The sequence below is a fragment of the Chryseobacterium sp. C2(2020) genome, from assembly GCF_014218915.1.
GTDB lineage: Bacteria > Bacteroidota > Bacteroidia > Flavobacteriales > Weeksellaceae > Chryseobacterium > Chryseobacterium mucoviscidosis.
Window position 1 is genome coordinate 1 of sequence record NZ_JACLCT010000005.1, and the last position, 56,516, is coordinate 56,516.

The following is a 56,516-nucleotide window of genomic DNA, read 5'->3' on the forward strand; positions in this document are numbered from 1 at the left end:
AGAAAAACAATAATGAATCATTACAGGGATATTTTAAACTATTTTCATCAAAGAAGCACCAATGCCGCTGCGGAATCTTTTAATGCCAAAATCAAAAACTTCAGAATGCAGCTGCGGGGAGTAAAAGACAGAACTTTCTTCCTATTTAGGTTGACTAAACTTTTTGCATAGCCCCCAAGTTTTGCGATTGATCCGCGTTTTTCCTGTTCAGATTAGCCAAACTTTTGGCTTAGTCCCCAACTTTTGGCTATGATCCCAAAATATTGTACCTATGTTGTACCCAGAATTAAGGCACAAAAAAACTCTCTTAAAAAAGAGAGTTAAATTACCGAAACCGGCAGTTATTTGTAGCGAAGACGGGAATTGAACCCGTGACCTCAGGGTTATGAATCCTGCGCTCTAACCAACTGAGCTACCTCGCCGTTTTGGTGGTGCAAATATACAAAAATATTTACTCTCTCCAAATTTATTTTAACTTAAAATATTCCAAAACATCACCAACATGTTCTGGTTTGCTGATTATCTTATTGTTAGCATCCAAAATAAAATACGTAGGAGTTGCATGAACATTGTATGTATCTACGTAAGTACTGTTCCAACCTTTAAATTCAGAATCATTTATCCATGGAAATGCTGCAATCTTTTTAGAATAAGAATCCTTATCCACATCTAAAGATAAACCAACAATCTGAACATTTTTAGCTTTCAAATCGCTATATTTAGCCAATAATTGAGGAAGTTCACTCTCACAGTGAGAACATGTGGAAGACCAGAAAATAACTACCTTTTTATCGGCCTTAATATCCTGTAAAGATTTAGCAGTAGTATTAACTGGTGAATTAAACTTATAATTAGGGAAAACAGCTCCCATTTCAACGTTGGCATTAGATTTTAATGTGGAAGCAAGTCTGTCGGTAATTGTACACTTCAGATTTTTAGCAAGATTAAGATATTTATCTTTGAAATCCTGCATATCGTATACATCAAAAATATCGATTAATTCGGAAAGTACTGCTTGTCCTCTTGGAGTTTCTACTTTCAGTCTGTCTAAAAGTTTATCCACTGAGGCTGTAACATTAGTATTACCACCCGAATTCAGGTAACTTACTAAAATAGGTCTTAATAATGATGATGTTTCTAACATATCGTTAGACTTATCAATAAAATTGATGATTTCTTCCTGATTTATTTTCTTAGAAGCATCGCCAGACAAAAATTTACTGTAGTTGGTATTATAAAAATAAATAAACGGATGCTGTGCCTGATCTATTCCTGAAGCATTCCCGGAAAGTCTGTTGATCTCAGTCTTTAATGCTTTTCCAAACTCCGTATTGTCTTTATAATATTCTTTGATCTGAGCTAAAGCAGGCAGAATAAGTTCCTTCTTCTGTGAGCCTTCCTGAAGCTCACTCATGATATCATTAGCTTCATCAAGATAAATAATATCTTTTATTTTATTAGCCTGTGTTTCAAGCTTAACACTTACGTTTTTATTTTCAGAAATAAAGTTGAACGTGTTGTTGGAGTTGGGAAAATAGACTTTCATCATTCCCAAATAATTCTTGGGATATTTGAAAGTCCATGTATTATTTTTACTTTGTTCTTTCGTTACAATAATATCTTTAGAACCGTTTAGAGTATATAAAATTGCGTCTTGGTCTTTAAAATCGGCAGGAGCCTGAATGGAGACTGTAAACTGAGCCTGTAATGAAAATGCAGCTGCTAAAGCTGATATTGTAAAAATTTTTTTCATAGCGTAAAAATAAAAAAACTCTCCGAGTAATCAGAGAGTTTAATATTATTTTAATAAAATTTTATGCTTTCTTCGCTGTATATCTTTTAGTAAAAAATGCAATAAACAATACAGCAATAATTCCTAATGCATACACATACATGTCTATCGGTGAGGATACTACAGTACCTCCGGAACCAGATCCTCCGGTTCCCCCATCACCAGGGTTTGGTGGTGCCTGTGCGCTCACCCATAATATTGCAAAAAGAAAAAAAGTAGAGACCAGTTTATTAATAGTTTTCATATTCAATTATTTTAAGATTTTTGTGTTAACAATATCTCCTTTGTCTGAAACAACTTTTACTACGTAAGAATTTTTGATATTTTTATCCAATTCAATTACGAAGTCTCTAGAAGTCTCAACAGCTTTTTTAGAGATTACTAATTTACCACTCATATCATAAACTTCGATGTCTGCTTTTTTCCAATTAGGATCAAATCTAACGATATAGTTATCAATTGCAGGATTGTAAACAACCAATGTTCTTGATGGCGATTTAGTATCATTTGTTGCTAATACGATACCGGATGGCTCTCCATAGTACAGATCCGCTTCAGTAGCGATAGCTGAAGTGGTACCTCCCTGAATTGCCTGCTGCAAACTTCCGTTAGCTGCTTTATAATAGAAGCCGGTTCCTGATGATAACTGATGTACTCCGTTATTTACCAATTCTCCGTTTTCTTTAACTTCAAATTTATAAGATTTAACTACATTGGTATTATAATTAACAAGCTTAACATTCTTCCCTAAGAAATTAACTTCGTTAGCTTCATTAATATATAACCAATAGTTAAGATTGTTATTATCATAACCTCCACCTGGAGCTTCTTCAAAAGTACCGATAACATCCCCTCCTGTAGCAGAAGCCTGAACTGTTGTTGCAGACGATGTCTGATGTCCTGTTGTAAAGTTTGGATTTACCACATAATAAGTTCTTCCAACTTCATTCCCATTAACATCCAGAGCAATTACTCCAAGCTGTTTTACAGTATTGGTAGTTCCTTTTTGTCCGAAGGTTGTATTCGCTGAAGATTTAGCAGCATTTACATTATAATCTACATTTGCAGCTCTAACAGTGCTGTTAAATCTTCTAAGAGTAGAAAAATTCAATGTCTGTGCTGTGTTGTCTCTTAATTTCAACACGAAAGTCTGCATTGGTTTGATAAGTAAACCTGTATCTCCAACAGGAACTCCTCCTGTAGTATATGTCTGAACCTGAGCTCCGGTAGTGTATGTTCCACCACCTCCATTGCTTCCTCCAGCATAACTAACGACTGTTCCCGTTGTATATTTTACTCCCCAAATATTAGACACAGCATTTCCATCCGTTACCCCAGTGTTTTCAACATATCCAATTCTTGATAAATCAAGATTAGTGAAGTAAGGATTTCCAAACTGATAAATATTTTTACCGAAGTTTCCTACAAATTTTCCTGTTGTATTAGAGAACTGATCCTGAAGATAAGTTGCATATTGCTCTCCATAAGTATTATACCCAAGACCGTTCGTTCCAAAAGAAACATTTCCTGCATTCTGCAAACTCACGGCTGTAAGATCTTCAGAACGCACCGGAGCACCGCTTAGTGTATAAACACTACCTGTAGCAGTAGGTGCAATAGTGGGTAAAGTTGATGGTGGAGTACTTAAATCAAGATTGTTTGATCTCGAGCCTAACATGTAATATGCTGGAAAATTAGGAGTTGTGTTGGCAAGATTCGTAACATGATCTGAAACGGCATTTGCGTTATTCCATGATAAGATCAAATCATTATTAACATATCCCGGGTTGTTAAGAGTTCTTGTAGTACCGAAAGACTTGTTCAACTCTGTTGATAAGGTACTGTACGCTTTTCCTGCAAAAGGTAATGCCATTTGCTGGAAATAGTTTCCGTTACCATTTTTAGCCGTTCTGTACTCTTTACTCACCACACCGGTAAGATTTGCCGCAGAAATACCATTAATGTAAAGCTGACCGTAAGTAGAAGCATCGTAACTTCCTGGTGTATTAAGTCTTAAGACGATGTTTCCACCATCTGTTTTGTTAGCACCACCAGTAGTAATTGTTTTGAAAGCATCCGCTGAGGAAGCATCTACCATAATGTTCCCATGAACATCTACGATACCAGCTCCTCTGGTCTGGAATCCTCCTCCACTATATACCAAAGTACCTTCACTTACATACGTAGTAGCAGCATCATCTACGTGTACTAGAACATTCTGCGCCTGAACAGAATAAGTAGCTGCCAATAAACCAATAGCAAATAAACTTTTTCTCATTGTATATAAATATTTGTGTGTTAATACAATATCTCAAATGCAAAGTTATGTTTTTTTTACTAAAAAACAAAAATATTTTATTTATTAACAAAAATATTATCCTCTGTTAATATGATCTCCTGTTCTTCACCTATAGAAAACATATAATCCTCAAGCACCTTTTCTGTGGTCCCTCTCAAACCTCTTGCTCCTAAACCTTTTTCAATAGTTTCTTCAACAATTTTTTCAATGGCTCCATCCGTAAACTTCAGATTTGTTCCGTCCATTTTAAAAAGTTCGATAAACTGATTTACTATTGAATTTTTAGGTTCTTTCATAATTCTTACCATTGTTTCTTTGGTAAGCTTATCAAGATAGGTAATGATCGGGAATCTTCCTAAAAGTTCAGGGATAAGACCGAAAGAACGAAGATCGATGGCATTAATATTCGTTAATATGTATTCGTCTTCATCCGTTTTATTAATTTTTTCCGAACTGAAACCTATTGCCTGCTTGTTCATTCTTCTTTCGATGATCTCTTTGATCCCGTCGAAGGCTCCACCTGCAATAAACAAGATATTCTGAGTATTCACCTGAATATATTTCTGATCCGGATGTTTTCTTCCTCCCTGTGGCGGAACATTCACAATACTTCCTTCCAATAATTTCAGTAATCCCTGCTGAACTCCTTCTCCGGAAACGTCTCTTGTGATACTCGGATTGTCTGATTTTCTGGCGATTTTATCAATTTCATCAATAAAAACGATTCCTTTTTCGGCTTTTTCCACGTCATAATCGGCAACCATTAAAAGTCTTGAAAGAATACTTTCCACATCTTCACCTACATAACCAGCTTCCGTTAAAATCGTAGCATCCACTATACAGAAAGGAACATTCAGTTCTCTGGCAATGGTTTTTGCCAGCAACGTTTTCCCTGTTCCCGTTTCACCGATCATAATGATGTTTGATTTTTCAAGCTCTACTTCCCTGTTTTCGTCCTGAGCGTGAAGTAATCTTTTGTAGTGATTGTACACGGCAATCGACAATTGTTTTTTTGCCTGATCCTGCCCGATTACGTACTGATCGAGAAATTCTTTAATCTCTTTCGGTTTCTTAAGTTCGTTTATATTTTCTGCCGGAGCATATCCTGATTTTGAACTGCTGTCTTTCACGATTGTATAAGCCTGCTCAATACAATTTTCGCAAATAAAGCCGTTTTGACCCGAAATCAGCATCTGCACTTCATTTCTCTTTCTTCCGCAGAAAGAACATTGGTTTGAATTCATTTTTTTATATCTAAATATATAAGGTATAGATTAAAGAAACTCGTAAAAATCTGCTTTACGAGTTTCTTTTATTTTTAAGAATTAATTATTGAGTTCTGAATCTCTGTATATTCTTCACTCGTAAGTTTTAGTCGCTCATTTTTAAAATTCATATCTTCCACTGTATTAAGCGGAATGAGATGAATATGTGCATGAGGAACTTCTAATCCTACAACAGCCACACCAACTCTCACACAAGGTATTGCCTTTTTAATTTTTTGTGCAACTTCCTGAGAAAAACCCCAAAGGTTTTTGTATTCTTCGCTGTCCAGATCAAAAATTAAATCAACTTCTTTTTTGGGAACAACCAACGTGTGTCCTTTTACTAAAGGCATTGCATCCAGAAATGCAATAAAGTTTTCATCTTCGGCAATTTTATATGAGGGGATCTCACCATTGATGATTTTTGTGAATATTGTGCTCATTTTTACTTAAAAATGTTTTTGATTAGAAATTAAACTTCAGTTCTTTTTCTTCCATTACAGGGTAATGTCCAATACTTCAAAAGACAGTTTGTTTCCGTTTGGTAAAGTAATATCTGCCGTTTCTCCTACCGCCTTTCCAAGCAATCCTTTTGCAATCGGCGTGTTTACTGAGATCTTTCCGGATTTCAGGTCGCTTTCATTATCAGGAACCAGTGTAAACACCTGCTCCTGGTTGGTTGCATTATTTTTAAGTCTTACTGTGGTAAGAATTGAAACTTTTGAAGTATCGAGCTGACTTTCGTCTATGATTTTTGAAGTGGAGATCACATCTTTCAGCTTAGAAATCCTCATTTCAAGCATTCCCTGAGCTTCTTTTGCCGCATCATATTCTGCATTTTCCGACAAATCTCCTTTGTCTCTTGCTTCTGCGATCTGCTGAGTAATTTTTGGTCTCTCTACAGTTTCCAACTGTTCCAGCTCAGCTTTCATTTTCTCTAATCCCTCCTTTGTAACATAGCTTGCCATAATTTTCAAAATTTAGTTTTAGTATAAAAAAATAATCCGACATTTGCCGGACAATGTTTTCGTGTAATAATCGTTTAATTTTTACAAATATATAAAAATTTAAATTGAAATGAAAAAAACTTTTTCAATATTATCTATCATCACATTATTGATTTTCAGTAATTTATCTATACATTCATGCGGAAGCCGTGAAGATACCGTAAGTTGCTTTCCAAGTAATCCGATCAATGTTACGCTAAATCTGAACCTCCCTGCTTACTACGCACTGAATCAGGTTGGTGGCTGGGTTTACATCAATGAGCAGCAATCCGGAACGAAGGGACTAATTGTGGTAAGAGCATCGGACAATTCTTTTAAAGCCTACGACAGAAACGCGCCTCACATCTGCCCCGACAGCAATACCACTCTGGAAGTTCAGGATAACATCAGAATTGTCTGCCCGAAAGACAATGCCCAATGGATTTTATTAACCGGACAACCCACTGCTGTAGCCAATGTACAGCCGAAAACGTACCTTTACAATTATGATCCTGCTGGGAAAATTTTAAATATTTATTATTAAAAATAAAAACCGCAGAGATTTTCTGCGGTTTTCTTTTTATAAATTTATAATTTTCAGATTTATTTTTTCTACTTTATCTATTTTATATTGTCTTAGAAAACCATTTTTATAATCAACAATATAATTTTCAATTACATAATTATAATCTCCATTTAGCTTTTCTTTCAACTTACTAATAATTTTTTGATGTATATTGTTACTAAGATCTAAGAAATAAAACCGAATTAAATCTACATTTTTTGGTTTTAATATGAGAGTCAGCTCTAAGTTTGATTTTTCACTTTTTTCATTTTCAAAGCATTTTATGAGATATTTATTTTCATCTAATTTTTCTACGATAATGTTATTGATTATTTTTTCATCTTTAGTAACATATGTTTCTGAATTTGTGAATTTGTACTTAATTTTATCTTGATTATGAAACCTAAAAAAGTGCATATCACAAATTTTTTCTTTATAATCATGCAGAACCCCATTCTTATTATTAAACATTCGCATATAATAAAAAGGATTTTGCGTATTAAGAATATAAGACATATTTGTCTCATTTTTTTTGTTTTTTTCATTATAACTACTAAAGACAATTTTATAGTCAAATGAATATTTTTGTGCACTTATAAAGGAAACACTGAATATTAACAGTAATAATATTTTTTTCATTTTTATCAATAGTTATTTCACTTTTATATATCTCAAATAATCCCCCTCTCTATACTTCATATTATTTTCTTTTGTGGCAGGAATAAAAGGTGTATATACATATAAGACAAACACACTATCTTTTTTACGATAATAAATATCAAAAGAACCACCACCAATAAAATTATTATCCTTAGGTCTTAAATACAGAAAAGAATCTTTAAAATCATTAGTATAAATAAGTTTTCCATTATATATTTTCAATAATAAGCTATCAGCCTTATAATCTAAATAATTTTCAGCAATAAAACTGGAATCTTTCTTAATAATTAGTTTCACACTATCATTATTGGTAATTCCATATCTTCTTTTAGAATCATTATCCAAGCCATACTCTCCAATCAGCTTTTCAAATGGGAGCTCAGTTTTAGGATTTACTTTTACAAATTCTTCATTAAATACAGCTCTGGGACCATCTTGGCAAGATACTATAGACAGTATAAAAATCAACAAAAATAAGTTTTTCATAATTTCTAATTTACAGTTATTATTTCGTACCAGCCAAATGTTTCGGCAATAGTTCCGCCCAAATGTACACCTGTCCCTCTCGGTTGGTCAGTAATTATGCTATCATCGGTAGGGTCTCCATTATAATCATTCAGTCCTCTTGTTCCTGATGTCCAACCTGTCTTATTTTTAATAATAAACGTAAGTTTATATTGGTTACCTCCTAATGGTGTAATATAGACAATGGGTTGATAAGAACCTATACAAAACTGCATTCCATCTAGTTTTACAATAGTATCTACCGTTGCGTCCGATCCAAAAATCCAATTTCCTTGAACAGATTCATAATTTCCTAATTTAATATTATCAATAGCTTTTTTCTTTATACCTAATACAGAATTTTCATCAGGAATTCCGTTTTTAATTCTATGAGCTGATAAATATCTCATAGGAATGATACTACTTGGATCTCCACTAATCGTATAATCCGCACCGGCGAAACCAATAGTCGGTAAATTTCCATATCCTGCGGAATCATTCACAGGAAAATCACCTATTTCAAATAGCCAGCATACTAAAACATCTGTCCATTTCATGTAGTGTGGATTTGTTATAATAGGAACTTCTGCCAATACACCGATTTTCATGAATTCTATAAAATCATTTACTTTTTGAAGTGAATTAGGATGGGTCTTAAAATATTTATTAGAATGCTCATATATAATTCTTCCATACTCTACTGCTTTGGGTGCATTATTTTTAATAAGGTAAATCATGTAGTCCTTAGCAAATTTCCATATTGGATTTTGAACGTTTATTTGGTTTACGGTATTATTTTGTTCCGCAATGATTAATTCCGTAAATATAGGCGCAAGAGCATTTGCCATCTGTATTTGATCTGATTTACTGTAATCAATTCCTTCCAATTTTATCTTTTCCAGATCATCAAGATGATTTTTAAAATAATCCGCAGTCTGGCTATTATTCATAAAGTGAGTTAAAACCCAATATAAAAAATTGGCAGTATCTACATTTTGGTTTGCTAAAAAATGAGCTCTTAAATTATCCGCTTCCATCAAATGATTTTGCAGATAAGAAAACTGCTGTGTATTTAAGCTCTGCATACCGATCTGTGTAAGCATATAATTAATAGCACTCGGTGCGGGAAGACTATAAGCAGGATTACTTCCTGCACCTCCATCCGGTCCGTAGCTTCCTCCATTTCCTATTTCATTATAAAATTCATCCTGAAAACAACTGTTAATAATTTGTGTATCGTAATAAGCCGCATTAATTGTTCCTTCATAAGCACAGGGTTTTCCCGGAAAATGCAAACCTTCTATACAGGAGACAGGTGTAGTAATTACTGTATAACAGCCAGTTGCTGTCTTATCAGCATTCTTAGAGGCTGTTTTTGCAATCCCGTTCTCGAAAGAAAGACTGGATATAAGTTCTCCGTTGTAAGACTTATAATGTACAGTACCCGAGAAGGTTGTAAGATCCAGATAAGGAATTGGCGTATTGGAAATATACTGTGCGATAAAGAATGATTCCTTTTCTCCTGTAGTATACACCAGTATCTCATAAACCGTATCATCTTTTTTAGTAAAAGTACTGTAAGATGTTTTGTTACCTTTCTTTACAACGTCTACAGGCTGATTATCAAAAAGCAATGCAGCGTAAGAATTGGATTTTGAAAAGTAATTGGACGAGTTTATTTTCGTTTCTAAAAAATTTTTAAAAGCAGGAACGTCCTTCATGAGGTAAACCTTCGCTTTTTCTTTTTGAGTTTCAGAAGAAAAACTGTCGGATGAGGCATCTTCTGTGCGGCAGCTAACCAGAAATAATACCAATGCCATAAGCATCAGGAAATAAGATTTTTTCATTTTGTATTGAATTAAAAATTTGATGCTTCAAATATATATTTTATTCCGATACCTTACTGTTCTGTTTTCGGGAATCTATTCTCTTTTTTCGGGAGGAATAAATTTTATGAATTGGAAAGATAGTTTTTGTTACTTTTGTTATCAGTATAATATTAAATCATAATGAACATTCAGATAGGAAGCAAAATAAGAAGATTGAGAGAAACTAAAGGTTTTTCTCAGGAAGAAATGGCTGAAAGGCTGCAAATTTCTCGTTCAGCATACAGTCGCATAGAAACCGGTGAAACAAACTCTTGGGTAAATCATATTGAGAAACTATGTGAAAATTTAGACATTAAACCAGAAGACTTTTTTATTAACTCAGATAATAATATAAATACAAATCAAGATAATGCTTCTGCGGTTCAAACAAATACACATCATGATACCCATATCACCATCAATCAATTATCTGAAAAAGTAATTGAAATGTATGAAGAGCGCATCCGAGAGCTGAAAGAACAGGTAGAATTCTGGAAAACAAAAAACAGCTAAAAATTTGTAATGAAAGTTGTCATACAAAGAGTTTCAGAATCCAGCGTAAAAGTGGATGGAAAAGTGGTCGGGGAAATCGGAAACGGTTTAATGCTTCTGGTAGGAATTGATGAAAATGATGAAAAAAGCGATGCAGACTGGCTTGTACAGAAAATCTTAAACCTCAGGATTTTTGGGGATGAAGATGGCAAACTGAATCTTTCCGTTCAGGATATTCAGGGAGAGATATTATGCATCAGTCAGTTTACCCTGATTGCCGATTACAAAAAAGGAAACCGTCCTTCTTTCATTAAAGCCGCAAAACCGGATAAAGCCATTCCTTTGTTTGATTATTTTAAAGAAGAAATTTCAAAATCCGGACTGAAAACCGAGAGCGGAATTTTCGGAGCAGACATGAAAGTTTCGTTAATTAATGACGGACCGGTAACAATTGTGATGGATTCCGTTACAAAAGCTTAAATTCGCAGAAAATATATTTACATTCAACAATGAAAAAAACGTTATTTACCTTAGTTCTTTTAACAGGAGTAAATCTTGCATTCGCTCAGAAATCTTATACAGACGAGCAGAAAGCTTCTTACTACATCGGTCTAGATATTGCTGAAAACATGAAGAAGCAGGGCTTTCCGGCAGATCCTGAATTATTGGCACAAGGTTTTAAAGATGCTTTCGGAGATAAGCCAAGTTTATTCCCGAAAGAAGAAATGGGAGCCTTTTTGCAGGGCTTTATGCAGAAGCAGAACGAAAAAAAACAGGCTGAAGCAAAAGTAAAAGCAGAGGAAAACAAAAAAAAAGGTGCTGAGTTTTTAGCTAAAAATAAACTGAACAAGAACATAAAAACCACAGCAAGCGGTTTGCAATATGAAATTCTTAAAGAAGGTGACGGCAAAGCAAAACCAACTGCTTCAAGTACTGCAAACGTAAAATACACCGGAAAATTAATGGACGGAACCGTTTTCGACTCTACAGATAAAAACGGAGGACAACCGATCGAATTAAATATTTCAGGGGTGATCAAAGGATGGACAGAAGGAATCCAACTGATGTCGAAGGGTGCAAAATACAGATTCTACATTCCGGCTGATCTTGCTTATGGAGACAACGGAGCAGGTGGCGTAATTCCTCCGGGAGCAACCCTTATTTTTGATGTGGAACTGGTAGATTTTAAATAATCTTTTCTATAAAAAACAGCAAAAACGTCTTTCAGAAATCTGAAAGACGTTTTTTAAAATAAACTTTTATAAAAAAACTAATTCGCAGGAACGCTGCTGAAATTTAGTGCGATTCTAAGGTTCATGTCAGAACTTGTCTGGTTCTTCAGTTCATAAACCGTTCTTACGGTAACCCCCGTACTTTTTACTACCTCATCCAGAAATCCTGAAGTTGCAAGATCAAGATTCAAACTTGAAGCATCGGTAGAGATATTAGTTCTAGAAGCAACCAGTCTTTCGGCCGTTCCGCTGGATGAAATGTATACTTTTATGGATTTGAAAGCATTCAGGCTTCCTCCTGTAGGAGAAACAACAGAAACTTTTGCATCCGATATTCTTACGTCTTTAATTTTTGCATTGTTATTCCCTCCAAACCACGTCTGAACATTAGAAGCGGTGGAAGTGGAAGAAACTTCTTTATCAGCAGGAACTCCTGTGGAAACTAACACATTGGCTGTATAAGGAAATGTATTCTGAACCAACGACTGCACCGTTCCACAACTTACAAGAGCTACTGAAGCTACTGCCGCCGTCAAAAATATATTTTTCATAATGATAAATTTTAAAGTTTTGTTTGCATAAACTGTACCAAAATGATGAAAATTATTCTACACTTACGGTAAAACTGCCTTTGGTATTACCGGAAGCCATATTGCTTTTGCCGATGATCAGCCAGACTTCACCTTTATCTTTTACATCATAAGTAATTTCTCTTCCGAAAGGTCCGTCGAAATCTCCATTGGGAAGCTTGATCTGGTTAAAGCGGATGTTGAAATCCTTTTCATTGGTCGAAATTTTTGCCTTTATTTTAGATTGATCGAAATTGATGATTTTAAGAGTAAATTCCTGTCCGTCTTTCGTAAATTCTTCTCCTAAAGTAATCGGAAACTGTTCTGCATCTACAGTTCTGGTAATTTTACCATCCTTTACCGTTCTCATCACTCCTGTTTTAAGAACTTCTTTTGTTTTCGGTGCATTGTTGATTACGGAATCCTTCATCTTTACGGCTGCGGAATCCATTTTCGGAGCAGTATCGGGTTGCTCGCTTACGATTACTGAATCATTCTTCTGGGTTTCAGCAAGAGCAGATTCTTTTTTACAGGAAATAATAAATAATGGGATGAGCAATAAGGATTTTTTCATAATAATAATTTTTAAGTGCGGTATAAACCGCCTTGATTTTAAAGTTTATGGAGATGCCAAAATTGTTCCATTGATTATTTAAGATGATTTTTTAATAACAATCTTTTCTGATTGATTAAAAAAACCTCACAGGTTTTTGAAACCTGTGAGGTTTGACCGAAGATCTTCTTACTTTAAATTCTGGTAATACAAAACCTGAGAAAGAAATGTTTCATTTTGTTGGAATTTCACTCTTTCTAAATTCAGAATTTCAGATTTTAAGGCATCGTTGTGATGTTCTTCGGCATAATTCAGCAATCGCTTCTCACTGAAATTAATTTGAGTTTTATGGTAGTTTAAAGCAAAGTCTTTACGTTTCATATTTTCAGAAGTAATGATTCCGCCCCAATTGATGTAGCTGCAAACAAGGATTACTCCGTAAATATACCAAGCCATCGTATTGAAAAGGAAAACGTTTCTCTTCTGCTTCTGAATTTTAATAAAAGTGGTGACCAAGCCAATTAAAGCCAATATCAAAAATGCATAAACACCCAGTCTTTTGTAGGTAAAACCATAATTGATGATGTATTCTGAGTTTTTCACCATGGCAGAAATAACGAGAACGGCATTCAGGAAAATCCAGACTTTGGCTAACATTTTCATCAATCCGGCTTTCGGATCAAAATTGAAATTCGATTTAAAGTAAAACATGATCACCAGAATCGACATGATGATCGACAGAATGACTGCATTTACTCTTTCATGTGTTTCTTCGGAGAGTTTTACAGGACTTTTTACTGACTCGTAAAACTGTTCATAGTTGTAGGTGATGATGAAAAAGACGAGCAGAATATTCAGCGCAAATAAAGAAATTACGCCGCTCATTCTTTCTGCATCCAGATCAAGAAAAGAATAGGTGGCTTTCTGAATTTTATCTTTCTCTCCGAAATTGTTATCCAGCAATCTGTTGCTTTTGTAAATAAAACGTTCAACGGCGAAATTCCAGTAATTGAATGCGATAAAAAAGCCTAAAACAATCATAGCAAAAAGCTGCCAGAAATTGACATCAAGCTCCACATTGGTGAATAAATTGGCAAAATGATCGCTTCCTGCGGAATAGATTCCAAAGAAAACGGAGATCAGAATTAAAGGAATTATGACAAAAGCCAGTGTTTTCTGCCACAAACTGGAAACGTTTCTTTTAGGAAGCCACGCATCAAAATTCAGAATTCTGAAAAACTCTGTAAAGCAGTTTGTCACAAACACCGGAACCAGCAAAAGGATTTTCATTCTTCGGTTTCGGGATCTGTATCCTAACAATAACAGTGAACTGACAACCGCCAGAAAGGACGGAAAATCTCCGTACCACGCAAACGCAGCACTCGAAATAATGCTCGTTGCAAAAAGAAAAATAAACGTTTTGGTTCGGTTTCGTTCAGGTGTTCTGAAGAAAGTAAGCACGGCATAAATAATTCCGATAATTCCGAGATTGAGACCTACATTCTGATCATAAAATACAATAACAAAAAGCAGGGTCGTAAGAAATATATAGTGATGTGTTTTCATAGGTTAGTTTAAATGTTGGTGAAAATAAAAAAGTAAAAGGCGGCAATCGGAATATTCAACAAAATCAGCAAAGCTGAGTTTCCGTGAGATTTTTTATCTGAAACATCGGTTAAAAAAGTCAGCAATTCGGAGCAAAAAACAATGATGTTGACAACAATGGCAATAACGACATAATAAAATCCGAGCCAGACAAGAAACCAAGATTTGGAGATCCAGAATGCCAATAAGATGATGGTTCCAAGCAGCCACGAAATCAGAAACAGACTTTTTCCGACGGGACTAAATTTTACGCTTTCCATGATTAATGCAAAACAGCGGTATTCTTCTGTTGAATGAAATCTTTCAGATGCTCAAAATTCTGCCAGAGCAAAGCTTCAAAATCCCACTGGTAAAACGGACGCATATTTTGTCCTTTTTTGTAGGCTTTGATGTAGATTTTGTAATATTCCGGTAAAATGAGGCTACCCAAAACAATCGCTGCCAAAAGATGGGCGTTGAGTTTTCCGTTTCCTAACAGGAGAAACTGCATAGCGATTTCGTCCTCAAAATTGGTTCCGCATCCTGTAATGAGGTGATGAACATCGTGATTTTCCATTTTGGGAATCATTGTGAAACCATGTTTTTTATAAAATTCTCCCAATTTTCTGCCCAGAGAATCTTCCTGAAACTCCAGCAGTTGTTTTTCGGTAAACTGCCACTGCCTTTTCTTTTTCTTGAAATAGGTTCTGTACAGTTTCTGGGTTTTATTATAGACAAATAGAAGAAATTTGACGCGTATTTTTTTCATAGTTTATGAGTTTAAAAAATTAATTGAAACAAGCTGAACTCCAATAATGATATAAATTATTGCTATGGGAATATTAATCAGCATAATTCCTGAAGATTTAAGACAGGCATTGAGTTTACTCTTATGAACAATTCCGTAGATTAATAGAGTAACAAGAACAATCATATTAACTACAAATCCATATTCCAAAACCAAAATTCCACCTTCAGCAAGTAAATTATTTTTAGTGAGAGCATACCCGAACAAAGAGATGCTTCCTAAAATAAATGAAAGCCAAAACAGAGTTTTTCCGATAATTATGATTGTTTTTTCATTCATAGTTTATAATTTTAATCGATTTTAGTATAGACATGATTCATGTCTGCATTCAGAATAATTTTTGGCTTTTCAAAAAGTTTATTCGAAAAATAAGTATTACCTAATGCCGGTTCTCCATCACTTATATAATGCAATATAATTCTGGAAACAAGCCCGTTACTAACCTCAAACCGACCTTTCCCATAAAATCCGCTTTCAAAATGTCCGTCACGGAATAAGATCAAAGTATCCGGTTCATGAGGAGCTTCAACACAGCAAATCGGATTTTCGTAATTTGTATTGACGTATTTACCATACAGTGTTTTTTCTCTTAAAGGATAATCTATGGTGAAAATGATGATCACCAATATTCCCAATACAAAAATTTTTAGTCCTAGTTTTGTCATTTATCCTTGTCTTAAAGTAAAAACCGTAATTTCCGGACGCACCATAAAGCGAACCTGAAAAGAATGTCCCAAAGCACGGTTGATATAAAGCATTCTTCCATCTTCAAGATCAATTTCTCCGGAAATATATTTTCTGTTTTTCACGGGAAGCAGAGGCGTAATGACTCCGGGAATTCTGCATTGTCCTCCATGCGTATGTCCGCTCAGAATCCAACCCTGATAACCATTCCAGATATCTTTATCACAGGCATCGGGATTATGACAGAGAATAATATTTGCCTTGGAAGGATCATAATCTTTCATCACTTTCTGCGGTGCAAAATTGGGCGACCATAAATCTTCAAAACCGATAAAATTCAGTCCGTTGCTTTCCTGTTGCGTATTATTCAGCATTGTGATTCCGAAGCCTTCCAGAATATTGCAGATATTGTCGGACGACTGAAGATCCTGCCAGTCTTTTCCGTAGTCGTGATTTCCCAGGATACCGAATGTTGCCAGATTTCCCAACACCGCGTGTTGCATCACTTTTTTAAGGTCTTCCGTTTCTTTAGCTCCTCCATGATTAACAAAATCTCCTGTGTACACTACAAAATTCGGATTGTATTTTTTAGCTTTCTGAAAAGAATCGATAATGAAATTCCAGTCGAAGCGGGTTCCAACATGAAGGTCGGAAATCTGCATCAGGATTTTTCCTTCAAGATTTTGGGGTAAATTTTTAATTGGAAGTTTCCGTTCTACAAACTCAAGCCAAAACGGTTCAATCTGCCATGAATAGAGAAGAGGGAATGCTCCTATTACAGAAAGCTGAAAGATCTTTTTTAAAAATGTTTTCCTGTTCATTTATGTTTTAGTTTTTTACAATGTTAGCTTCCCGCGAAAGGAGTTTCGAAAAGCCCGACTGCCAATTCGATCCAGACTAAAGCCAGAGCTAATAAAATCGCAAAGCAGATCAGCAGTTTATACCGTAAAGATTTTTTCGAACGGATGACAAGATTGATGAAAAATGCAGTTCCGAAAAGTAAAGTTCCGGCAATAATAAAATCAGCAGGAGACCAGTTCCAGCCTTCTGCAAAAAGATTGGCAAAAAATGCCGTAAGCATCAATAATGCAGGAACTGCGAAAATGATGATTGTTTTTTGTTTTTCTAAAGTCATAATTTACATTTTAAAATATTAAAAGTACTTTGTGTTTCAAAGTTTGAAAATAAAAAAATTTAACTCTTATTTTCCGAGTAATTTTTCCAAAGCATTAAGATGTTCTGTAAAGGCTTCTCTTCCACTTTGGGTTACGCGATACGATGTTTTGGGTTTCTTGCCCACAAATTCTTTCTTCACTTCTATATATGCTGCTTTTTCCAGCGCGTTGCTGTGACTGGCAAGATTTCCGTCCGTAATTTCCAGCAGGCTTTTCATTTCTGAGAAATCAACCCAGTCGTTTACCATGAGAACAGACATAATGCCCAATCTTACACGGCTTTCGAATTCTTTGTTGAGTTGATTTATATTTATCATTTTAATTTTGTCCTGTCTATTCTGAAATAATCATACACTGTTGCATCAACACCTATAATTTCCTTTGTCTTTACATTTTCAACGGTTACAAAATCATGATCTCTGAAAAATCCGGAATTAAAATGTCTGTTGATATTTTCATTCATTAAATAAATTTCTCCGACGTTATGATGAACCTTCCAATCATTTTGCAGTCCGCTCTGCTTCAATTTAAACTGAATAACAGAAGCTAAAAATGCTGGGTAACCGATACAGTTTGCTTTTTTGGTTTCTACTAATTTATCCGTTTCATGATCACATTTATCAAATGAAAAACTAAGGGTAGAAGCAGTTTCTTTCAAAGAATCCAGAATGAGATCTTCTACAGATTTATTACTTCCAGTTTCCTTCAACCGATTTTTCAGTTTCTCGTTGGCAATATCTAAAACCGTTCTTTCTTTAATTATGTCATATGAAAAAAATATCCGGAATAAATAAGCTTTGCAGAACACAACTGCAAAAATAATGATTAAAAATATCCCCCATTTTTTCACAATTCTATTTGTATTTCTTATGCATTATCAATCCATACACGATATGCAAAGCACCAAACCCAATCGTCCAGAAAACCAGTCCCCATCCTAAAAAGAACAAAGAAATTAATCCTAAAACAATCTGGCAATAGCCTAAATATTTTATATCTGTTAATGTGTATCGTTCCGCACTTACCAAAGCCAGTCCATAGAACAGCAGTGTTGCCGGAGCAATAAACACAAAAAGATGATGATAAAGAAGCGCCAGACAAAAGAAACCTCCCGTTACCAAAGGAACTGCAAAGGTAACCAAAAGTCTTTTAGTGGTTGCATCCCAAATCTTCAAACCTTTCTTTTTGCTTTTATTGGCTGTGAAAATATAACCACTGAGCAATGCAACTCCTAAAATAACAATGCCGATGATGACAAGTTCTTTCACTAATGATGGTCCGAAAATATTTCTTTCCCCATCAAAATAATCAATTCCCTCTCTCTGAAAAACAAAATAGACATACACTGCTCCTATAATTGCCGCTAATCCCGCAACAACTCCGGACAACCCGCTCAAAGAAATAAATCTGGAAGAACGCTCCATCATAGAGCGAATGTGTGATAAGTCTTCGTGATAGTTTTTTGATTCCATAAAAAGAACTTTGAATTACAAAGTTATTATTTATTTTGAATCTGCAAAATATTTTTTTGGGAAATTTAGAATTTATTTCAAAAAAAAGCCGCTGATCTTATCAACGGCTCAATGTATAAATTACTTTGCTCTTAATCTTTCTTTAATAGATTCAATATTCTTTTTTGCAGAATCTTCCAGAATCAGACTTGCGCTCATGTGGATTCTTGCAGGCATCAGTTCATTAAAATGATCTGTCCCTTCCCATGAAACTTTCTTAATTAAAGCCAGAGCATCGCTGCTTCTTGAAGCCAGAGTCTGAAGGAATTTTTCCAGCTTGGTATCCATTTCTTCAATAGTTTCTGAAACCGAATGATAAATATTGTGCTGTTCTGCCCATTCTGCCGATCTGAAATCTGCATCAATCGCCATGGCTGAAAACTGAGACTTTCCGATTTTTCTTTCCACATAAGGTCCGATCACGAAAGGTCCTATTCCTAGATTTATTTCCGTTAAAGCCAAAGCTGAATCTTTGGTAGCGAAACAGTAATCTGCACCGCACGCAATTCCTACTCCACCTCCTGTAGTTTTACCCTGAACTCTTACCACGACTATTTTTCCGCAGTTTCTCATCGCATTCAGCACTTTGGCAAAGCCTCCGAAAAATTTTGTTGATTTTTCCAGCTCTTCAATTTCCAGAAGTTCATCAAAACTCGCTCCTGCGCAGAAAGCTTTTTCACCTTCACTTTTTACAAGAATAGCTTTTACTTCTTCTTTTGCACCTTCATCAAGAATGGTCTGCGCCAGTTTTTCAAGAATGGCTCCCGGAAGCGAGTTGCTTTTCGGAGTTCCGAATGTAATTTCGGCAATATTGTTCTTCAGTTCTGATACTACAAATTCGTTCATTTTTAGTTTTAATTGGATTTACACAAAAATACTAAATACAGGGATTTTGAGGAAGATTTTATTTAAGTTTTTATACTCCCGGTGTTCATTACAATTCTCATTACGTAGAAATACGGAATCTTCAATTTGGTATTTTCTACTCTACCATGCATCATGCTATTGCCGTTACTTTGACATGTCAATACGACATAAGTTTTTAAAGATTTTCTGGCGGCATCCGAAAAGCCATAAACAGAGTAGGAATTAAAAAAACTGAAAAATTATATTATCATGGACGACGAATTAATGGGCGTAATCAAGACGTTCGCAGGAAATTTTCCGCCGGTAGGTTATATGTTCTGCAACGGAGCTCTTCTAAGCATTTCGCAGTACTCTGCTCTTTTCTCGATCTTAGGAACCACTTACGGTGGTGATGGTGTCAGAACTTTTGCTCTACCCAATCTAAACGGACGTGTTCCAATTAGTGCAGGACAATCTACAACAGGGCAGTATTATGAATTGGGAGAAGCAAGCGGAACTCCTACAAACACACTTCTTGCCTCTAATCTACCAAGCTTCGCAAGTCAGCTAAAAGTATCTTCGGCTAATGCGACAACAGCTGTACCAACATCTACAACATCGATTGCAGTAAGCGGGACACAGGCAGGAAGAGACTTTTTGGCCGTTCCGAGTTTTATAGATGCAGCTCCGGATACTATGCTATATCCTCAGTCTGTTTTTTTTATCGGTCAGAACTTACCGGTTAACAATATGTCTCCATATTTAGGAGTCAACTACATTATATGTGTGGAGGGAATTTATCCTTCAAGACCTTAATTTAACACTAGTACTAATAATATAAATACAATAATCATGGACGAAGAATTAATTGGAACCATCAAGCTTTTTGCAGGAAATTTTGCACCAAGAGGATATATGCTATGCAACGGTTCAATACTAAATATCAGCCAAAATCAGGCACTTTTCTCTATCTTGGGATCGGTTTATGGCGGAGATGGAAAAACAACATTCGCTTTGCCTAACCTTAACGGGCGTATGCCAGTTGGCGCAGGAACTTCAAACACAGGTAAAAGTGTTGTATTAGGAGAAGCTGCAGGTACTGTTACCAACACTCTGCTAAGCTCAAATCTTCCATCAATAGTAAGCCAGCTAAGAGTTTCAAAATCTAACGCAACAACTTCAACGCCTTCATCGTCGTCATCAATTGCTGTTTCGGGAACTCAGGCAGGAAGAGATTTCACAGCTGTTCCGAGCTTTATAAATGCAGCACCGGATACGCCTATCAATTCAGCTTCAGTAACCTTTGCAGGTCAGAACCTGCCTGTTAACAATATGCCACCTTACCTTGGTCTTAATTATATTATCTGCGTAAATGGTATATATCCATCAAGACAATAATTAACAACCTAAAAATTTAAAATCATGAAAAGTACTATACTTTTTACCTTATCTGTTCTTTTTATTTCGGTCTTTTCTTTTGGACAGACCAGTACGGAACAATTTGAGACAGAATCTAATGCAAGCGCAAGCTTTACTGATAATGGTGTAATATTCAATATTCTGTCGCATGTAAATACTTACGATATTCAGGCTTCTTATCCGGGGACTGGATGGAGTGGTACCGCAATTGACAACAGATATATAGATAACTCCGGAGCGGGTAACCAATCTGCCGGAACTTCTTTTAGTATTAAGACAACATCTAATTTATTTAAAGTAAACAGATTCTGGGTTTATTTAGGCGCAGCAAATACTTCGCAGTCTGTAACTGGGACATTAACTATTACAGGTAAATTATCCGGAGTTACAAAATTTACTCAGACAAAAACTACAGGGTTTGTTAACTCTATTGCTACAACGAATGGATATACTTTAATAGACATGACTAATCTTAACGGACAGAATTATAGCAATATCGTTATCGATCAGCTACAAATTACCGCAGGAGGTGGTTATCAATATATGGGATTAGATGCATTTACATGGGTAAAAGATACCGGACTTGTATTAGCTGCCAATGAAGTAAGATCATCGAAAAAAGATTCGGGGATTTATCCTAATCCAACAAGCGGTCCACTTACCATTAAAACTGAGGGAAACAGTAAGTTTGAGGTGTACAGCCAAAGCGGACAATTGGTAAAAACAATTGAAACACAAAAAGGAACAAACGAATCTGATATTTCTGATCTTCCAAAAGGTGTTTACACGATAAAGTCTTCTAAAGAGTCTTATAAAATTATCAAAAAATAATACGCTTATCGTTAAGGTAAAAACTAATAACCATGAAATTCATTAAGATAGGTGATTGTACCATGAAAGATTTTAAAGCATAATATTGTGATGATGTCCCCTGAGCAATCGGGGGATTATCATGTTTTCCCTCGTTCTGGCGATATTTATTATCACCGTTCTAAAACTCTCTGAGAAATTCAGGGAGTTTTAATTTTTCAGTGAGAGAATGTACTTATCAATATACAATTGTTTCTCTTTGGATTTATACTGCTGGATGTATCTCGGATGTTCCAAAACCGTCATTTTTTCAAATAAATTAGCTTCCTTATTTAATTTTGAAATAAAATCTGCATTTTTTTTACCCAAAACAAAGACTTCCGAAATGTCGAGATTCAGGGTGATATGTTTCTTTAAACAATCAATCATAAAATCTTTTACATCTTTAAAAAGTTCTTTATCATCATAATAATTGGCGTTGATCCAGCTACCTTTCGATTTCCTGACGATTGCTAAAGGAAACGGAGAATTTATATAAACATCCTGATAAAAATTTTCTGCTCCGCCATACTGTTCAATCACATCATACATAAATACTGAGGAAACTTCATGCGTATGAGCAGATTCCATTTTAATTCCGCACACGCTTTCCAGACGTTTTGTATCTGTAAAAGGAACTCCTGTAACTCCGGCTCCGTGACGACTTGGATTAATCCCTATCAGAAATTTTCTTTTGTTGGAATCATTGTAATATTTCTGATAAAACCTTTCCATGACAATTATGGTTTCGGGATTGTCGAGATAAGGATTTAACACCTGAAAATCATCGGGAAGATTTCCGGAGTAATGTAAGTTTCGGTTAAATTCTACTACTTCCTCAGCAAAAGTTTTCGTCATATTTAGTTTGTCAGAAAAAAATTATCCGGCTGATCTTTTTTAATCTACATCATCCTCATCTCCATCTTCGCTTAAGGCTAATTCAATATCTATAAACTGGATGTATAATCCGCAAATACTGTTATTGTTATCATAAGCAAAATATACAGGATAAGTACCGTCTCCAAAGCCACTTGCAAACATAGGAATATGATAACTGGTATCCGGAACTTTCCAGTTGATCCAATCTCCGGCATCTCTTTGATTTTTCGGATGGTCTTTATAGCTTTGCTCAAAAAGTCCGGCGAAATAATCATCGTAAAAATTGTCAAGATCAGTTTCGTCCACAAATTTATCCACAAAAGGAAGCACTTCTTTATCCGTAATACAGCCTAAACCCGCATCCACGCCAAAACCAAAATAATCATCTTCTGTAACGCCTTCCAATTCTTCAATTCCAACCAAAGCTTCCCTATATACAATGGGTTTTTCTTTCGTAAATTCTACTTTAACAACAGCATATCTGTCACCCCAGTCTTCTGACTTTACCACAGCAATGGTTACAGGAAAATCACCTTTCGGAGCCTGAATAAAATACGGCGATTGGTTTCCGTTCAGATCAACAAGAGGATCTCTCACCACTATTTTACCGGAAGGAAGAGAAACATTTCCGATCTCTATCGTTTCCAATGGCTGTCCTGCAATTTCATCAGACGTAAAATAGGTTTCCAAATCCGTCGGGCATATGAGAACATCTTTTACTTCTTCATATTTCTGTAGCCAGTTTTCGTTCATTTCTTTTGTTTTATGATATAATTAAGCCTGAAAATAAGGAATAAAAATAAGGGTATCAAATATCATGAAGTTTTTAACATAAGATTATAAAAAACCCTTTCAACATAAGCTGAAAGGGAGTTTAGAATTATTTTAACCGAAACAGGCTAATTAAAATGATACATGAAATTTATTTGTACGACTAAGAACCTGCACAAATAACGCACGCTCTTGGAGTAGTCGGCCAGCTTCCGGGAATACAGCAGCTTCCTTTAGGACACGAAGTTGGTGTACAAGACCAATTAGGACCAGATCCTTCAATGGCTCTCAATTCTGGTCTTGAGAGTTTTTTTAAGTTTTTCATAATGATTTAGTTTTAATGATTGTTCCTACTCTTTATGCTTTTCGGATTTCGCATCCTAAAGTTAGCAATAAAATCATTTAAAAACAATTTAATCAAACAGTTATACAATTAAAAAGCAGCAATTCGTTAAAGAATGCTGCTTTATATTATCTTCTGAATTTAAATTAATCCAAACTGCTCAAAATGATGTGTAAAATGCTTCTTATGCATCAGTTCCCACATTTCTTTATTTAATTTTCCGAAAACAAAATTCATGTGTTCTGCCTGTGGATTTTCTTTGTAATAGATCACAAATCTTTTTAAATTATCAATGAAAGACTGTTTAGCAGCTTCAAGATTTTTATGTCTTAACTCCAATAGTTTTTCGTCATCCTCTAAAAACGGCGCAGGGAAATCTTTTGGCATTTTTCTGTGGTTATACAGAGAATCCTGCCATTTTTCCAACTGTTCTTCAGGAGTAAAGCACTTATCAGCTTCCGGTTCGCCAAGACTTACCAATACACCGTGCTCCAGATGTTCTATCATTTGCTGAGGTGACATTTTTCCCCAGTTTGGCTGAGTAGAATCTGTTAATCCATTCAGCATTTTCTGAATATTTTTTAAGTTTAAATCGATAAAAGGAGACTGTTTTGCCACCAACGTTAAAATAGTTGCCACACAAACGATCTCATCTCTCTGATTTACGACTTCAACTAACCATTTTACAACGCCGGAAGGAATATTTCTTCCTTTTACTCCTCTGTTGATTTTTTCTTTCGCCGTTAAATACACCGTAATCGTATCTCCCGCATAAACAGGTTTAAAGAACGAACAGTTTTCCAGTCCGTAATTTGCGATAACCGGTCCTTTTTTCCCTGAAACAAACAGTCCTGCCGCTGCTGAAAGGATGAAATATCCGTGAGCAACTGTTTTATCGAAAATTGTTCCGGTTAAACTTGTTGCATCCGTGTGTGCGTAGAAATGATCCCATGAAACATTAGAGAAATTTACGATATCTGCATCGGTAACCGTTCTTCCTGCCGTTTCCAGAGAATCTCCCACTTCAACTTCTTCAAAGTATTTCTGAAAAGGATGTTTATCCGAATATTTTTTCTCAGCACCCTGCTGATAAATTTTAGTAATGGCAGTTAAGACATCTGGAGAACCCTGAATTGCCGTTTTCTGAAGGAAGAAATGAAGACCGTTCAGTCCGCCCATTTCTTCACCCCCTCCTGCTCTTCCGGGACCGCCGTGCATTAAAGTCGGAAGCGGAGAACCGTGACCTGTACTTTCTTTTGCGCTGTCTCTGTTCAAAACAAAGATTCTTCCGTGTTGTGAAGCCATTTTCCAGGACGTTTCGGCAACGAAATTATTATCGTGAGAAACGATGGAACCCACCAAACTTCCTTTTCCTCTTTTTGCCAAAGCCGCTGCTTCTTCCGCATCTTTGTAAGGCATTAATGTAGAAACAGGACCAAATGCTTCGACATCGTGAGAGATATTTTTTTCAAAAGGTTTATCATTCAGGAAAAGTTTCGGACTCATGAAAGCTCCGTTTTCGTAATCGGCATCTACCAATTCGTGCTTTCCATCGTAGACCAGTTCTGTTTCAGCTTTTAATAAATTTATTTTTCTTACAACTTCATCATACTGCTGTTTCCCCACCAAAGAACCCATTCTTGTTTCCCTGCTCAACGGATTTCCGATTTTTGTCTGGTCTAAAGCTTTGGACAAAGCATTCTGAACGTCTCCTATTAAGTTTTCAGGAACGATAATTCTACGGATTGCCGTACATTTTTGTCCGGCTTTCGTCGTCATTTCGTTACGAACTTCCTTGATAAATAAATCAAATTCCGGAGTTCCAGGTTTTGCATCCAAACCAAGAATTGAACAGTTCAAAGAATCTGCTTCCATATTGAAACGAACCGCATTTCCTGCAATCGAAGGCAAAGATTTTAATTTTCTTCCTGTCGTTGCAGAACCCGTAAATAATACAGAATCTCCATCCTGAATGTAATCCAAAACGTTTCCAGGCTCACCGCAGATTAACTGAACAGCACCTTCCGGAAGAATTCCGCTTTCAATCATATCCTGAAAAACAGCATTCGTTAAATAAGAACCAAACGGAGACGGTTTTACTATTGACGGAACACCTGCCAATAAAGATGTGGATAACTTTTCCAGCATTCCCCAAACCGGAAAGTTATAGGCATTAATCTGAACGGAAACCCCTTCACTTGGTGTTAAAATATGAGTTCCTAAGAAAGTTCCGTTTGCTGAAATTTTCTGCGTATCACCATCTACCCAAAACGGCGTATTCGGAAGCATCCTTTTTGCCAATCCTGAATACGTGAAGAATGTACCAAAACCTCCTTCAATATCTACCCAGGAATCAACGTGAGTTGCTCCTGTTTTATACGATAGTTCGTAATATTTTTTCTTTCTTTCAAGGAGATAAAGTGCTACTTTTTTCAGTATTTCGCCACGATCGTAGAACGTCATGGAGGAAAGGTTTTTATAACCTATTGTTCTTCCGTAATCCAAAGCCTGCTCAAAATTCAGACCTTCGGTGTCGGAAATGGCAACCTGTTCTCCATTAACAGCGTTATATAAAGGAATTCCGTTTCCGTTTCCTTCTATCCATTCTCCGTGAATGTAATTTTTTAATTTTTCCATATAGTTTTTAATTTAACAATGTAATAGTTAAATAATATGATTAATACATTTTTAGATTTATCCTTTATTCTGAGGATCTTTATTCTTTGATAATTTCTTCGATGCCGCTTCAGCACCAAGCATAATCAAATTTTTTATTAATGAAAAAACATTCATAATAATTAAAAGTCCAGCTAGAATTCCTATAATCTGAAATATCCACAAATATTTTCCTTCCTTTTCATTTTTAACCTGGTTATATTCTTTGCACGGATCTTTCGTTTCATTGGTTGAGGGACTTTTAGGATCATACCAAACATCAATTGTTAATTCCGGGTTGTCTGTAAGTGAGGTTTTATCTGCATTGTAATATTGATTATTAACCATATATGTATAATGAAAAGTATTAACATTCACTTTTAAAGATCTCTTACTAATTGTTGTCTGATCATAAGTCTGCTCTATATCAGCCGTTGTTTTTTTAAATGTTTCACATTCTTTTTTATAAAGATCTTTTGTACCAGTTTTTGATCCTGTTAAATATCCCATATATCCGGTAATTGCAAGATATAATCCCATTAATACCAGAATATAAATATTTCCTTTAATTTTTTCTTTTCTTGTTTCTTCCATTTTGTGTTTTTCAATTTTTTTAAATCCTAAGATTGTGTTTATTTTGCTTCTTTGTACGGAAACAATTTTATCAAACCTTCATACAAACTTCTGTGTAGGATTGTCGCATGATTGTCTGTTTCCATCATTTTATATTCTACTGTCCAGTTTTTCTTGTTTGATTTTTTTAAAACATCAAATAAATCTTCAGCATCTTTTACCATTACAGGATGTTCACCTTTCCCGACAGAAACATATATAAATTTCTTCGTACCCTGAATTATTGATAATAACTGCGGAGCTTGTTTTAAAAGACTTTCATCATCCCACCATAAACTTGGACTGATGATAAAATAATTATTAAACATTTCAGGTTTTTTCAACAGAATTTCGGTCGCCAAAAGTCCTCCAAGAGATTGTCCGAATAAATATTTATCAGTTGTTTTAAATTGACTTTCGATATATGGTTTTAATTCTTTATCAAGGAAATTAATGAATTTATCTGAATGTCCGGTCGTAGGGTAATCCTTCTGTAGATCCTTTAAATCTGTATGAAAAGTAAAGTCTCTTTTTCTATCAATGTTTGCAATTCCCACGACAATCGTTTCCGGCATCGAATACATTTGATTGAAGAATTGAATTAAACCCGTAACATGGATAAAATCTTCATTCATGCTTCCATCCAAAAGATAAATGATTGGATAAGATTTTGTCTTGTCAAAATTTTGTGGAAGATAAATATTTAATGTTCTTTCTTCATTTAAAATTTTAGAATTTATGGCTCTGATTTCTCCAATAGTTAATGGTTTTACATTTTCAGTCTGGGCAAAAGCCACAGATTGAAATGTAAATAGAATGCTGCAGAAAATGAAAAGTTTTTTTAACATTTCTTTTTTGTGAAATTACTTATATTCTATTTTTAATGAAACCTAACGGGTTTTAAAAACCCGTTAGGTTTGATCGTTTACTAATAATTATTCTAAATTTAAAAAATCATACTCAATATTAGATTGATGGTAATTTCTAAAAATACTTAGAGAATCAAAATATTGCATGATTCCCATTCTATCTAATTTACTTTCTTTTTCAGGGTTTAGATAAGAAATGTATGAAGAGTGCTTCCATTCATCAATTTTATTTACAAATCCATGATTAACCGGATTATTGTGAATGTAATGCAAAACTTTTAGCAAATATTTCTCATCTGTTATTTTCTTTCGCTTCAACGCATTTAGAAAAAGCGCCCCCCTTCTTTCATACATCTTATTGAATGCTTTTGCATAAGAATTCAAAAAATCTCCAAATCTCTTCATTAAATATTTGTGTTCTTCATCAATATTTACACCTTGAATATTTTTAAATCTTAATAACAAATGAAAATGATTTGGCAATAAACAATATGAATAAATGTCCGCAATCGGAAGAATATATTTATCTAACTGCTTCAGAAAAAATTGATAGTTGGTCTCTTCACGAAAAATCAATTCCTTCCCATTTACATGAGAAAAAACATGATAAACAGAGTCAAACTCAAAACTATCTGTATTAATCATCTTACTTTTATTGGAAAACCTAACGGGTTTTAAAAACCCATTAGGTTTGGGTATAACTAATTTAATTTCTTAATAAAAATTACTTCACATCATCCCAAATGCTGTAATCAACAACCTTCTTAGGAATCTGCTTAACATATTCTGTAAAAGGTTCACAAGGCAAAATAGCATCTTTTCCTTCTCTTGCCAGTTCCTGATACAATCTTGTTCCTTCCGTTTTCCATTTAATCATTTCATCGGAAACATCGCGGATGATTTTTGCAGGACTTCCTACAATTAATTTTCTGGCATCACATCTGAAGTTTGCCGGAACAAAAGCTAAAGCACCGATGATACATTCATCTCCGATGACCGCTTTGTCCATCACGACTGAATTCATTCCGACCAGACAATTTTTTCCGATATGTCCGGAGTGAATAATTGCTCCATGACCAATGTGTGCAGACTCTTCAAGTATGGTTTCAATTCCCGGAAAAACGTGAAGGGTACAGTTTTCCTGAACATTGGCACCGTCTTTTACAATAATTTTACCCCAGTCGCCACGAATCACTGCATTGGGACCAACATAAACTTCTTCGCCGATTTCCACATTTCCGATGATCACCGCTTGCGGGTGAACGTACGCGGAAGGTTTTATTATCGGTCGAATTCCGTGATATGAGTAGATATTCATAATTTTAATTTGAAAATAAATCAATTTGGAAATTTGACAATGTGCCAATTTGAAAATTAAAACGCTGTGAATAGTATTTTCAAATTCTCAAATTAGCTCATTTTCAAATTAAACTTTTTCAATTACCATTGCATATCCTTGCCCTACACCGATACAAAGTGTACACAATGCATATTTCTTATCCTGCTTTTGAAGTTCCATTGCAGCAGAACCAACGATTCTGGCTCCCGAAACTCCAAGTGGATGACCGATGGCAATAGCACCTCCGTTTGGATTTACTCTTGAATCGTCATCTTTTAAACCTAAGGTTCTTGTTACGGCTAAAGCCTGAGCGGCAAATGCTTCATTCAATTCGATGATATCCATATCATCTAATGAAAGATTCAGTCTTTTTAATAGTTTTTGAGTGGCTTCTACAGGTCCGATTCCCATGATTCTTGGCTCAACACCGGCAACGGAAGATCCTAAGATTTTCGCTTTTGGCTTCAATCCATATTTTTTTACAGCTTCTTCGCTTGCTAAGATTAAAGCTGCTGCTCCGTCATTCATTCCGGATGCATTTCCTGCGGTTACCGTTCCTTCTTTTCTGAAAGCCGGACGAAGTTTTCCTAATCCTTCTATTGAAGAAGTCGGCTTGATAAATTCGTCGGTATCAAATATTTTAGGTTCACCTTTTTTCTGTGGAATTTCAACTTTTACGATTTCTTCCGCCAGTCTTCCGGTTTCCTGAGCTTTGGTGGCTTTCTGCTGAGACCAAAGGGCAAATTTATCCTGATCTTCACGGCTGATGTTATGTATATCCGCTAAATTTTCAGCCGTTTCACCCATCGCATCAATCCCGTACATTTCTTTCATTTTCGGATTTACAAATCTCCATCCGAAAGTGGTATCAAACATTTGGCTGTCTCTACCGAAAGCTGTACTTGGTTTCGACATTACATAAGGAGAACGCGTCATGTGTTCTACTCCACCTGCGATATAAATTTCACCTTCTCCTGCAGCAATAGAACGGAAAGCATTTGCCACCGCAGACATTCCTGAAGCACACAATCTATTCACCGTTTCCCCTCCGATTTTATAAGGAAGCCCAGCCAATAAAAGCCCCATTCTGGCTACGTTTCTGTTGTCTTCACCTGCCTGATTGGCGCATCCGAAAATAACGTCCTCAATTTCCTCAACAGGAACTTCAGGGTTTCTTGCTACAATTTCTTTAATAACAATGGCAGCCAAATCGTCGGCTCTTACTTCAGAAAGTCCTCCGCTTAATTTTGAAATGGGAGTTCTTATGTAATCTATTATGTATACGTTGTTCATAATAATTCAATTTAACAATCCAGCAATGCTAAATTGTCTATTTTTTCGTTTATACTATTTATTAACTTTTAAAATTCCTTCATGCCAACACATCCACAGTAAATAACTGTTAACCGCTTTAATTCCATCCTCATTAATCCAAGCATGATTTTCTTTTAAATATTTTTCGGATAAGTTTTGAATTTCTTTGACGGTAAATTGTGAATGCTCAGATTTATTCCAAATAATATTGAAGGTGGCTGTTCGCATATTTTCAAATTCTTTTAAAGTTTCATCAAAGTTCTCCAGATTATTATCTTTAAAATAATCTCTCATCTTTTCTTTATCAATGAAAAGAGTGCTTGAAAACTTTTTTAAAATTTTATTCTTATCCAATATTTTTAAAGTTCAATAACTTTCTTATTAATTTTGTAAACTGTTCCGACAAATTTGGCAACCAATTCTTCGTTTTGATTGGTAATTTTAATATCGTAAACAGCGGTTTTTCTGGTTTCATTGACCAAAATGCTTTCTGCTCTGAAAATATCGCCTTCTTTTCCGGCTTTGGTAAAATTGATGATGCAATTCAATGCAACGGCTGCATCTCCGGAATTGTTAGACGAAAAAGCCAGTGCAGAATCTGCAAAAGCGAACGTAACGCCTCCGTGAACCGTTTTCAGCCCGTTAATCATTTCTTTTTTAATGGGCATTTCTATTAAACAATAATTTTCTTTGATTTCAATCAGTTTGATATTCATCCATTGGGAAAAATAATCCTGATCGAACATATATTCTGCAACCTGTCTCGGATTCATTTTTAATTTATAGTTGTTATTTCTTCATATAATTCATCAGCCAACTTGTCGTAAACCGCCATGGTTTTGCCAAGAATAATCTGATGGTATGAAAGATTTTCGGAATTTGATGGATCTTCTGTTTGAAAATGTTCATGTAAATCAATTCCAAATTCATTCGCTAATCTTTTAATCAGCTCTTTATATTTTTCATTGAATTTGCCTAATAATTCAAGTTTTTCCTGATAATCTTCAATCGAAGAAAGTTCCTGAATGATGTATTCTTTTTCAATGATAAGTCTTGTTTCCAGTTCGGCTCTGAAGTCATCAATACTCATAAAATTTATTTAATAATTGTCAGCAGTAAGGTAAAGTTTATTTTCATTTTCCATTACTGATTTGCAAATATTTATTATCTCATCATATTCTTTTCCAAACAATTTAATATCAACTTGGTTTTCATTATTAATTAGATAATCATAAAATTCTATGATATCGATAATTTGTTCTTCTTTTTCAGAAGCCCAGCCAATCATATCATACACTCTTGAATAGTTGTATCTATAAACCGTACTCTCCGAAGAATGATGCAAAAAGTCATTATCTAAGTTCATTATTAAATCAAAAGCATTTGTTGCTAAAACTAATTCAGTAATAATATTTTCATCACTATCTTTTTCGCTTAGTATGACCTCTCCTAATCCAAAAGCAAAATGCTTTTGCCAATCAGATAACAAATCTATTCTAAGAGTTTTATGTTTCATGTTTAAATTAACTTTCTCAGCAAAGGACTTTGTCTGTATCTCTCTTCCTGATATTCTTCGTAAAGATTCTGCAAAGTTTCGGAGATTTCAGCATATCCTATTTCTTTTCCCCATGCCAATAAACCTTTGGGATAATTAACGCCTTTCTGCATTGCGAGTTCGATATCTTCGTCATTCGCCACGCCTAATCTTTTTGCTTCTACGGCTTCGTTAATCAGCATGGAAATAATTCTCATGAATATTTGCTGATAAAGTACATCATCTTTCACAGGTTCCGGTTTAACGGCTCCTTCCGAATAATCGTAAAACCCTTTTCCCGTTTTTCTGCCGTGAAGTTTGGCTTCCGACATTCTTTGCTGTAGAAGAGACGGTTTGTATTTTGGATCGTAGAAATATTCGTTGTACACAGTTTTAGTTACCGAGAAATTTACGTCAACTCCGATTAAATCCATTAACTCAAAAGGTCCCATTTTAAAGTTACCCAAAGTTTTCATAGCATCATCAACCTGTTCTACCGTTGCGATGTTTTCCTCAACAATTCTCAATCCTTCTCCATAGTAAGGACGCGCAATTCTGTTGACGATAAATCCGGGAATATCTTTTGCAACAACAGGAGTTTTACCCCAATCTTTCATGAGATTGTAGATTTTTTCCGCTAAAGATTTTTCGGTTAACAAGGATGGAATAACCTCAACTAAAGGCATCAACGGAGCCGGATTGAAGAAGTGAATTCCGATGAAACGCTCCGGTTTCTGTAATTCCGCACCAAGAGAGGTGATGGAAATGGAAGATGTATTGGAACCAATCACACAGCTTTCTGAAACGTATTTCTCTAATTCTGTGAAAACTTTGGTTTTTATTTCTTTATTTTCGATGATGGCTTCAATGATCAGTTCACAATCTTTGAAGTCTTTTAATTCGGTGGCAATGGAAATATTGGCTAAAATTTCAGTCATTTTCTCTGATGAAATTTTCTGTTTATCAACCAGTTTAGTCAGTGTTTTTTCCAAACCTACGGTTGCCGTTTCTACCTGTTTTGCATTAGCGTCATAAATCCAGACTTTGCATCCGTTCGTTGCGGCTACCTGTGCAATGCCGATTCCCATAGTTCCGGCACCAATAATTCCTACATTCATATTTTTAATTTGAAAATTTGGAAATGAGTTAATTTGAAAATTATTTAAGCTTCGAGCTTGAAATAATTTTAGATAGAATTAATACAATTTCTTTTAAATCTGAAATTAATTTTTCATTGGGCGATTGCAAATGTAGAGACTTTAAACACAGTAAAAGCCAATATTCTGTTTCATCAGCTTCTTTAGCGGCAATTTTCAATTTATGGATAAAATCCGCTTTGCTTTCTGCATTTTGAGCTTCTCTAACATTAGCTCCAATCGAAGTTCCAGATTTGAAAATCTGATTTGCTAATGGAAATCTTTTAGTTTCGTACAAACCTTCTGAAAATTCAATGATGTCTAAAGCAAAATCAAAAGTCTTATTTACAATAATATTCTCTTTATCATTTCTCATTTTCAAATTCTCAAATTAACTCATTTTCAAATTAATTATTTCCCTTTATATTCAGGTTTTCTTTTCTGTAAAAAGGCACTTACTCCTTCTTTAAAGTCTTCTGTTTCTGCGGCTTTCTGTTGAAGATCGCCTTCTAATTCCAACTGCTGCTTCAGCGTATTGTCATAAGAATGTGCAAATGCCTTTTTGGTTAATTTTAAACCAACTGTAGGCATATTGGATACTCTTTCTAAAATTTCCAGTGATTTTGAACTGAATTCTTCTTCAGTGAAAACTTCAGCAACCAAACCGTATGATTTAGATTCTTCCGCAGATAATTTTTTTCCGGTAAATGCTAAATAATTAGCCAATTGTCTTCCCAATAATTTTGGTAAAAAGTAAGTTCCACCCGTATCTGGAATCAATCCGATATTGGAGAAAGCCTGAGCAAAATAAGCTTTTTCATTTGCCAGAACAAAATCGCAGATCAACGCCAACATTGCTCCGGCTCCAACTGCAGGACCATTTACCAACGCTACAACCGGTTTTTTGCAGTGGGTAATTTCCATCACCAAAGGATTGTAATAATCTGTTACAATTTTTCTGATGATATCGTTGTCATGATGTTCATTGCCCTGAACAAAAGCATCATCAAGATTCTGACCGGAACAGAAAGCTCTTCCTCTTCCGGAAATTGCCACGCATCTTACTACAGGATCTTCACTGCATTCTTTTACAAAATCTTTCAGATCTGATAAAGACGGCTTTGTAAGCGCGTTCATGGTATCCGGCTGATTGAGATAAGCAATTTTAAGTTTTCCGTCGAAATGCGACTCAATATCGAGTTGTGTATACATAGTTTTAATTTTTTATGATTAATGCACTAATTTAACAATAAAAATGCACCAATATACCAGTTTATAAGTATAACAATATTTAAAGCATTCAAAATTGTTATATTGCTACATTTTCAGATTGTTACACTCATTTAGTGACATTTAAAATAGTCAAATGGTTCCAGACAATCTAAACACTGATACGAAGCCTTGCATAGCGTAGACCCGAATCTGCTTATCTGTTTTGAGTTCATAGAACCGCAACGCGGACATTTTTTCGGTTTCCCGATATGATGTTCGTCGGCTCCTTTTTCGGGAGGAGTGATTCCGTATACCCGAAGTTTTTCTCTCGCTTCATCCGTTAACCAGTCCGTTGTCCAGATCGGAAACATTTTGGTCTCCACTTTTGCTTCCCATCCGTTTTCCTTCATTATTTTGATGATGTCTTCCTCAATGGTAAACATGGCGGGACAGGCAGAATAAGTCGGTGTAATCGTTACTTCGCAGGAATTTTCGCTGGTAACTTTAGCCTCTCTTACAATACCCAATTCCACGATATTAATCACCGGAATTTCCGGATCGGGAACCATTTCTAATATTTCTAAAGGATTTTTCAATCTTCTTTTTATCTTAAATTTTTAGCGCAAAGCGCGTTAGTTTTTTTTAAAATACTAAATGCTTTTAAGTTCGAAAAGCTCCTCTCTCAGCAAACCCAAAAAGGGTAATTTCAACAGCAGCTTAAATCTTACTTTAATCAACTCTAACATGCCTAAAAGATTTTCAAGCTTTAATTATTTTCTTTCTAAACATCATTAAAATGCAATCACCGGGATTATTTGTTTCATATTGCAGACTGACATTTGAATTAAAAATTCCTAAACAAAATATTGGAATTAAAATAATTAATCCTAAAATTAATTTATTAAAATATTTACCTTTCAATTTTGAAAATTTTTAGCGCAACTATGTTACAATTTTTTAACCAATTACGGTTTTTAAGCTTGGAAAAGTTTTTCTCTCTGCAAATGCTATAAATAATAAGTAAACTGCAAAATTGTTATGCGGGTTTATTATTTTTAAACCTCACAGGTTTTAAAAACCTGTGAGGTTTGTGTTTCTACCACGTACAGCCCGGATATGCTCTCTGCATATACTGTAATTCACAAAGGATATATCCAAAATATTCTGTGTGATATCCTGTTCTGGATTTTGGCTGCATGAAAGGGTTTGTAGGATATTCTAACTGGAAATCTGCAAAATCTTTTTGGGTGATCGTTACAAATTCTTCATAAAGAGCATCGGTATTCGGAGCAATATTTAAAGCGACCAAATCATCTTCTCCTTCTGTTTTTGCAAATAAACCTTTAGTGTATTCCCAGATGTTTTCAATGGCTTTTACCAGACGGCTCTTACTTTCTTCTGTTCCCTGAGCAAAAATTTTCATCCAGGAAGCAGCGTGCGTGTAATGGTATTTTACCTCTTTTAATGATTTTTGAGCAATCGCTGCCAATTCTTCATTCGCTGAATTGGACAATGCTTCATACATCAGTTTCTGATACACTGCAAAAACATACACTTTTAAAATGGTCTGGGCATAATCTTCGTTCGGAAGTTCTGTCCAGTGTGCATTCACATATTCGTGTTCATATCTTAAAAAGGCGATATCATCTTCAGATTTTCCGTCGTCTAAAAGTCTTGAAGCGTAAACGTAAAAGTTGTTCGCCTGACCAAGTTCATCCAACGCAATATTCGTTAATGCAATATCTTCCTCCAGATAAGGACCTTCACCGCACCACGCAGACAAACGCTGTCCCATAATGAAACTGTCGTCTGCCAATTTTAATAAATAATTATATAATGGGTTCATTGTTTTAGCTTTTGGCTTTTGGCGTCTAGCTTTCTGCAAATTGCAAGCTGCTAACAGCCAATCGCTTTTTTACATATTCTTTACATCGTTCGGGATCTCGTAGAACGTCGGGTGACGGTATAATTTGTCATCAGCCGGATCGAAGAATGCTTCTTTATCCACTCCTTCCGAAGTTACGATGTATTTACTTGGAACTACCCAAACAGAAGTTCCTTCTTTTCTTCTTGTATAAACGTCTCTTGCGTTTTGTAAAGCCATTTCTGCTGTTGGCGCCTGTACAATTCCAACGTGTTTGTGGGACAATCCCGGTTTAGTCTGAATAAACACTTCCCACATATCTAAATTTGCCATAGTCAAATTTTAATTTTTATCTAAATTTTAGATTTTGAATTATTTTAAATTTTAACTTTTGAACCATTAAGGACAATTAAGTTGTTAAGAATATTAAGTTTAGCTCCGCTTTTAGATTTAAAACCAGAATGATTTATCTTAATTAAACTAAACTTCTAAATAAAATCTTAATGGTTTAAATTAAGAAATTAATTTACCTTTTCGTTCTGCTTTTCAGCAAAAGCTGCTGCCGCTTCTTTTACCCAGGAATTTTCTCTTTGGGCTTTTCTCTTCGTTTCGATACGCTTTTTGTTGGCAGGACCATTTCCTTTTAAGATTTCCATAAATTCATCCCATGGAAGCTCTCCGAAATCGTAGTGCTGTCTTTCTTCATTCCACTTAAGATCTTTATCCGGAATGGTTAACCCTAAGAATTCAGCCTGAGCAACGGTAACATCAATGAATCTCTGACGAAGACTGTCGTTGCTTTCTCTTTTCACTCTGTAATTCATCGAAATTTTGGAGTTTGGTGAACTGTCATCATTCGGACCAAACATCATTAAAGCCGGCCACCAGAAACGGTTTAACGAAGCCTGAGCCATTTCTTTCTGCTGTTTTGTACCACGGCAAAGCGCCATTAAAATTTCATAACCCTGTCTTTGGTGGAAAGATTCTTCTTTACAGATTTTCACCATCGCTCTTGAGTAAGGACCGTAAGAATTCCCCATCAACATCACCTGATTCATGATTGCAGCACCATCAACCAACCAACCGATGGCACCAATATCTGCCCAGCTTAAAGTCGGATAGTTGAAGATACTTGAATATTTTGCTTTTCCTGAAAGCATATCTTCATACGTTGCATCTCTGTCGGCTCTGATGGATCCATCACCTAAAGTTTCGGTTGCAGAATAAAGGTATAAACCGTGACCTGCCTCATCCTGAACTTTCGCCAGAAGTGCCATTTTTCTTCTCAAAGAAGGTGCTCTGGAAATCCAGTTGGCTTCCGGCAGCATTCCGACAATTTCAGAATGTGCGTGCTGTGAAATCTGACGAACCAAGAGTTTTCTGTAATCATCGGGCATTACATCTTTTGGCTCTACTTTATTTTCGTCGTGTACATACTGTACAAATTTTTCTAAATCCATCTTTTTAAATTTGAAAATTAATTAATTTGAAAATTTGAGAATTAGGCAATTTGAAATTAAAACACAATCATGGCATTTTCAAATTGGCACATTGGCTCATTTCCAAATTGATTTAAACATCATAATTAAGCATCACCACGTTGGTTGTCGGGTGACACTGGCAGGTAAGAACGTAACCTCGGGCTACTTCTTCTTCGGTAAGCGCGTAGTTTTTTTCCATGAAGACTTCGCCTTCCAAAACTTCGGCTTTACACGTACAACACACTCCTCCTTTACACGCAAAAGGTACAGGAAGATTGTCTTTCAATGCTTTATCTAAGATACTTTCTTTTTTTGAATTCAGGTGGAAAGAATATTCATCATCGTCAATGATTACCGTAACCATACTTTCAATATTGGCAATGGCCTTGAATTCGTCGCTCATCTCCTCCGTATTTTCTTCGTCAGGAGCAGTGAAATATTCAAATAAAACCTGAATTGCCGGTACTTTTTTATCTTTCTTTAAATAATCTGCAATTCCTTTGATCATTTCCGAAGGTCCGCAAATGAAATACGTGGCTTCTTTTACATCAATATCTGCATATCTTTCAAATAAATGTTCCAGTTTTTCAGGGGAAATTCTTCCTTCAAAAATCGGGTCTTCATGCTTTTCACGGCTTACGAGATAAACTACTTTCAATCTTCCGTTGAACTGCTCTGTCAATTTATCGATCTCAGCCTTTTTCATCACGTGATTCATACTTCTGTTGCTGTAGAACAGGTACGCGTTGGAATTCGGCTCCTGATAAAGACTTTCTTTAATATTCGATAAAACCGGAGAAATTCCGCTTCCTGCCGCCAAACCAATGTATGTTTTTACGTTTGTCGGATGATAAGACGTGTTAAAACCGCCCATCGGAGGCATTACCTCAAGAATTTCATCCATGTGAAGATGCTCGTTGAAATAACCGGAAACCTTTCCGCCTTCCAATAATTTCACTAAAACTTCCAGCGTGTTGCTTTTTTCACTCGGCGCATTACAGATGGAGTAAGAACGTCTTTCTTCATTTCCGTTGATCATCATTCGGAAATTAAGATACTGCCCCTGTTTGAATCTGAATTTATCTTTCAGCTCTTCAGGAATTTCAACCGCTACATTTACTGCATCGTTGGTATCTTTCTGAACTTTTACCGTTTTAAGTTTATAAAATGAATTCATTTATTTTTTAAGTATTCTGTTAATTTTTCCACCTTCGCATTTCGGAAGACTGTCCTGAGCATGAATTTTCACTTTTGTAGTAATTCCTACCCTTTTTTTTATTTCGTTTTCTATACTTTTTCCAAAGCTTCCGACAAAAATAGCATAATCGTCGGTATTTTGACTTAAATTTTTCGAGGCGATCAATTCATCACCAATCTCAACATCAATATCCAGTGCAACGCACATTTGCTCCTTCTCAACAGGAGTTAAATAATAATTCGGAACTACGCCTTCCACATGAGAAAATGCTTCTTCAATCTGACTTGGATAAACATTTACCCCTCTTACAATCAGCATATCATCGGCTCTTCCCAAAATCGGACGCATTTTTACCATCGTTCTTTTTCCATTTTCGTCATAGTAAAGACTTGTGATATCATTTGTCCAGTAACGCAGAAGCGGCATTGCTTTCTTCGTTAAAGTGGTAATCACCAAAATGCCTTCTTCACCAAACGGAACTGGCTCTTTTGTAACCGGATCGAGAATTTCGGGGTAAAAATGGTCTTCCCAAATGTAAGAACCTCCTTTTTCTTCAAAATCTTCCATCGAAACACCCGGCCCTATAATTTCACTTAATCCGTAAATATTGGTTGCATGAACGCCTAATCTTTCTTCAATATGCTGTCTGATTAATTCCGTCCAAGGCTCTGAACCTAAAACGGCATATTTTAAACTGATTTCTTCTGCCGTGATTCCTCTTTTAGCAAATTCATCAGCAATGGTTAAAGCGTAAGATGGCGAACAGCAGATTACTTCCGGTTGAAAATCCATGATGAGATCGACCTGTCTCGCCGTCATTCCTCCCGAAATCGGAAGAACGCTCATTCCCAGTTTTTCCGCTCCGTAATGCAATCCCAATCCGCCCGTGAAAATTCCGTAACCATATGCATTATGCAACTGCATTCCCGGTTTTGCGCCTGCTGCATTCAAAGATCTCGCCACGACTTCGCTGAATAAATCAACATCTTCTTTTGTATATCCCACTACCGTCGGTTTTCCCGTTGTTCCGCTTGAACAGTGAATTCTCTGCAGTTCATTTTTCGGAACGGTAAATAACCCAAACGGATAATTGTCTCTCAAATCCTGTTTGTACGTTATCGGAAGTTTGGTAATATCTTCAATCGACCTTATTTCCTGTGGAGATATTCCTGATTCTTTAAATTTTCTTTTATAAAATTCCGACTTCTCTCCAAGATAGTCTACCAAATTTGCCAACCGCTCAGACTGAAGCTGTCTCAACTGATCGAGCTTAAGATATTCAACACCAAAATCCATAACTAACTAACATTTGTTAGGTGTAAATTTAAAAAGATTTTGGAACGTGACAAAATTTTTATGATTTTCGTCAGATTTTTAATGATTCTAAATAATTAAAGGCTAAGATTGAGGTTTAGTTTAAGGATGATTTTAATGAGGATTTTGTCATTTAAAACATAGATAAAAAGTCTATGAACACAGTTCGGAAGTGAAGTGAAGAAATCTGTTTTTACTTAATGTTTAATAGATTTCTCCTTCGTCAAAATGACAGCTTACTACATAATCAGAATTGAATAGAGTAAAATAATCTTAAAATAATTGTGAGATTCTTCCTTTGTCAGAATGACAAAAACTATGATAAAGTTTTGGGAATTTTAAGTTTAAAATTACTATTTCTGATTTCCCAGTAAACCGAAAAGAATTTTATCCCTTATTTCATCGGTGATATCCGAACCGGATTCTATATTTCTTTTAAACCAAAAATAGGAGTTGTTTAAGGTATGGAGAATAAATCTCGTGGTAAAAGCGGGTGATCTCAATTCCCAGTTTTCAGCGGTATAAATTTCAGAAATCAACTGTTCAACTTCCCGCTGATAATTTTTTCTTAGTTCGATGAATTCGGGTAATCTCTCTTCCAGATGTTTCCATTCGTTGGAATAGATGTGCGTGACATCACGGTTTTTCAGAACAACCGACAAATGTTTTTCAATAAAAAGATTGAGCTTTTCCTTTGGTGGAATATTGGTGTTTTTTACTTCCTGAAGTTCATCAAAAAATTCCTGCGCGATGCCAAAGCAGATCCATTCCAGAATTTCTTCCTTTGAGCGGATGTGTGCATATAAAGAAGCCGCTTTGATATTCAGTCTGGTTGCCAAATCACGAACAGAGCTTCCCATGTAGCCTTTCTCCTTGAAAAGTTCCACGGCTACATCTAAAATTTTCTTCTGTTTTTCTTTAAGCTCCATTTGTAAAAACGCAAAAGTAATTATTTTGATTTTAATATTTGATTTTTCATCTTATGATTTTTTACGTTTTGATTGTCATTCTGACGAAGGAAGAACCTATTAAACATTAAGTAAAAAGAGATTCTTCATTTCACTCCGTTTCATTCAGAATGACAGAGTATACTCTTAGAAATAAAATTTCTCAAATCTGACGGTTCTTCCGATAATTTTCACTTAAATTCTTCGAATCGGAAATTTTGTCTTTTCAAAACAGATTTAAAATAAAGATTTCGGAAATTTTGTCTAATATTTTTAAAAATTCAACAATAGAATACTTTTTGCGATAATGTACCCGAATTAAATGATTAAATAAAGATTAAGGGCATCAGAAATTAGAAAATCTGATTAAAAAATTAACATTTATTTGACTCTTATGGTCTGAAATCTGATGTCTAAAATCTAAAATTGGAAACTAAAAATTAAAGAATCAAAAATATACAAAATATGAACTTAAATCAATATACCGTAAAATCTCAGGAAGCGATTCAGGCTGCACAACAGGTGGCAATTGAATTTGGCAACCAACAGATCGAACCTCAACATTTACTGGAAGGAATTTTTCAGGTAGATGAAAATATATCGCCTTTCTTATTAAAAAAATCTGAAGCAGATGCGGCTTTAGTAAGAGAGCGAAACCGCGAAAATTTAGAGAAGCTCCCTAAAGTACAGGGAGGCAATATTTACCTATCACAATCAGCAAATAAAGTTTTGCTTGATGCGCCTAACATTGCTAAAAAAATGGGCGACGAATATGTAACCATTGAACACTTATGGCTTTCATTATTGGAAACCAATTCTGAAGTTTCGAAAATGCTGAAAGATATGGGCGTTACCAAGAGTCTTCTGGAAGGCGGAATTAAAGAATTAAGAAAAGGCTCGAAAGCCACTTCTGCAAGTTCGGAAGAAACGTACCAGTCTTTAAATAAATATGCTAAAAACTTCAATGAGTTAGCAGCAGAAGGAAAATTAGATCCTGTAATCGGCCGTGATGAAGAAATCCGAAGAGTGTTGCAGATTCTTTCCAGAAGAACGAAAAACAACCCGATCCTGATTGGTGAACCCGGCGTTGGTAAAACCGCCATTGCGGAAGGAATTGCCCACAGAATTATCAGTGGTGACGTTCCTGAAAATCTAATGGATAAAACCTTATATTCACTGGATATGGGCGCTTTGATTGCCGGTGCAAAATACAAAGGTGAGTTTGAAGAGCGTCTGAAATCCGTGGTGAATGAAGTTATTAAATCGGAAGGACAGATTATTCTTTTCATCGACGAAATCCACACTTTGGTAGGAGCCGGAGGCGGTGAAGGCGCGATGGATGCCGCGAATATCTTGAAACCAGCTTTAGCGAGAGGAGAATTAAGAGCGATTGGAGCAACGACTTTAAATGAATATCAGAAGTATTTTGAAAAAGATAAAGCTCTTGAGAGACGTTTTCAGAAAGTAATGGTAGAAGAACCGGATACAGAATCGGCAATTTCTATTCTTCGTGGAATTAAAGATAAATATGAAGCGCACCACAAAGTAAGAATCAAAGATGAGGCGATTATTGCAGCAGTGGAAATGTCGCAGAGATATATTTCGGATCGATTTTTACCGGATAAGGCGATTGACCTGATTGATGAAGCATCGGCTAAATTGAGAATGGAAATCAATTCGAAACCGGAAGAGCTGGACGTTTTAGACAGAAAATTAATGCAGATGGAAATTGAACTGGCTGCCATTTCAAGAGAAGGTAACCAGACGAAAATCGATCATTTAAAAGAAGATATTGCGAAGATTTCTGAACAGAGAAATGAAATTAACGCCAAATGGCTGAAAGAAAAGCAAAAATCTGAAGATTTAACGCAGATTAAAAAAGATATAGAATCTCTGAAACTGGAGGCAGAAAGAGCTTCAAGAGCAGGAGATTACGCAAAAGTAGCGGAAATCCAATACGGAAAACTGCGTGAAAAAGAAGAAGAGCTGAAAAAGCTTGAAATCGAAATGCAAAATCATCAGAATGAGTTAATTAAAGAAGAAGTAACTTCTGACAACATCTCTGAAGTGATTGCCAAATGGACCGGAATTCCTGTTACGAAACTGCTTCAGTCTGAAAGAGAAAAGTTATTGAATCTTGAAACCGAACTTCATCACAGAGTAGTTGGACAGGACGAGGCAATTACCGCTGTTGCAGATGCGATCCGAAGAAACAGAGCGGGATTGAGCGATGATAAAAAACCAATCGGGTCATTCTTATTCTTGGGAACCACCGGAGTCGGAAAAACTGAGCTGGCAAAAGCTTTAGCGGAGTTTTTATTTGATGATGAAAACAATATGACGAGAATTGATATGAGTGAATATCAGGAGCGTCACAGTGTTTCGAGATTAGTGGGTGCTCCTCCGGGATATGTAGGCTATGATGAAGGCGGACAATTAACGGAAGCCGTGAGAAGAAGACCGTATTCTGTGGTTCTTTTGGATGAAATTGAAAAAGCGCATCCTGATGTTTTCAATACTTTGTTACAGGTTTTAGACGACGGAAGGTTAACAGATAACAAAGGAAGGGTGGTGAATTTTAAAAATTCGATTATCATTATGACTTCGAATTTAGGTTCGCACCTTATTCAGGAAAATTTTGAACATATTACTGATGAAAATCAGGATGAGATTGTTGACAAAACAAAAGATGAGGTCTTTGATTTATTGAAACAGACGTTACGTCCGGAATTCTTAAACAGAATTGATGAGGTTGTATTATTCCAGCCTTTAAGAAAAAAGGAAATCGGAAAAATCGTTACCTACCAACTGAGAGGATTTAATGAAATGCTTTCGAAACGAAATATCATTATGACGGCAACTCAGGATGCTGTAGATTATCTGATGAATAAAGGGTATGATCCTGCGTTCGGAGCAAGACCTCTGAAAAGAGTGATTCAGCAGGAAGTTCTTAACCGGTTATCGAAAGAAATCCTTGCCGGAAAAGTGAACGATGGCGACAGAATAACACTGGATTATTTCGAAGAGACAGGTTTGGTTTTCAGACCGACCGATTTATAAGTAGTTTTTTTCATATATATTATTTTTGAAGAATTTCCGCAGACCAAAAAATCTGCGGAAATTTTATTTGTAATACATCAGCCGTAAAATACTTTATAAATCTTATAATCAAAAATATTTCTATTTTATATTCACTAATTCTACATCAAAAGTAATAGTAGCGCCTGCAGGAATTGGTCCGGCTCCATTATCTCCGTAAGCCAGTTCTGAAGGAATATAAAATCTGTATTTAGATCCTTTGCTCATCAACTGAATACCTTCTGTCCATCCTTTGATTACACCGCCCAGATTAATATCCATTGGTGCGCCTCCGTTTTTGTCGGTAGAGTCGAAAACAGTTCCATCCAGAAGCTTTCCGGTATATTTTACCTGTACAATATCAGACGCTTTTGGTTTTGTTTTACCGTCACCTTCCTGCAGGACTTCATACTGTAAACCGGAAGCTGTGGTCTTCACTTTAGGATTGCTTTTATTTTTGGCAAGAAAATCCAGACCTTTTTTCTTATTTTCATCTGCCTGTACCCCCGCTGCAGCTTGCTTTTTTTCATGTTGCTTCTGCATAAACTCCTGCATAAAAGCTTCCATTTCTTCAGCCGGCATCAGCTTTTTCCCTCCATTCATTTCTTCTTTAATAGCCTGAGCCAAAAGATCGGCATCTACTTTGAAGCCTTCCTGTTTCATGTTTTGGGCAATGCTCAGACCTATGTAATAAGAAGCTTTCTGATCATCCGTGTATTTGCCATCCGCTGCATTTTCATCTTTCTTAGCGCATGAAACACTAAATATTGCTATGCAAAGTAATGCGATAGTCTGTCTTTTCATTTGATAATTTATTGTTTACGATTAATGAATTTAATAATCGCTGCAAATCTATCCAAAATCTTTATAATTTTAATTAAAAATTGCAATCCGTAAAAACCCCATAAATAATCAGGAAAAAACCGTGTCGTATTACTTTAAAATTTTACGAGATTTGCAATACCAACTAACCTTTCACCTTTTAAAACTAGCTTTATGGAAACAAGACCAAATTTAGACAACTTAGAATTTGAATCAGCCGAATCAATTTCTAATCCCAACACGCTTCATTGTGATTTAATAAGAACTCTTGTGGAGAACTACAGAAAAAATCAGTTGGCGTGTGTAAACCAAAATTTAGGGTTCGACGATGCGCATTCCATTCATTTTGATCTGGCTACGCTGAAAAAATTTATTTCAGACATTGAAAATGAGGCGATGAAAAACGATTCCCGCGTTACAGATCAGGATTTGGGAATACGATTTTATTATGCGGCTTATCCTAAAGAGCAGGACTGGAATATTATGTCGGGAACTCCGATCGGAACAGAATATGCGCAGAGACATACTTTAGTTTTGGTTCCTACCATGAAACAGGAAGATGAAAACGGAGATAGGCTTTGCTATGATTTCAATCCTTTAAGCACAAGCGGAAGCGGAGAGTTTTTAGCGATGGCTTCGGCAAGAAATTCCGGTCTGCAGGGAGAGGTGGTCTGTCAGAATCATGGTCATCTTATTCCTCCCAACAACACGGTTACAGAATCATTTTAATCTAAAAAAAGAAATATTAATTAAATACAATGACCGATTTCCAAAAATTTATATATGAATCTTTATTCTGGAGTGAAGGCATAGCTGCCTTAATCTCTGTTTGTTATTATAAGCAAATTAAAAATCAGTATTGGAAATACTTTGTATTTTATTTAATATTTATATTCTTTTGTGAATGTATTGGAAAGTGGGGAGAAAATTTTATAGACTATAATAAACAAGCCTTTTATAATTATTTTGTTATTCCTGTACAGTTTATATTTTTCTTTTGGCTGTATGCTGCAAAATCTTTTGAAAAACAGAAAACATTTTTAGCATTATCTGCTATTTATCTTTTATCATTTATTCCAAGTGAATTTATTTTAGATACAGATAATGTAATGTTTTCAATTAATTACACTTTAGGTTGTTTAATTTTAATGATCCTTGTGATTATGGAATATTATAAACAAATTAATTCGTCCAATATTCTGAATTTTAACAAAAACCCTATGTTTTACATCAATTTGGGGGTTACATTATTCTATATAGGAACACTTCCATTCTGGACTTTTTTTCCATTTATCAGAAATTATAAAGAAATCTATAATATTTATTTTTCCTACTTTTTACTTTCAGGAATCGTCATGTATCTTTTATTCTCAATTTCATTCATATGGGGAAGACAGAACTCTTAGTAACGTTAATTCTATTCAATATCTTTTTTGTATTGTTTGTGGCTGCAGTGATGGTTTATATCCGCAAATACAAACAGCGCAAGAAAGAATATCTGAATGAGATTGAAATAAAAAACGAAATTCACCAGAAAGAATTGTTAGCGACACAGCTTGAAATTCAGCAGGCAACGATGCAGCAGATCGGGCGCGAACTTCATGATAATATCGGGCAGAAATTAACGTTAGTGAGCCTTTACACACAGCAGCTTTTGTATGAGAATAAAGTTCCGGAGGTAAGCGAAAGAATTGAGCAGGTTTCACAGATCATCAATCAGTCGCTTCATGATCTCAGGAGCCTTTCAAAAACATTAACGGACGATAATATTAATCAAAAGGAAATCGTAACTTTAATTCAGGAAGAAGTAGACAATACCAATGCGTTTAAAAAATGCCATGTCGATTTTCAGCATAACTTTAATCAACTGGATCTCAGCTTTGTGCATAAAAACGTATTATTGAGAATTACTCAGGAATTTATTCAGAACAGCATCAAACATTCGGGCTGTAAAAATATTCTGATTAATCTGAATACTTCTCAGGAGTCGCTTTGGGAACTGAATATTAAAGATGACGGGGTGGGTTTCGATAAATCCAGCATCAAATCCAACGGAATAGGGCTCACCAATATGAAAAACAGAGCCGAAATTATCGGGGCAGATTTTTGCCTTGAAAGTCAGAAAAATTTGGGAACTACGCTCAACATTATTTTAAAAAGACAGCCATGAAAAAAACGATAGTGATTGTAGACGATCATGTACTTATCGCAAAAGCTTTGGAAGGAATTATTGATAATTTTCCGGAGTTTGAAGTAATCTACGTTGCCGAAAACGGAAAAGATCTGATCCAGAAATTCGAAAATAACAGCAAAATTCCGGATATCATTCTTCTGGACATCAGTATGCCGATTATGGACGGTTTCGAAACCGTGCTTTGGCTTAAAGAAAATCATCCGAACATTAAAGTGATGGCTTTAAGCATGCAAGGCGACGATAAAAGCGTTATTAAAATGATCCGGAACGGCGCCAAAGGGTACTTACTGAAAAATACACACCCGAAAGAACTGGAGAATGCATTGACGAAACTTAACAATGACGGTTTTTTTATCCGGAATGGGCTTCGAAAATCATTTTTTCCAACATGAACAATGAAGATGCTGCCAATAATGTAAAAATTTCCGACCGCGAGAAAGAGTTTTTAAAATACACCGTTACAGAACTCAGCTATAAAGAAATTGCGGATAAAATGTGCTGCAGCCCGAGAACGGTAGAAAGCTACAGAGATCAGCTTTGTGATAAATTAGATCTTAAAACGCGGGTTGGTCTTGCCGTTTTTGCCATTAAAAACGGTTTTGCAGGTTAAAATCAACATTCAAGCATTACTCAATAACGGTTTTAAATAATCAATAAAAACAACGTTTGAATAAAAATACAGCAACATATATTGAAAATTACTATTTATTGAATAATAAAATAATTCAACTATACGGTGAAATACTTGCATAATTACTTCAAATAGTATAATTTCATCTCCGAAACAAAATATTGTATTTTTATGAAAAAACTAATGTTCGGAGCTCTTATGCTGAGTTTCCTTTCTGCTTGTAACAGCGACAACGTTTCTAACCAGACCGAAGAATCTGAAAACACGCCTGCAATTTCCGGAACCGCACTGCAAAGAGGATGTGCTTCTGAAGAAATCCGAAAAGTGGCATTGAAAAACAGTTCGGAGCTGAGACAGAAATATTCTGAAATTGAAGCTAAAACCGAAAGATTTGAAAATGACATGAAGCTGGGGAAAGTATTATCCGATGGTACTGTTGAAATTCCGGTAGTGGTAAATGTCTTATACAGAACAACTGCTGAAAATGTTTCTGACGCTCGTATCGCAGAACAAATTGCAGTTCTTAATGCAGATTACGCAGGAACGAATACCGATGTCTCAAAAATTCCTTCCGAATTTCAGGGGGTAAAAGCAGGTGATGTGAAAGTAAGATTCAGACTGGCGAATGTCGTAAGAAAATCTACTACCAAAACAAGCTGGAGTACCAATGATGCGATGAAGAAAGCATCTACCGGAGGAATTGATGCAACAAGCCCTTCTAATTATCTAAACATCTGGACGGTAGGAAATATGGGACAGATTCTTGGCTATGCAACTTTTCCGGAATCTTCAGGATTATGGAACGACGGTGTGGTAATTGCGTCTCCTTATTTTGGTAAGACCGGTGCTTCTTCTCCTTTCAATCTGGGAAGAACAGCTACACACGAAGTAGGACACTACTTGAACTTAAGACACATCTGGGGAGATGCGAACTGCGGAAATGACCTTGTAAGCGATACACCTACGCAAACAACATCCAATGTAGGAAAACCGAGCTATCCTCTTTACAATACCTGCAGCGGCGTACAGAGATCTGTAATGTTCATGAATTATATGGATTATGTGGATGATGCTGCCATGTTTATGTTCTCCGCAGGACAAAAAACCAGAATGCAGTCTGTTGTAGCTTCTAACGGAGCAAGATCAGGACTAAGACTATACTAATCTTTATTGTTAATTTTAATACAAATGATTCCGGCTGTTTCAGAGAAACAGCCGGAATCTATTTATAATGTTTTAGTATTGTCTTTCGGTGTATAATCCATAAAGATACCACCATCAAGATTTACCGATTTTACTTTTTTGGTAATCGGAACCGTAAGCATTGTTTTTTTCTGATCTTTTTCCCAGACCGATGGCGAAAAATGAAGCTTCTCCACACTTCCGTCTTCATAGCCGATTTCCGCATCAAAAGGAATCGCAAAACCACCTACATTATCCACATTTACGGTCAGAAGATCATTCATCTGAGATGCTGAAGACACTTTCAGGTCGATATAATTATTCGTGTAAAACCAGTTATTAAAGAACCAGTTCAGATTTTTTCCGGAACCTGTATTCATAGAATTAAAATAATCCCACGGAATCGGATGTTTTCCGTTCCAGTTGTTCATATAATGATGCAGTGCTTTTTTAAACAGATCATCTCCCAGATAATCTTTTAAAGCCAGATAAGAAAGGGATGCTTTTACATAAGAATTGTTTCCGTAGCCTGCTCCGCTTACCTGAGTACTCATCGTAATAATTGGCTGATCCTGCTCCGCAGAAGGATCATTGATCCATCTTTTTACCCTGAAATTTTTATAAAATTCTTTGGCTTTTGCTTCTCCGTTTTCATCAATTCCGATTAAATATTCCAAAGTCGTTGCCCATCCTTCATCCATAAAAGCATAACGGGTTTCGTTGATGCCCATGTAAAAAGGGAAATAAGTATGTGCAATTTCATGATCTGCCGTTAATCTTGCATCCTGAAAATCATCCGGAATACTGGTATCGTTAATCATCATCGGATATTCCATGTCTGCATATCCCTGAATTGCAGTCATTGCATTGTAAGGATATTCCACTCCGGGCCAGTTTTTAGAAAACCAGTCGAGATTATACTGCATCCATTCCACATAATGCTCAAAATCTTTTGCATCTGCTTTGTAACCTGCCTGAACACTTGCTCTTTTCGTTTTAAGCTGTACACTTGCCGCATCCCAAACATAATGATTGCTTAAAGCAAAACAGAAATCGGTGATATGACTGGCTTTAAATTTCCACGTATTCCATTTATTCTGCTTCGTTACTTTTCCGGACTTCATTTCTTGCTCAGTAGCAATGTGAATGACTTTGTCGCTTTTTAATGAAGACTTATATCTTTTTAAATACTCAGACTGAAGAACGGCATCGGGATTCAGGAAATCTCCGGTTGCCCAGACTACGTAATTTTTAGGCGCAGTAATGGCAAAACTGTAATCGTTAAAATCATTATAAAATTCCTGTCTGTCGGAGTGCGGAAGCATATCCCATCCATTGTAATCATCATAAACAGAAACTCTCGGGAAAGAATAGGCGACATAGAATGTTTCAGTATCTATCTGTCCTTCTCTTCCGCTTTGTACAGATAAAGGATACTCCCACTCAATGCGGATTTCAGCTTTTGCTTTGGATTTTAAGGCTGAATTCAGCTTTATTTTTTCAACCGTTCCCCAATTTTCACTGTTCACATTATATTTTTCACCGTTTACGATAAATGATTTAATATGCAACCCCGAAGAAAGAAAATCTTTGGAAACAACGCCTGATCTCGGAGCCTGTGGTTTATGGAGATTATTAACAAATCTTATGGCAAGATCATTCAGATCATTTGGGCTGTTGTTGGTATAGATGATGGTTTCCTTTCCCGAAACCACCTTAGAATTGGCATCTACCTTTACCTCAACATTATAAATCCCTTTATTCTGCCAGTAATTTTTACCCGGAGCGCCTGACAGATCACGGGTTCCGTTTTCGTATGCTTTTTTAATATTTCTTGGCATATACAATTCCTGCGCGGAAAATTGCCATGAAACTAAAAACAATACACCCAAAACAAGCTTTTTCATTAAAATCTTTTTATAATAAGTATTTTATTTAACATAAAAGTAACAAAAAACGGCAATATAATTATTACCGTTTGTATTATTTTTTGATCGCTTACAATTAAGCAGAAATCATTTATTATCTTAAATATTTGACTGAAGCCATTTTAAAACATTAAATCTACCAAAACCGGAAAGTGATCCGATGGATACAGCAGATTTTCTCTTCTGTCGTTGATGTGTCTGTGAGATTTGATCTTAAATCCTTTGACAAAAATATAATCAATCCTGTCCTGCGGAATTTCATTTACATTGAAACCTGTAAAAGTTCCTTTCGGACCGTAATGTTTTGTTTCTGAATGATAGAAACTGTCCTGCATATTCTGCGACATAATTTTTATCGGTTCTGAATCTTCCGTTAAATTAAAATCTCCGCTCACAGTTACAGGAAGATTTCTAGGATTGATTTCTTTGATTTTCTTTAAAATTAATTCTGAAGATTTCACTCTTGCTACATTTCCGATGTGGTCGAAATGAAGATTCAGTGCCATGAATTCTTTTTTAGATTTTTTATCCCTGAAAACAGCATACGTACAGATTCTGTTCAACGCGGCATCCCACCCTTTTGATGGTTTTTCAGGAGTTTCCGAAAGCCAGAACGTATCCGATTTTAAAACCTGCAATCTCTCTGTATCATAAAAAATAGCCGAAAATTCACCTTTTTCTTTTCCGTCGTCTCTTCCCACTCCTACATAATCATAGTTTTTCAATCCGTTTTTTATATCCTTCATCTGATCCGGCAACGCTTCCTGAACGCCGAAATAATCCGGATGATAATACGTAAGGAGATCTGCAACATCCTGTTTCCTGTTCGTCCACGAATTTTCTTTATCCGAATCTACATTCAGTCTGATATTAAAACTCATCACCTTAAGATTCTGCGAAAATCCCAATGCAAAAACCATCAGGAATACGATTGAAAATCTGTAATTCATAATCATCTATTTTAATTAACCAAGTAACAAAAGTAAGGTTTCTCCTTAAAACAGCCTTCAGAATTGGGAATTTTAATATTAAATTCAATTTAAAAAGAAAAAACTCCGGAGTATTTTCCGAAGTTTTGATTTATTATTTATTGATTATCCGTTATTAATCAAACTGTTTTTTTTAACGCAAAGACTCGCAAAGATTCTTTATATACTAACTGTTTTTAAGTTCGCAAAGGTGCTTCGACAAGCTCAGCATACACTATTCACTCAGCAAAGAACTCAAAGATTTTCCAATTATGGCAAATTACGGACAATCATATATTATTTAAATTGAACCATTAAGATGGAGTTAAGGAGTTAAGAATATCTAAGTTTCTAATTTTTAAGATTTAAAAAAATGATTTTCCTTAATAAAGCTTAACTTCTTAATTTAGAACTTAATGGTTAAAAAGATTAAAATTATTCTTTATTAAATTTAAATTCTCTTCCGCTCTGCTTAAAGGAAAATGATTTTTTATCCTGACTGAAGACTAAAGAAATCTGCATCATTTCCAGACTGAACGTATTGTTCCCGGTATATTCCAGAGGAAATTCCTGCTGTCCTGTTGCCTGAGCAAAAAGCTGGTTGTTTTTCTCTGTAAATACAATTTTCATCGGAAGATCTTTGCTTCCGAAAGTTCCCGTAAATTCTTTAAGATTTACTTTTTCCGTCGGTTTTGCATCAGCGGAACTCCATGTATTATTTTTAGAATCTACATCCGGAATTTCTGAATTCGGATCCAGTTTCACCTGATCGATTTCTTTTGTGGAATTGATTCTGAATGTCCATTCCGTATTTCTTTTCCAGACCTCGATCGGCAGTTTTACCATCTGCTGCGTTCCGTCTTTAAATTTAACCTGAACATTGGTCGGCATTGGTAACTGTCCGATATTTTCAACCGTGATCTGGGCTCCGTTTTTAAAGTCTCCGTTAACGTATTTTACATTTTTAATGCCCTGATCGATTTTCCATTTGTTGATGAACCAGCCTCTCCAGAACCAGTTCAGCTCTTCACCCGACACATTTTCCATCGTGTGGAAAAAATCCCAAGGGGTAGGATGTTTGAAAGCCCATCTTTCAACATAGGTTCTGAATGCCTTGTCGAATTTTTCAGGTCCTAAAATAGATTCTCTTAAGATTTGCAGTCCCATTCCCGGTTTGAAATACGCCAAAGCTCCGATGCTGTTTTCTTTCATATTATCGGGACCTACCATAATGGGTTCAAAACCGTCACTCATAATATATCCGCTCATCTGCGCAATATTTTTCTTTTCGTAATACTCTCCTTTGTTGAAAGCTTCCGTAGAAAGTTCGTTGATGAATGTATTGAATCCTTCATCCATCCATGCAAACAATCTTTCGTTGGAACCCACAATCATCGGGAACCAGTTGTGCCCGAATTCATGATCTGTAACACCCCAAAGATCGCCGCCTTTGGAATCCATGTGACAGAAAACAATTCCCGGATATTCCATTCCGCCTTCGTTTCCTGCTACGTTGGTTGCAGCCGGATACGTGTATTCGTACCATTTTGCAGAGTAATGCTCAATCGCCGCTTTTGTGTATTCTGTAGATCTGCTCCATGCATCCTTCCCTACACTTTCTACTGGATAAGCGGAAATTGCCAAAGATTTTTTTCCGCTCGGAAGGTTAATTTTTGCTGCATCCAGAATAAATGCCGGAGACGAAGCCCATGCAAAATCTCTTGCCTGATTGATTTTAAATTTCCATGTTTTTGTTCCTGAGGAATTATTTTTTCCTAATTCAGATTCAGAACGGATCATCACTGTTTTATCGCTGTTTTTTGCCTGATCCCACCGGCTGATTTCTTCTTTGGAATACACTTCTTTTGAATTCAGTAATTCTCCTGAAGCCACCACATAATGATTGGCAGGAACGGTAATGTTTGCCGTAATATCTCCGTATTCCAGATAAAATTCCGAAGCACCAAGATAAGGCAGCGTATTCCATCCCATGACATCATCATACACACACATTCTCGGATACCATTGCGCCATCGTAAAGATCTTTCCGTTTTTCGTATCCTGAATCCCCATTCTGTCAGAACCGTATTTTGGAGAAAGGAAAGAATATTCAATTTTAATTTTTGCGACGCCTCCCATCGCTTTCAGTTCTGCTGGAAGATCGATCTGCATTCTGGTATCAGTAATCGTATATTTCACATCCTTTCCGTCCAGTTTTACCGATTTTATTTTGTAACCGCCGTCAAATTCCTCACCGTGCGCTCCGTTTCGGCTTCCCGAAGTCGGTACGACTGCATTTCCTCTTGAATCTTTTGCAAATAAATTCTGGTCGAGCTGCAGCCATAAAAACCCTAATTTATCAGGACTGTTGTTTGTATAAGTGATTTCTGCAGTTCCTGTAAGTTCGTTTTTGGCTTCATTAAGGCTTACATCGAGATTGTAACTTGCCGAATTTTGCCAGTACTCGTGTCCCGGCTGTCCGCTTGCGGATCTTGTAGGCGTACCTGTCTGTGTATAGAAAAATGGTTTAAAAGCTTCTACGTAGCTGTATTTCGGGGCTTCCTGAGCCAAAGCAGACTGTGAAAAGAACATCACGGCAAGCGCAGAAACAAGGGTTGGAATTTTGAAGTTCATAGTACTATTTTTAATTTAACAAAGTAAACAAAAATAAGACTTCTCCGGACAGAAAAGTCTGATGTCTTCATTTATCTTGTTAAATTTCTTTGTCTTCTTCCACAAAAAGGAAATACTGCTCAAAATCTTTATCGGAAACCGGCTTTTCGCTTTCGAGTTTTACGACTCCGATGGTTTTGTAGTGGGCAGACAATCTTACATTGTTTTTTTTCAGTTCTTTTTCAAGCTGTCTGATATCTGTATCTTTTTTGAGAACTGCTAAGTATGTTTTCATCATTATATCTGTATAAGTCCGTTTCCGATGTCTCTGTATTTCAAACCTTCGATGGGTTTTGCCTTCGTTTCAACAAGTTCCCAGATTTCTTTTGCCGATTTTTCGGGAAACTGTTCCATATATAAGGCAATAAGCCCTGAAACATGCGGTGTTGCCATGCTTGTTCCGCTCATTGCGTAATAATTGCCGGTTTTATTCTTAGAATTTTTGGGATAAGAACTGATGATATCGACTCCGGGAGCGCAGATATTGACGTTTCCTCCGGTTGAAGGATTTAAGCCCGCGTTGGAAAATTTAGCCACTTTCATTTGTCCGTCAATCGCTCCGACTGCCATTACCGACATGGAGTTTGCTGGCATTGAAACAGGTTTGGGAACAGCCGGTCTGTTGCTGTCGTTTCCTGCCGCTGCAATAATGATGCAGTTGTTTTCCAAAGCTCTTGCTCCTATGGTTTCAAAAAGCGGAGAAGGTGCTTCATTCAGCAGAACGGGAGAAGCGAGTGAAAGGGACAGAATTCTGAATTTCTTTGTAATTGCCCAGTCTATCGCATCAATAACGCTGCTTGTGGTTCCTTTTCCTGCATCGGAAAGCACTTTTGCAATTTTTAAATTGGCATCTTTTGCGATTCCGTACCGTTTTCCGTTGTCCAGTCTTATATTTCCTGTTGCAACTCCTGCACAGTGGGTTCCGTGACCGTTGGGATCGCGGTTCCAATCTTCTCCGGCAATAAAGGATTTCCCTTCTATATTTCTCCCGAAAAAATCGGGATGAGAAAGTTCTAGTCCTGTATCCAGAATACAGATATCAACACCTTTTCCTGTGTATAAAGAATTTCCGAGACCCAAAGCTTTGAGTCCCCATTCCATTTCCACTAAAGGTTTCTGCGGTAACGGTTTATTTATAATGTATTTTTCCAGCTCGGTGATTTTGTCTGCAATCTCTGCGGACTGCTTTTTCAGTTCACTGATGATGGAGAGTTCATCCGCCGAAAAAAAATCTCTTTCTTTTTCAAAATAAACGATCGGGTTAGAATCGTTTTTCACAGCGCTTTTCAGCTGTGCTTCATCCATATTTTCAACCACAAGAACACCCAGATTTTTGTAGAGAACTCCGTTATCTTCATCAATAACATCGTAGGAACGGTTTTCCGCAGAAAGAAATTCTGATGAAGTAATGTTTACATCCAGTTCGTTTTCCACTTTTTTGAGGGAATTTTTATGCTGATCTTCGAGAACAACAATGTATCTTTCTTTTTCCATGGGTTTTGTTTTTAAATCTATTATTCGCCTTTTAATTTTAATACAAAGGGCACTAAGTTTTTTTTACAACTAATTGCTTTTAAGGCTCACAAAGGTGTTTGGCTACGTCGGATCTTCGATTTCACTTAAATTAAGAAACACAGAGATTTTAAATTATTACAGATTAGTTTAATTTTAAAAGAACTTTTTCAAGAAGCAGGTAAATGTCTTCCGAGATCATCTGTAATCTGAGTTTTTTATTAATTCCGGCAATCTGAGTGTTTTGTTTGATTAAAGAATTCCAGAAGTCTTCAATTTTAGGTACATTGGCGAGACTTTTCACGATTTCGTCGTTCAGTATTCCGTTTTGATAGAGAGAAACAATTAATCCTGATAAAATTTCTTCTGCTTCATCCAGTTTTTTATGCTCTTTGGTAT

Annotated in this window: 67 protein-coding genes and 1 tRNA gene (1 of these 68 running past the window's edge); 15 read left to right on the plus strand and 53 right to left on the minus strand. The window is 35.8% G+C overall.

Going from position 1 to position 56,516, the window contains the following annotated elements; all coding sequences use genetic code 11:
- Positions 1-171, plus strand: a 171-nt coding sequence (locus tag H6W52_RS04360) for a transposase (protein WP_185216478.1), incomplete at its 5' end; no start/stop codon positions are given.
- Between the two features lie 177 nt (positions 172-348).
- Here the strand turns inward: H6W52_RS04360 and H6W52_RS04365 are convergent.
- The 7 genes from H6W52_RS04365 to greA form a co-directional block, all read right to left on the minus strand.
- Positions 349-422 (minus strand) — tRNA-Met (locus H6W52_RS04365).
- 44 nt (positions 423-466) lie between these two features.
- Positions 467-1,753, minus strand: coding sequence for a TlpA family protein disulfide reductase (locus tag H6W52_RS04370; protein ID WP_116100136.1), 1,287 nt, complete (start codon positions 1,751-1,753; stop codon positions 467-469).
- 61 nt (positions 1,754-1,814) lie between these two features.
- Positions 1,815-2,036: a signal peptidase gene (locus H6W52_RS04375; protein WP_087712083.1), complete on the minus strand. Its 222-nt coding sequence runs from the start codon at positions 2,034-2,036 to the stop codon at positions 1,815-1,817.
- A 6-nt stretch (positions 2,037-2,042) separates the two neighbouring features.
- Positions 2,043-4,070 (minus strand): T9SS type A sorting domain-containing protein, encoded by a 2,028-nt coding sequence (locus H6W52_RS04380; protein ID WP_116100137.1) that lies wholly within the window; start codon positions 4,068-4,070, stop codon positions 2,043-2,045.
- Positions 4,071-4,147: 77 nt separating this feature from the next.
- Complete coding sequence (gene clpX / locus H6W52_RS04385; RefSeq protein ID WP_116100138.1) at positions 4,148-5,335, minus strand: ATP-dependent Clp protease ATP-binding subunit ClpX; 1,188 nt, start codon at positions 5,333-5,335, stop codon at positions 4,148-4,150.
- A gap of 74 nt (positions 5,336-5,409) precedes the next feature.
- Entirely contained in the window at positions 5,410-5,799 is a 390-nt protein-coding gene (locus H6W52_RS04390) for an HIT family protein (RefSeq protein ID WP_116100139.1), read from the minus strand.
- A 54-nt stretch (positions 5,800-5,853) separates the two neighbouring features.
- The gene (gene greA, locus H6W52_RS04395) at positions 5,854-6,324 is read right to left on the minus strand and encodes a transcription elongation factor GreA (protein WP_076395207.1); all 471 of its coding nucleotides are present in this window, start codon (positions 6,322-6,324) and stop codon (positions 5,854-5,856) included.
- Positions 6,325-6,433: 109 nt separating this feature from the next.
- Here greA and H6W52_RS04400 point away from each other — a divergent pair, with 109 nt between their 5' ends.
- Positions 6,434-6,886, plus strand: coding sequence for a hypothetical protein (locus H6W52_RS04400; RefSeq protein WP_116100140.1), 453 nt, complete (start codon positions 6,434-6,436; stop codon positions 6,884-6,886).
- 36 nt (positions 6,887-6,922) lie between these two features.
- On the opposite strand, the gene H6W52_RS04405 is transcribed toward H6W52_RS04400, so the two are convergent.
- The 3 genes from H6W52_RS04405 to H6W52_RS04415 are packed head-to-tail and all read right to left on the minus strand — an operon-like array spanning position 6,923 to position 9,918.
- The gene (locus H6W52_RS04405; RefSeq protein ID WP_185216480.1) at positions 6,923-7,546 is read right to left on the minus strand and encodes a hypothetical protein; all 624 of its coding nucleotides are present in this window, start codon (positions 7,544-7,546) and stop codon (positions 6,923-6,925) included.
- A 12-nt stretch (positions 7,547-7,558) separates the two neighbouring features.
- On the minus strand, positions 7,559-8,053 hold the full coding sequence (locus tag H6W52_RS04410; protein ID WP_116100178.1) for a hypothetical protein: 495 nt from the start codon (positions 8,051-8,053) through the stop codon (positions 7,559-7,561).
- 5 nt (positions 8,054-8,058) lie between these two features.
- Positions 8,059-9,918: a hypothetical protein gene (locus tag H6W52_RS04415; RefSeq protein WP_185216482.1), complete on the minus strand. Its 1,860-nt coding sequence runs from the start codon at positions 9,916-9,918 to the stop codon at positions 8,059-8,061.
- A gap of 162 nt (positions 9,919-10,080) precedes the next feature.
- On the opposite strand from H6W52_RS04415, the gene H6W52_RS04420 reads away from it, so the two are divergent.
- Genes H6W52_RS04420 through H6W52_RS04430 form a run of 3 tightly spaced genes read left to right on the plus strand, consistent with a single transcriptional unit; the run spans position 10,081 to position 11,624 of the window.
- Positions 10,081-10,452 carry a helix-turn-helix domain-containing protein gene (locus H6W52_RS04420; RefSeq protein ID WP_116096002.1) on the plus strand — a complete coding sequence of 124 codons (372 nt, stop codon included), beginning with the start codon at positions 10,081-10,083 and terminating at the stop codon, positions 10,450-10,452.
- A gap of 9 nt (positions 10,453-10,461) precedes the next feature.
- Positions 10,462-10,911, plus strand: a complete 450-nt coding sequence (gene dtd, locus H6W52_RS04425) for a D-aminoacyl-tRNA deacylase (RefSeq protein WP_116096001.1) — start codon at positions 10,462-10,464, stop codon at positions 10,909-10,911.
- Between the two features lie 29 nt (positions 10,912-10,940).
- Positions 10,941-11,624: an FKBP-type peptidyl-prolyl cis-trans isomerase gene (locus tag H6W52_RS04430; RefSeq protein ID WP_116096000.1), complete on the plus strand. Its 684-nt coding sequence runs from the start codon at positions 10,941-10,943 to the stop codon at positions 11,622-11,624.
- 77 nt (positions 11,625-11,701) lie between these two features.
- Here the strand turns inward: H6W52_RS04430 and H6W52_RS04435 are convergent, their stop codons facing one another.
- The 13 genes from H6W52_RS04435 to H6W52_RS04495 all read right to left on the minus strand — a co-directional run bounded on the left by H6W52_RS04435 (position 11,702) and on the right by H6W52_RS04495 (position 19,393).
- Positions 11,702-12,214 (minus strand): hypothetical protein, encoded by a 513-nt coding sequence (locus tag H6W52_RS04435; protein ID WP_116095999.1) that lies wholly within the window; start codon positions 12,212-12,214, stop codon positions 11,702-11,704.
- Between the two features lie 52 nt (positions 12,215-12,266).
- The gene (locus H6W52_RS04440) at positions 12,267-12,806 is read right to left on the minus strand and encodes a hypothetical protein (protein WP_116095998.1); all 540 of its coding nucleotides are present in this window, start codon (positions 12,804-12,806) and stop codon (positions 12,267-12,269) included.
- A 168-nt stretch (positions 12,807-12,974) separates the two neighbouring features.
- A complete protein-coding gene (locus tag H6W52_RS04445) occupies positions 12,975-14,351 on the minus strand; it encodes a DUF4153 domain-containing protein (RefSeq protein WP_116095997.1) in 1,377 nt (458 codons plus the stop codon).
- 8 nt (positions 14,352-14,359) lie between these two features.
- Positions 14,360-14,650 carry a hypothetical protein gene (locus tag H6W52_RS04450; RefSeq protein ID WP_116095996.1) on the minus strand — a complete coding sequence of 97 codons (291 nt, stop codon included), beginning with the start codon at positions 14,648-14,650 and terminating at the stop codon, positions 14,360-14,362.
- A 2-nt stretch (positions 14,651-14,652) separates the two neighbouring features.
- Complete coding sequence (locus H6W52_RS04455) at positions 14,653-15,138, minus strand: Coq4 family protein (protein WP_116095995.1); 486 nt, start codon at positions 15,136-15,138, stop codon at positions 14,653-14,655.
- Positions 15,139-15,141: 3 nt separating this feature from the next.
- Complete coding sequence (locus H6W52_RS04460) at positions 15,142-15,456, minus strand: hypothetical protein (protein WP_116095994.1); 315 nt, start codon at positions 15,454-15,456, stop codon at positions 15,142-15,144.
- Positions 15,457-15,467: 11 nt separating this feature from the next.
- Positions 15,468-15,842 carry a hypothetical protein gene (locus H6W52_RS04465; protein ID WP_116095993.1) on the minus strand — a complete coding sequence of 125 codons (375 nt, stop codon included), beginning with the start codon at positions 15,840-15,842 and terminating at the stop codon, positions 15,468-15,470.
- Complete coding sequence (locus tag H6W52_RS04470; RefSeq protein WP_116095992.1) at positions 15,843-16,682, minus strand: metallophosphoesterase; 840 nt, start codon at positions 16,680-16,682, stop codon at positions 15,843-15,845.
- Positions 16,683-16,705: 23 nt separating this feature from the next.
- Positions 16,706-16,996 (minus strand): hypothetical protein, encoded by a 291-nt coding sequence (locus H6W52_RS04475; RefSeq protein WP_116095991.1) that lies wholly within the window; start codon positions 16,994-16,996, stop codon positions 16,706-16,708.
- Between the two features lie 66 nt (positions 16,997-17,062).
- Positions 17,063-17,353 (minus strand): winged helix-turn-helix domain-containing protein, encoded by a 291-nt coding sequence (locus H6W52_RS04480; RefSeq protein WP_076395182.1) that lies wholly within the window; start codon positions 17,351-17,353, stop codon positions 17,063-17,065.
- Complete coding sequence (locus tag H6W52_RS04485; protein WP_185216484.1) at positions 17,350-17,745, minus strand: hypothetical protein; 396 nt, start codon at positions 17,743-17,745, stop codon at positions 17,350-17,352. Before H6W52_RS04485 ends, H6W52_RS04480 begins: the two co-directional genes overlap by 4 nt.
- Before the next feature lie 145 nt (positions 17,746-17,890).
- Positions 17,891-18,508 (minus strand): hypothetical protein, encoded by a 618-nt coding sequence (locus tag H6W52_RS04490; RefSeq protein ID WP_108411091.1) that lies wholly within the window; start codon positions 18,506-18,508, stop codon positions 17,891-17,893.
- A gap of 120 nt (positions 18,509-18,628) precedes the next feature.
- Positions 18,629-19,393 carry an enoyl-CoA hydratase/isomerase family protein gene (locus H6W52_RS04495; protein WP_116095989.1) on the minus strand — a complete coding sequence of 255 codons (765 nt, stop codon included), beginning with the start codon at positions 19,391-19,393 and terminating at the stop codon, positions 18,629-18,631.
- A 270-nt stretch (positions 19,394-19,663) separates the two neighbouring features.
- On the opposite strand from H6W52_RS04495, the gene H6W52_RS04500 reads away from it, so the two are divergent.
- Genes H6W52_RS04500 through H6W52_RS04510 form a run of 3 tightly spaced genes read left to right on the plus strand, consistent with a single transcriptional unit; the run spans position 19,664 to position 21,643 of the window.
- On the plus strand, positions 19,664-20,209 hold the full coding sequence (locus H6W52_RS04500) for a phage tail protein (protein WP_116095988.1): 546 nt from the start codon (positions 19,664-19,666) through the stop codon (positions 20,207-20,209).
- A 36-nt stretch (positions 20,210-20,245) separates the two neighbouring features.
- The gene (locus H6W52_RS04505) at positions 20,246-20,791 is read left to right on the plus strand and encodes a phage tail protein (protein WP_116095987.1); all 546 of its coding nucleotides are present in this window, start codon (positions 20,246-20,248) and stop codon (positions 20,789-20,791) included.
- Positions 20,792-20,815: 24 nt separating this feature from the next.
- The gene (locus H6W52_RS04510; RefSeq protein WP_116095986.1) at positions 20,816-21,643 is read left to right on the plus strand and encodes a T9SS type A sorting domain-containing protein; all 828 of its coding nucleotides are present in this window, start codon (positions 20,816-20,818) and stop codon (positions 21,641-21,643) included.
- A 189-nt stretch (positions 21,644-21,832) separates the two neighbouring features.
- On the opposite strand, the gene H6W52_RS04515 is transcribed toward H6W52_RS04510, so the two are convergent.
- From H6W52_RS04515 to H6W52_RS04625, 23 genes are all read right to left on the minus strand, one after another.
- Positions 21,833-22,519: an SMUG2 DNA glycosylase family protein gene (locus tag H6W52_RS04515; RefSeq protein ID WP_116095985.1), complete on the minus strand. Its 687-nt coding sequence runs from the start codon at positions 22,517-22,519 to the stop codon at positions 21,833-21,835.
- Positions 22,520-22,558: 39 nt separating this feature from the next.
- Positions 22,559-23,293 (minus strand): DUF4241 domain-containing protein, encoded by a 735-nt coding sequence (locus tag H6W52_RS04520; RefSeq protein WP_116095984.1) that lies wholly within the window; start codon positions 23,291-23,293, stop codon positions 22,559-22,561.
- A 181-nt stretch (positions 23,294-23,474) separates the two neighbouring features.
- On the minus strand, positions 23,475-23,636 hold the full coding sequence (locus H6W52_RS04525) for a bacteriocin-like protein (protein ID WP_157967227.1): 162 nt from the start codon (positions 23,634-23,636) through the stop codon (positions 23,475-23,477).
- Between the two features lie 159 nt (positions 23,637-23,795).
- The gene (gene paaZ / locus H6W52_RS04530) at positions 23,796-26,291 is read right to left on the minus strand and encodes a phenylacetic acid degradation bifunctional protein PaaZ (protein ID WP_116095983.1); all 2,496 of its coding nucleotides are present in this window, start codon (positions 26,289-26,291) and stop codon (positions 23,796-23,798) included.
- A 57-nt stretch (positions 26,292-26,348) separates the two neighbouring features.
- A complete protein-coding gene (locus tag H6W52_RS04535) occupies positions 26,349-26,903 on the minus strand; it encodes a hypothetical protein (RefSeq protein ID WP_116095982.1) in 555 nt (184 codons plus the stop codon).
- 38 nt (positions 26,904-26,941) lie between these two features.
- On the minus strand, positions 26,942-27,769 hold the full coding sequence (locus tag H6W52_RS04540) for an alpha/beta hydrolase (RefSeq protein ID WP_116095981.1): 828 nt from the start codon (positions 27,767-27,769) through the stop codon (positions 26,942-26,944).
- 87 nt (positions 27,770-27,856) lie between these two features.
- Complete coding sequence (locus H6W52_RS04545) at positions 27,857-28,435, minus strand: transposase (RefSeq protein ID WP_116095980.1); 579 nt, start codon at positions 28,433-28,435, stop codon at positions 27,857-27,859.
- Positions 28,436-28,514: 79 nt separating this feature from the next.
- Complete coding sequence (locus H6W52_RS04550; RefSeq protein ID WP_116095979.1) at positions 28,515-29,108, minus strand: transferase hexapeptide repeat family protein; 594 nt, start codon at positions 29,106-29,108, stop codon at positions 28,515-28,517.
- 108 nt (positions 29,109-29,216) lie between these two features.
- Positions 29,217-30,422 carry a 3-oxoadipyl-CoA thiolase gene (gene pcaF / locus H6W52_RS04555; protein WP_116095978.1) on the minus strand — a complete coding sequence of 402 codons (1,206 nt, stop codon included), beginning with the start codon at positions 30,420-30,422 and terminating at the stop codon, positions 29,217-29,219.
- Between the two features lie 54 nt (positions 30,423-30,476).
- Complete coding sequence (locus H6W52_RS04560) at positions 30,477-30,797, minus strand: hypothetical protein (protein WP_116095977.1); 321 nt, start codon at positions 30,795-30,797, stop codon at positions 30,477-30,479.
- Between the two features lie 5 nt (positions 30,798-30,802).
- Positions 30,803-31,216, minus strand: coding sequence for a PaaI family thioesterase (locus H6W52_RS04565; RefSeq protein ID WP_116095976.1), 414 nt, complete (start codon positions 31,214-31,216; stop codon positions 30,803-30,805).
- 2 nt (positions 31,217-31,218) lie between these two features.
- Positions 31,219-31,533: a hypothetical protein gene (locus H6W52_RS04570; protein WP_116095975.1), complete on the minus strand. Its 315-nt coding sequence runs from the start codon at positions 31,531-31,533 to the stop codon at positions 31,219-31,221.
- Positions 31,534-31,542: 9 nt separating this feature from the next.
- On the minus strand, positions 31,543-31,959 hold the full coding sequence (locus H6W52_RS04575) for a hypothetical protein (protein WP_087707812.1): 417 nt from the start codon (positions 31,957-31,959) through the stop codon (positions 31,543-31,545).
- A 2-nt stretch (positions 31,960-31,961) separates the two neighbouring features.
- Positions 31,962-33,095, minus strand: a complete 1,134-nt coding sequence (locus H6W52_RS04580) for a 3-hydroxyacyl-CoA dehydrogenase NAD-binding domain-containing protein (RefSeq protein WP_116095974.1) — start codon at positions 33,093-33,095, stop codon at positions 31,962-31,964.
- 40 nt (positions 33,096-33,135) lie between these two features.
- A complete protein-coding gene (locus H6W52_RS04585; protein ID WP_116095973.1) occupies positions 33,136-33,489 on the minus strand; it encodes a four helix bundle protein in 354 nt (117 codons plus the stop codon).
- A 35-nt stretch (positions 33,490-33,524) separates the two neighbouring features.
- Positions 33,525-34,325, minus strand: a complete 801-nt coding sequence (locus tag H6W52_RS04590; RefSeq protein WP_116095972.1) for an enoyl-CoA hydratase-related protein — start codon at positions 34,323-34,325, stop codon at positions 33,525-33,527.
- Between the two features lie 131 nt (positions 34,326-34,456).
- Complete coding sequence (gene paaD / locus H6W52_RS04595) at positions 34,457-34,894, minus strand: 1,2-phenylacetyl-CoA epoxidase subunit PaaD (protein ID WP_116096012.1); 438 nt, start codon at positions 34,892-34,894, stop codon at positions 34,457-34,459.
- Between the two features lie 527 nt (positions 34,895-35,421).
- Positions 35,422-36,210: a 1,2-phenylacetyl-CoA epoxidase subunit PaaC gene (gene paaC, locus H6W52_RS04600; RefSeq protein ID WP_116095971.1), complete on the minus strand. Its 789-nt coding sequence runs from the start codon at positions 36,208-36,210 to the stop codon at positions 35,422-35,424.
- A gap of 30 nt (positions 36,211-36,240) precedes the next feature.
- Positions 36,241-36,522 carry a 1,2-phenylacetyl-CoA epoxidase subunit PaaB gene (gene paaB, locus H6W52_RS04605; protein WP_002981782.1) on the minus strand — a complete coding sequence of 94 codons (282 nt, stop codon included), beginning with the start codon at positions 36,520-36,522 and terminating at the stop codon, positions 36,241-36,243.
- Positions 36,523-36,710: 188 nt separating this feature from the next.
- Complete coding sequence (gene paaA / locus H6W52_RS04610) at positions 36,711-37,649, minus strand: 1,2-phenylacetyl-CoA epoxidase subunit PaaA (protein WP_116095970.1); 939 nt, start codon at positions 37,647-37,649, stop codon at positions 36,711-36,713.
- 112 nt (positions 37,650-37,761) lie between these two features.
- Positions 37,762-38,847, minus strand: coding sequence for a 2Fe-2S iron-sulfur cluster-binding protein (locus H6W52_RS04615; RefSeq protein WP_116095969.1), 1,086 nt, complete (start codon positions 38,845-38,847; stop codon positions 37,762-37,764).
- On the minus strand, positions 38,848-40,164 hold the full coding sequence (locus H6W52_RS04620; RefSeq protein WP_116095968.1) for a phenylacetate--CoA ligase family protein: 1,317 nt from the start codon (positions 40,162-40,164) through the stop codon (positions 38,848-38,850).
- A 371-nt stretch (positions 40,165-40,535) separates the two neighbouring features.
- On the minus strand, positions 40,536-41,111 hold the full coding sequence (locus tag H6W52_RS04625; RefSeq protein ID WP_116095967.1) for a TetR/AcrR family transcriptional regulator: 576 nt from the start codon (positions 41,109-41,111) through the stop codon (positions 40,536-40,538).
- Between the two features lie 483 nt (positions 41,112-41,594).
- On the opposite strand from H6W52_RS04625, the gene clpB reads away from it, so the two are divergent.
- Positions 41,595-44,189 (plus strand): ATP-dependent chaperone ClpB, encoded by a 2,595-nt coding sequence (clpB, locus tag H6W52_RS04630; protein WP_116095966.1) that lies wholly within the window; start codon positions 41,595-41,597, stop codon positions 44,187-44,189.
- Positions 44,190-44,309: 120 nt separating this feature from the next.
- Here the strand turns inward: clpB and H6W52_RS04635 are convergent, their stop codons facing one another.
- Entirely contained in the window at positions 44,310-45,011 is a 702-nt protein-coding gene (locus H6W52_RS04635) for an FKBP-type peptidyl-prolyl cis-trans isomerase (protein WP_116095965.1), read from the minus strand.
- A gap of 192 nt (positions 45,012-45,203) precedes the next feature.
- Between H6W52_RS04635 and H6W52_RS04640 the strand changes: the two genes are divergently transcribed.
- The 6 genes from H6W52_RS04640 to H6W52_RS04660 all read left to right on the plus strand — a co-directional run bounded on the left by H6W52_RS04640 (position 45,204) and on the right by H6W52_RS04660 (position 49,018).
- Positions 45,204-45,758, plus strand: coding sequence for a hypothetical protein (locus tag H6W52_RS04640; protein ID WP_116095964.1), 555 nt, complete (start codon positions 45,204-45,206; stop codon positions 45,756-45,758).
- 29 nt (positions 45,759-45,787) lie between these two features.
- Entirely contained in the window at positions 45,788-46,435 is a 648-nt protein-coding gene (locus H6W52_RS04645; RefSeq protein WP_087707834.1) for a hypothetical protein, read from the plus strand.
- Positions 46,414-47,199 (plus strand): sensor histidine kinase, encoded by a 786-nt coding sequence (locus H6W52_RS04650; protein WP_116095963.1) that lies wholly within the window; start codon positions 46,414-46,416, stop codon positions 47,197-47,199. Before H6W52_RS04645 ends, H6W52_RS04650 begins: the two co-directional genes overlap by 22 nt.
- Positions 47,196-47,615, plus strand: coding sequence for a response regulator transcription factor (locus H6W52_RS04655; RefSeq protein WP_228457526.1), 420 nt, complete (start codon positions 47,196-47,198; stop codon positions 47,613-47,615). Before H6W52_RS04650 ends, H6W52_RS04655 begins: the two co-directional genes overlap by 4 nt.
- Positions 47,612-47,833, plus strand: a complete 222-nt coding sequence (locus H6W52_RS21180) for a response regulator transcription factor (RefSeq protein ID WP_228457525.1) — start codon at positions 47,612-47,614, stop codon at positions 47,831-47,833. The genes H6W52_RS04655 and H6W52_RS21180 overlap by 4 nt, the downstream gene beginning before the upstream one ends.
- Before the next feature lie 192 nt (positions 47,834-48,025).
- A complete protein-coding gene (locus tag H6W52_RS04660) occupies positions 48,026-49,018 on the plus strand; it encodes a zinc metalloprotease (protein WP_116095962.1) in 993 nt (330 codons plus the stop codon).
- Positions 49,019-49,080: 62 nt separating this feature from the next.
- Here the strand turns inward: H6W52_RS04660 and H6W52_RS04665 are convergent, their stop codons facing one another.
- The 6 genes from H6W52_RS04665 to H6W52_RS04690 all read right to left on the minus strand — a co-directional run.
- Positions 49,081-50,943, minus strand: a complete 1,863-nt coding sequence (locus H6W52_RS04665) for a M1 family metallopeptidase (protein WP_116095961.1) — start codon at positions 50,941-50,943, stop codon at positions 49,081-49,083.
- Positions 50,944-51,086: 143 nt separating this feature from the next.
- Positions 51,087-51,914, minus strand: coding sequence for an endonuclease/exonuclease/phosphatase family protein (locus H6W52_RS04670; protein WP_116096011.1), 828 nt, complete (start codon positions 51,912-51,914; stop codon positions 51,087-51,089).
- 453 nt (positions 51,915-52,367) lie between these two features.
- Entirely contained in the window at positions 52,368-54,566 is a 2,199-nt protein-coding gene (locus H6W52_RS04675) for a M1 family metallopeptidase (RefSeq protein ID WP_116095960.1), read from the minus strand.
- 79 nt (positions 54,567-54,645) lie between these two features.
- Positions 54,646-54,840, minus strand: coding sequence for a hypothetical protein (locus H6W52_RS04680; protein ID WP_123891927.1), 195 nt, complete (start codon positions 54,838-54,840; stop codon positions 54,646-54,648).
- A gap of 2 nt (positions 54,841-54,842) precedes the next feature.
- A complete protein-coding gene (locus H6W52_RS04685) occupies positions 54,843-56,099 on the minus strand; it encodes a S8 family peptidase (protein WP_116095956.1) in 1,257 nt (418 codons plus the stop codon).
- Between the two features lie 163 nt (positions 56,100-56,262).
- Positions 56,263-56,516: the end of a hypothetical protein gene (locus H6W52_RS04690; RefSeq protein ID WP_116095954.1), read on the minus strand. Its footprint extends 325 nt past the window's final position; only the last 254 of its 579 coding nucleotides appear in the window; its start codon lies off the right edge, out of view — the gene reads right to left on this strand; it ends in the stop codon at positions 56,263-56,265.

Bases quoted from the DNA above. Each gene is read 5' to 3' on its own strand.
- H6W52_RS04370 (WP_116100136.1), bottom strand. From the start codon at position 1,753: ATGAAAAAAATTTTTACAATATCAGCTTTAGCAGCTGCATTTTCATTA.
- H6W52_RS04375 (WP_087712083.1), bottom strand. From the start codon at position 2,036: ATGAAAACTATTAATAAACTGGTCTCTACTTTTTTTCTTTTTGCAATA.
- H6W52_RS04380 (WP_116100137.1), bottom strand. From the start codon at position 4,070: ATGAGAAAAAGTTTATTTGCTATTGGTTTATTGGCAGCTACTTATTCT.
- clpX (WP_116100138.1), bottom strand. From the start codon at position 5,335: ATGAATTCAAACCAATGTTCTTTCTGCGGAAGAAAGAGAAATGAAGTG.
- H6W52_RS04390 (WP_116100139.1), bottom strand. From the start codon at position 5,799: ATGAGCACAATATTCACAAAAATCATCAATGGTGAGATCCCCTCATAT.
- greA (WP_076395207.1), bottom strand. From the start codon at position 6,324: ATGGCAAGCTATGTTACAAAGGAGGGATTAGAGAAAATGAAAGCTGAG.
- H6W52_RS04400 (WP_116100140.1), top strand. From the start codon at position 6,434: ATGAAAAAAACTTTTTCAATATTATCTATCATCACATTATTGATTTTC.
- H6W52_RS04405 (WP_185216480.1), bottom strand. From the start codon at position 7,546: ATGAAAAAAATATTATTACTGTTAATATTCAGTGTTTCCTTTATAAGT.
- H6W52_RS04410 (WP_116100178.1), bottom strand. From the start codon at position 8,053: ATGAAAAACTTATTTTTGTTGATTTTTATACTGTCTATAGTATCTTGC.
- H6W52_RS04415 (WP_185216482.1), bottom strand. From the start codon at position 9,918: ATGAAAAAATCTTATTTCCTGATGCTTATGGCATTGGTATTATTTCTG.
- H6W52_RS04420 (WP_116096002.1), top strand. From the start codon at position 10,081: ATGAACATTCAGATAGGAAGCAAAATAAGAAGATTGAGAGAAACTAAA.
- dtd (WP_116096001.1), top strand. From the start codon at position 10,462: ATGAAAGTTGTCATACAAAGAGTTTCAGAATCCAGCGTAAAAGTGGAT.
- H6W52_RS04430 (WP_116096000.1), top strand. From the start codon at position 10,941: ATGAAAAAAACGTTATTTACCTTAGTTCTTTTAACAGGAGTAAATCTT.
- H6W52_RS04435 (WP_116095999.1), bottom strand. From the start codon at position 12,214: ATGAAAAATATATTTTTGACGGCGGCAGTAGCTTCAGTAGCTCTTGTA.
- H6W52_RS04440 (WP_116095998.1), bottom strand. From the start codon at position 12,806: ATGAAAAAATCCTTATTGCTCATCCCATTATTTATTATTTCCTGTAAA.
- H6W52_RS04445 (WP_116095997.1), bottom strand. From the start codon at position 14,351: ATGAAAACACATCACTATATATTTCTTACGACCCTGCTTTTTGTTATT.
- H6W52_RS04450 (WP_116095996.1), bottom strand. From the start codon at position 14,650: ATGGAAAGCGTAAAATTTAGTCCCGTCGGAAAAAGTCTGTTTCTGATT.
- H6W52_RS04455 (WP_116095995.1), bottom strand. From the start codon at position 15,138: ATGAAAAAAATACGCGTCAAATTTCTTCTATTTGTCTATAATAAAACC.
- H6W52_RS04460 (WP_116095994.1), bottom strand. From the start codon at position 15,456: ATGAATGAAAAAACAATCATAATTATCGGAAAAACTCTGTTTTGGCTT.
- H6W52_RS04465 (WP_116095993.1), bottom strand. From the start codon at position 15,842: ATGACAAAACTAGGACTAAAAATTTTTGTATTGGGAATATTGGTGATC.
- H6W52_RS04470 (WP_116095992.1), bottom strand. From the start codon at position 16,682: ATGAACAGGAAAACATTTTTAAAAAAGATCTTTCAGCTTTCTGTAATA.
- H6W52_RS04475 (WP_116095991.1), bottom strand. From the start codon at position 16,996: ATGACTTTAGAAAAACAAAAAACAATCATCATTTTCGCAGTTCCTGCA.
- H6W52_RS04480 (WP_076395182.1), bottom strand. From the start codon at position 17,353: ATGATAAATATAAATCAACTCAACAAAGAATTCGAAAGCCGTGTAAGA.
- H6W52_RS04490 (WP_108411091.1), bottom strand. From the start codon at position 18,508: ATGGAATCAAAAAACTATCACGAAGACTTATCACACATTCGCTCTATG.
- H6W52_RS04495 (WP_116095989.1), bottom strand. From the start codon at position 19,393: ATGAACGAATTTGTAGTATCAGAACTGAAGAACAATATTGCCGAAATT.
- H6W52_RS04500 (WP_116095988.1), top strand. From the start codon at position 19,664: ATGGACGACGAATTAATGGGCGTAATCAAGACGTTCGCAGGAAATTTT.
- H6W52_RS04505 (WP_116095987.1), top strand. From the start codon at position 20,246: ATGGACGAAGAATTAATTGGAACCATCAAGCTTTTTGCAGGAAATTTT.
- H6W52_RS04510 (WP_116095986.1), top strand. From the start codon at position 20,816: ATGAAAAGTACTATACTTTTTACCTTATCTGTTCTTTTTATTTCGGTC.
- H6W52_RS04515 (WP_116095985.1), bottom strand. From the start codon at position 22,519: ATGACGAAAACTTTTGCTGAGGAAGTAGTAGAATTTAACCGAAACTTA.
- H6W52_RS04520 (WP_116095984.1), bottom strand. From the start codon at position 23,293: ATGAACGAAAACTGGCTACAGAAATATGAAGAAGTAAAAGATGTTCTC.
- H6W52_RS04525 (WP_157967227.1), bottom strand. From the start codon at position 23,636: ATGAAAAACTTAAAAAAACTCTCAAGACCAGAATTGAGAGCCATTGAA.
- paaZ (WP_116095983.1), bottom strand. From the start codon at position 26,291: ATGGAAAAATTAAAAAATTACATTCACGGAGAATGGATAGAAGGAAAC.
- H6W52_RS04535 (WP_116095982.1), bottom strand. From the start codon at position 26,903: ATGGAAGAAACAAGAAAAGAAAAAATTAAAGGAAATATTTATATTCTG.
- H6W52_RS04540 (WP_116095981.1), bottom strand. From the start codon at position 27,769: ATGTTAAAAAAACTTTTCATTTTCTGCAGCATTCTATTTACATTTCAA.
- H6W52_RS04545 (WP_116095980.1), bottom strand. From the start codon at position 28,435: ATGATTAATACAGATAGTTTTGAGTTTGACTCTGTTTATCATGTTTTT.
- H6W52_RS04550 (WP_116095979.1), bottom strand. From the start codon at position 29,108: ATGAATATCTACTCATATCACGGAATTCGACCGATAATAAAACCTTCC.
- pcaF (WP_116095978.1), bottom strand. From the start codon at position 30,422: ATGAACAACGTATACATAATAGATTACATAAGAACTCCCATTTCAAAA.
- H6W52_RS04565 (WP_116095976.1), bottom strand. From the start codon at position 31,216: ATGAATCCGAGACAGGTTGCAGAATATATGTTCGATCAGGATTATTTT.
- H6W52_RS04570 (WP_116095975.1), bottom strand. From the start codon at position 31,533: ATGAGTATTGATGACTTCAGAGCCGAACTGGAAACAAGACTTATCATT.
- H6W52_RS04575 (WP_087707812.1), bottom strand. From the start codon at position 31,959: ATGAAACATAAAACTCTTAGAATAGATTTGTTATCTGATTGGCAAAAG.
- H6W52_RS04580 (WP_116095974.1), bottom strand. From the start codon at position 33,095: ATGAATGTAGGAATTATTGGTGCCGGAACTATGGGAATCGGCATTGCA.
- H6W52_RS04585 (WP_116095973.1), bottom strand. From the start codon at position 33,489: ATGAGAAATGATAAAGAGAATATTATTGTAAATAAGACTTTTGATTTT.
- H6W52_RS04590 (WP_116095972.1), bottom strand. From the start codon at position 34,325: ATGTATACACAACTCGATATTGAGTCGCATTTCGACGGAAAACTTAAA.
- paaD (WP_116096012.1), bottom strand. From the start codon at position 34,894: ATGGTTCCCGATCCGGAAATTCCGGTGATTAATATCGTGGAATTGGGT.
- paaB (WP_002981782.1), bottom strand. From the start codon at position 36,522: ATGGCAAATTTAGATATGTGGGAAGTGTTTATTCAGACTAAACCGGGA.
- paaA (WP_116095970.1), bottom strand. From the start codon at position 37,649: ATGGATTTAGAAAAATTTGTACAGTATGTACACGACGAAAATAAAGTA.
- H6W52_RS04615 (WP_116095969.1), bottom strand. From the start codon at position 38,847: ATGAATTCATTTTATAAACTTAAAACGGTAAAAGTTCAGAAAGATACC.
- H6W52_RS04620 (WP_116095968.1), bottom strand. From the start codon at position 40,164: ATGGATTTTGGTGTTGAATATCTTAAGCTCGATCAGTTGAGACAGCTT.
- H6W52_RS04625 (WP_116095967.1), bottom strand. From the start codon at position 41,111: ATGGAGCTTAAAGAAAAACAGAAGAAAATTTTAGATGTAGCCGTGGAA.
- clpB (WP_116095966.1), top strand. From the start codon at position 41,595: ATGAACTTAAATCAATATACCGTAAAATCTCAGGAAGCGATTCAGGCT.
- H6W52_RS04635 (WP_116095965.1), bottom strand. From the start codon at position 45,011: ATGAAAAGACAGACTATCGCATTACTTTGCATAGCAATATTTAGTGTT.
- H6W52_RS04640 (WP_116095964.1), top strand. From the start codon at position 45,204: ATGGAAACAAGACCAAATTTAGACAACTTAGAATTTGAATCAGCCGAA.
- H6W52_RS04645 (WP_087707834.1), top strand. From the start codon at position 45,788: ATGACCGATTTCCAAAAATTTATATATGAATCTTTATTCTGGAGTGAA.
- H6W52_RS04650 (WP_116095963.1), top strand. From the start codon at position 46,414: ATGGGGAAGACAGAACTCTTAGTAACGTTAATTCTATTCAATATCTTT.
- H6W52_RS04655 (WP_228457526.1), top strand. From the start codon at position 47,196: ATGAAAAAAACGATAGTGATTGTAGACGATCATGTACTTATCGCAAAA.
- H6W52_RS21180 (WP_228457525.1), top strand. From the start codon at position 47,612: ATGAACAATGAAGATGCTGCCAATAATGTAAAAATTTCCGACCGCGAG.
- H6W52_RS04660 (WP_116095962.1), top strand. From the start codon at position 48,026: ATGAAAAAACTAATGTTCGGAGCTCTTATGCTGAGTTTCCTTTCTGCT.
- H6W52_RS04665 (WP_116095961.1), bottom strand. From the start codon at position 50,943: ATGAAAAAGCTTGTTTTGGGTGTATTGTTTTTAGTTTCATGGCAATTT.
- H6W52_RS04670 (WP_116096011.1), bottom strand. From the start codon at position 51,914: ATGAATTACAGATTTTCAATCGTATTCCTGATGGTTTTTGCATTGGGA.
- H6W52_RS04675 (WP_116095960.1), bottom strand. From the start codon at position 54,566: ATGAACTTCAAAATTCCAACCCTTGTTTCTGCGCTTGCCGTGATGTTC.
- H6W52_RS04680 (WP_123891927.1), bottom strand. From the start codon at position 54,840: ATGAAAACATACTTAGCAGTTCTCAAAAAAGATACAGATATCAGACAG.
- H6W52_RS04685 (WP_116095956.1), bottom strand. From the start codon at position 56,099: ATGGAAAAAGAAAGATACATTGTTGTTCTCGAAGATCAGCATAAAAAT.